The following is a 56,308-nucleotide window of genomic DNA, read 5'->3' on the forward strand; positions in this document are numbered from 1 at the left end:
CCCGAATGTGCCCTGCGCCTGCATGGCTGGGAAGAGGAGCTGGCGAACGCCTACCTGGTGGACGATGCACCGACGCAGTCCGCGACGAGGGACGAGCCCACCGAGGCCGGGTTTGATGCCATGCTGGCGGACATACTGGAGCAGCCGGTGGCGACGGTGGCCGATCTCGCCCGGACAGCGCCCCCTCCGCCCGTCTTGCAGGTAGGGGGTCACTCATACCGCCTGCCCCGGGTGCTGGCCCGCCATCATGCCCCCAAATGGCGCCATATTGGCGCCATCCGCCAGCACAGCCTGCCGCTGGACGAGATGGGCGCTCGCGCCAGCCTGCTCCACATCGAGGCCGGTGGTCGCATCCCAGAGCACACTCACCAGGGCTATGAGCTGACCCTGCTGCTGGCGGGCAACATGCAAGATGGTGACACCTGCTATCAGGCGGGGGACTTCATCTGGCGCGATGCCCGTCACGCCCACAGCCCGCATACGCCAGACGGCTGCCTCTGCTACACGGTGCAGGATGCCCCGGTGCAGTTCACCAAGGGGCTGTCACGGCTGCTCAACGGCATCAGCCAGCACCTCTACTGAGCCGTGCCAGGCGACAGAAAAGTCGGGCAACAAAAAGGGACCATAAAGGTCCCTTTTTTCATGAGGCGATCCCTCGGGATCAGGCCACGAACACCAGGTAGACGGCGAAGGCCACCACGAAGCGGTAGATGGCGAACGGGATGAAGTCGAGGCGACGGATCAGGGCCAGGAAGGTCTTGATGGCGACCATGGCGACCACGAAGGCGGTGACGAAGCCCACCGCAAACATGGGGAAGTCGGCCATGGAGAGGAAGTCGCGGCTCTTGTAGAGGTCGAGGCCGCTCGCCGCCATCATCATGGGCACCGCCATGATGAAGGAGAACTCGGCCGCAGCGTGGCGGCTGATGCCCATCAGCATGCCGCCGCTGATGGTGGCGCCGGAGCGGGAGAAGCCGGGCCAGAGGGCCAGACACTGGAACAGGCCTATGCCGAACGCCTGCTTGTAGCTGATATCGTCCAGGGTTTCGGAACGTACCGCCGGGCGGAACTTTTCGGCGATGATCAGCAGTATGCCGCCGGCCACCAGGGCGTACATCACAGTCTCTGGGCCAAACAGATGGGCCTTGATCCAGCTGTGGATGGCCAGCCCGACGACCACGGCGGGCAGCATGCCGAGCATGACATGAATCAGTGTCAGGGTGGCTTGGCCCTGGGTTGGTTTCTGGCCGAAGTGGATGCCGATGAGGCCGAACAGGCGGCGCCAGAACATGACCACCACCGCCAGAATGGAACCCAGCTGGATCACCACCTCGAAGGTGGCGGCCTTGGGCCCTTCGAAGCCCAGCAGATGGCCGACGATGATCATGTGGCCGGTGGAGGAAACGGGCAGGAATTCGGTCAGGCCTTCCACTATGCCCAGCACGAAGGCGACAAACAGGGCGTAGGATTCGGTCATGGTACAGATCTCTTGATTGATGGGAGCCGGATAAAATCAGCCCCGAGCAGGATCGGGGCGGCCAATGATGGCGGAAAATCCCGCGGGCAACCAGTGAATATTGGGGATTTCAGCGCCCTGTCCGGGCCGGGACAGGGCGTTGGCGGGCCATGCAGGGCGCGGCTGGCAGCATGTTGTCCGCAGCCATGACGGCCCCGTCACCTTCTGACATGGCCGCCAAGCCCGGGCCGCCCGTCACGCCAGCAGCGCCAGGATCTGCTGTTGCAGCGCCTCGTCCAGCGGCGGCTGCCTCAGGGCGTCGACGGCGCTCACTATCTGTCGGGGATGGCTGGCGCCGATCAGGGCACAGCTCACCACGGGATCGCGCAGTACCCACTGCAGTGCCAGCTGTGACAGGGATTGGCCCCGTTGTTGCGCCAACACGTGCAGGACGCGGACAGTGACGAGCCTCTCTTCGGTGATCTGATCGGGCTTGAGGAAGGGGCTGGCACTGGCGGCGCGCGAATCCGCCGGGATCCCCGCCAGGTAGCGATCGCTCAGCAGGCCTCCCGCCAGGGGCGAGAAGGCGACCACCCCCATCCCCTGTTCGCGGCAGACCGGCAGCGTCTGCGCCTCGATGTCGCGCTGGAACAGGGAATATTTGAGCTGGTTGACCAGGCAGGGGGTGCCGAGCTCGGCCAGCCGGGCGGCAGCCTTGGCCGCGAGCGGGGCCGGGTAGTTGGAGAGGCCGACATAGAGCGTCTTGCCCTGGCGCACCATGAGCGCCAGCGCCTGGCAGGTCTCCTCCAGCGGGGTACGGGGATCCGGCCTGTGGTGGTAGAAGATGTCCAGGTAGTCGAGGCCGAGGCGGCGCAGGCTCTGGTGCAGGCTTGCGAAGAGGTACTTGGCGCTGCCGCCGTCGCCGTAGGGGCCGTCCCACATCACATAACCCGCCTTGCTGGCGATGATGAGCTCGTCTCTGTAGGGGGCCAGGCTGCCCTTGAGCAGCTTGCCGAAGGTCAGCTCGGCGGTGCCCGGCGGCGGCCCGTAGTTGTTGGCGAGATCGAAGTGGGTGATCCCGAGATCGAAGGCCTGATGCACCATGGCTTTCGCCGTGGCGGGATCGCTCCCGGCGCCGAAGTTGTGCCACAGACCCAGACCGATGGCGGGCAGGCACAGGCCGTGGCGACCCGCGGGGCGATAGGCCTGGCGCTGGTACCGATCCGGCGCGGCGAGGTAGCTATCATCCATAACGACTCCTGCTTGAAGAGGGGCACTCTGCCCTGTGGCGGCGAAGGGTGGCCTAGTCGGCGGCGATAAAGCGATAACGGGTCTGGTGGCGGTAGGTCTGCCCAGGCAGCAGCCAGGGGTCGCCGAGCTCGGGCCGGTTCGGGCTGTCCGGCAGCTGCTGCGCCTCCAGGCAGAAGCCGTCGAGGTCCCGATGCAGCCGACCGCTCCGGTTCGGGGTGTTGGCCAGCCAGTTGCCGCTGTAGAACTGCAACGAGGGCTGGTTGGTGTAGACCTCCATCGCCAGCCGCTTGTCCCCCGAGACCACCCGGGCCGCCCACGCCTGTTCTGGGCCGTTCAGCACGAAGGCGTGATCATACCCGCCGGCCTGTTGCTGCTGGTGATGGCTCAGCCACTCCTGGCCCATGAGGCGCTCGCGACGCAGGTCGAAGGGGCCCTCCACCGGCGCCATGGTCAGCGGCAATCCGCTCTGGTCGGTGGGCAGGAAACGGTCGGCATTGAGGCGGATGGCATGATGGCGAATATCGGATCGCACATGGTCGTCATCGGCATGTCCATCCAGGTTGAAGTAGGCGTGGCTGGTGAGGCTGACCGGGGTCGGCGCGTCCGTGCTGGCCCTGAATTCCACCACCAGATCCCGCTGCTCCAGCCGGTACTCCAGGGTCACCCGCACGTTGCCGGGAAAGCCCTGATCCCCCGCCCGGGAGAGGAGCGCCAGCCTGACCCTGTCCGCCTCCTGCTCCCTGATCTGCCAGGTGCGGCGATGGAATCCGTCGCTCCCGCCATGCAGGCAGTGGGGGGCCTGATTGGCGTCGAGAGACCAGCGTTCGTCCCCTCGCACCAGCTCGGCGCCGCCGATGCGGTTGGCAAAGCGCCCCGCCACCGCCCCCAGCCACACCTGCTGGCTGGCATAGGCCTCATCGGCGCAGCCCAGCAGCACCTCCCGTTGCTCCCCCGCCACCGGCAGGGTGAGGGAGGTGAGGGTGGCGCCAAATTCGATGCCGCGCAGGCGCAGCCCCTCTTCGTTTTCCAGCGTGAATGCGTTCATGGGGCTGCTCATCGTCTGCCTGCCCCGGCACTGGCGGAGCAGACGTAGCAATCCGCCTCCAGCCCCGAGATAGCCGGGTATTGTGCAGCCACGGCGGCGATGACCGCAGGCACCCGCTCCGGGCGCAGCAGGGCCACCACGCAGCCGCCGAAGCCGCCGCCGGTCATGCGCACGCCCCCTTCGCGGCCGATCTCGGCCTTGATGATCTGCACCAGGTCGTCGATGGCGGGCACCGTTATCTCGAAGTCATCGCGCATGGCGGCGTGGGACTGACCTATCAGTTCGCCGAGGCGGGCCAGATCCCCCGAGGCGAGCGCCTCGGCGGCGGCCAGGGTGCGGGCGTTCTCCCCCACTATGTGGCAGGCGCGGCGGTAACAGGCATCGTCCAGCCCGGCCTTGTCCGCCTCCAGGCGGCTGGCGTCGAGGTCGCGCAGCGCCTTGACCCCGTAGTGGCGGGCGGCGGCTTCGCACTGCTGGCGACGCAGGTTGTACTCGCTGTCCACCAGGCCGCGGCGCACGTTGGAGTTGACGATGAGCACGGCGAGATCCATCGGCATGGGGATGAGACGGGTCTCCAGGGAGCGGCAATCGAGCAGCAGGGCATGGTCCGCCTCGCCGCAGGCGGAGATCATCTGATCCATGATGCCGCAGTTGCAGCCGACGAACTGGTTCTCCGCCTGCTGGCCGTTTTGGGCAAGCTCGGCCTGGCTGATGGGCAGCCCCAGGGCCTCCTTGAAGGCCTGGCCTATGGCCACCTCCAGGGAGGCGGACGAGGAGAGACCGGCCCCCTGGGGCACGTTGCCCGAGACCACCAGATCCAGGCCGCGCAGGGATTGGCCGCGCGCCTGCAGATGCTTGACCACGCCGCGGATGTAGTCGCTCCAGCGCTGGTGGGGGTGATGGGTTATCGGCTCATCCAGGGCGAACTCATCCCGCTCGCACTCGTAGTCGGCGGCGATCACCCGTACCAGGTTGTCGCTGCGCAGACCGATGGCGACGCAGGTCTCGTAGTCGATGGCGCAGGGCAGCACGAAACCGTCGTTGTAGTCGGTGTGCTCGCCGATGAGGTTGACCCGGCCCGGTGCCCGGACGGTGAGATCCTGGGGGCGGCCGTGGTGATGGATGAAAACCTCGGTCACGCGTTCAAACGGGGTCATGGTCATGCTTGGGCGCTCTTGTAGTGAAGGGGGCTCAGGGCGCGCAGCCGCTCGGCTGCCTGCTCAGGGGTGAGGTCACGCTGGGTCTCTGCCAGCATCTCGAAGCCGACCATGAACTTGCGCACGGTGGCACTGCGCAGCAGGGGCGGGTAGAAGTGGGCGTGCAGCTGCCAGGCCTCGGGGCAATCGGAGCGGGGCGGGGCGAAATGCCAGCCCATGGAGTAGGGGAAGCTGCACTGGAACAGGTTGTCGTAGCGGCTGGTGAGCTCCTTGAGAACCACCGCCAGATCCTGTTGCTGCTCGCAGGTCAGGCTCAGCAGGGAGGGCACATGGGCCTTGGGCAGCAGCAGGGTCTCGAACGGCCAGGCGGCCCAGAAGGGCACCACCGCCAGCCAGTGGGTCGTCTCCACCACGATGCGGGTTCGGTCCGCCAGCTCCCGCGCCACATAGTCCAGCAGCAGGGGGCGGCCGTGTTCGGCCAGCCAGGCCTGCTGGCGCTCCTGCTCCCTGGCTATCTCGTTGGGCAGAAAATCGCTGCCCCAGATCTGGCCATGGGGGTGAGGGTTGGAGCAGCCCATGACGGCCCCTTTGTTTTCAAACACCTGGACCCATTCCCACTGGGCAGAGAGCTCGGCCACCTGGCTCATCCAGCTGGTGATCACCCCCTCGATGGCGGGCAGGGGCAGCTCGGGCAGCGTCTTGCCGTGGTCCGGCGAGAAGCAGATGACCCGGCTGGTGCCACGGGCCGCCTCCAGTTGCAGCAGGGGATCCGGCGCCGCGTCGGTGGCCGGGGTGTCCTGCATCAGGGCGGCGAAGTCGTTGGTGAAGACGAAGGTGCCCTGGTAGTCAGGGTTGATGTCCCCGCTGACCCGGGTGTTGCCGGCACAGAGGAAACAGTCGGGATCGTGGGATTGGGTGGGCGCCTCGCCTATCTTCTCCACCTGTCCCTGCCAGGGGCGCTTGGCCCTGTGGGGGGAGACCAGCACGTACTGGCCGGTGAGCGGGTTGAAGCGGCGGTGGGGGTGATCAACCGGATTGAACATCATCACTCCTCATTCGCTGATGATATAGATGGGGTTGTCGGGAAGAGGGCGCGCTCGTGGGCGGCGCCCCTCATCTTCCGGCAGTGCGAGGTGGGTGATGACCCGGGCTGCCGCGGTCGTCCGTGGTCGGCGTCTTCATCCCTGCCCTGTGCTTGACGGGTGTGAGCAGGAGTCTAGCCGAGCCGTCGATGGGCAAACTGTGAGCTGGTCGGCAAATATGTGTAAACGATTACACTTAATTGCAACAAGCTGCCGCGACAATCTGTGGTGCCGCCCCTGTCATCAAAGGGATTGCTGGTTATAATGGCCAGCCTGCGGACAGTGAAAAGAGTGAAAACAGCATGAGCACCATCAAGGATGTCGCCCGTCTTGCCAAGGTGTCGGTGGCAACGGTTTCACGGGTGATGAACGACTCCCCCAAGGCCAGCGCCGCCTCGCGCAAAGTGGTACTGCAGGCCATGGCCGAGCTTGGCTATACCCCCAATGCCAACGCGCGGGCCCTGGTCAATCGCACCTGCGACACCATGGGGGTGGTGGTCAACGACGTGGCGGATCCCTTCTTCGGCGCCCTGGTCAAGGGGGTCTGTACCGTGGCGGTGGAGCAGGGTCTGCACCTGCTGGTGGGTAATGGTTTTCACAACGCCGAGCAGGAGCGGGGCGCCATCGAGCTGCTGATCGGCAAACGCTGCGAGGCGCTGGTGGTGCACAGCAAGGCGCTCTCGGACGAGGAGCTGATCGATTACGCCCTGCGGGTGCCTGGCATGGTGTTGATCAATCGCGATATTCCCGCGCTGAAGGGGCGCTGCATCTCCCTCGACAACCGGCTGGGGGCCGCCACCGCCACCCGCCATCTGCTGGGACTGGGCCATCGCCACATCGCCTTCATCGGTTCGGATCACGCCATTGAGGATGCCAGCTCCCGCTTGCAGGGGTATCGGGATGCCCTGGCCGAGGCCGGGGCGGCGGCGGATGCGGAACGGGTGGAGTGCGGCACCCCCAACGAGGAGGGGGGAGAGCATGCCATGCTCAACCTGCTCGCCAAGGGGCTGCCCATCACGGCCGTGGTGGCCTACAACGACGCCATGGCGGCAGGGGCCATCTCGGTACTGGCGGACAACGGCCTCAAGGTGCCGGAGGAGGTCTCAGTGGTGGGGTTCGATGACATCATCTATGCCAGATACCTGAGACCCAAGCTCTCCACCATCCGCTATCCCATCGAGCTGATGGCGTCCCAGGCGGCCAAGTTGGCGCTGCAACTGGCGGCCGGCGAGACACAGACGTTGCAGAGTCGCATCTATGCGCCGACCCTGATCAACCGTCACTCGGCCGCCCCCGCCCGAGACTGACGGGTCCTCGATCCTGGCCCTGTGCTGGCCGGGATCGGGATCAGTGCCACTAGCTCTGCCGCCTCCGGCGGGGCAGGCGGCGTCCCTGGCCTGGCTGCGTTTCACCCCTGTCGTGGCACTGTCCCGCGCCTGCCTGAGGGGGGCGGCGGAGCGCCTTCTCCCTGCTCCTGGTTTCACCCATGACGGCGCCGTCGCCGTCCCCCGGCGCTCGCACGGCCCCTGTCACTCCCCCTGAAACTAAATGTAATCGTTTACATCTTTGTGAGAAAGATCCCCCTTTCCCTCGGACAACTCCACTACACTGCGGCTGTTTTACGAACGATCCAGGGAGAGAGGAAGAATGCTCAGGGAGATATTGGCGCGCCGGGACTGGCAGCATCAGGGGATCACATCGGTCAACCGACTGGCGGCCCATACCCCCCTCGCCAGCTGGCGTGACGAGGCGGCGGCGCGGGCCGATCTGCCCTCCTGCTCCCGCTTGTCCCTCGATGGCGACTGGCGCTTCTCCTGGTTCGAGGCCCCGGAGCGGGTGCCCGAGCAGTGGCTTCACCAGGACCTGGCCGATGCCTGCCTGATCCGGGTGCCGGGCAATTGGCAGCTGGATGCCGCCTATCCGGGGGCGCGGCCCCTGACGGACGGTCCCATCTACACCAACATCAAGTATCCCTTCCCCTGCGATCCGCCCCGGGTACCGGCACAGAATCCCACCGGCTGTTACTCCCGCGAGTTCAGTCTGCCTGTCGACTGGCTGGCCAGCGGCCAGATCCGGATCACCCTGGACGGCGTGAGCAGTGCCTGCCATCTGTTTTGCAACGGCCACTGGGTCGGCTACTCCCAGGACAGCCGCTTGCCCGCCGAGTTCGATCTGACCCCCTGCCTGCACAGCGGCCGCAACCGGCTGGCGGTGCTGGTACTTCGCTGGTCCGACGGCTCCTATCTGGAGGATCAGGACATGTGGTGGCTGTCGGGGATCTTCCGCTCCGTCAGCCTGCTGCATAAACCGGCCCGTCATCTGATGGATGTCCGGGTCACTCCTGTGCTGGATGCCTGCTATCGGGACGCTCGCCTCAAGATTGAACTGCAGGGGGCCGATGTGGCCGGCCTGTCGGTGGCGGCGCATCTCTATGACGGCGATGAGCGGGTGGCGACCCTGTGCCAGCGGATCGGCACCGGGGCCATCGATGAGAAAGGGGCTTACGACGATCGTGCCGAGCTCTGGCTCGAGGTGGCGGCGCCGCGCAAATGGAGCGCCGAGACACCCCACCTCTATCGCCTGACCCTGACCCTGCAAAATGAACGAGGGGAGCCCATCGAGAGCGAGGCCTGCGACGTGGGCTTTCGGGCGGTGGAGATAGAGGGGGGGCTGCTGCGTCTCAACGGCCAGCCCCTGCTCATTCGTGGCGCCAATCGCCACGAACATCACCCCGCCACCGGGCATGCGGTGACCCCGGCCGATATGGAGCAGGATCTGATCCTGATGAAGCGACACAACTTCAACGCGGTGCGCTGCGCTCACTATCCGAATCACCCCGCATTCTACCAGCTCTGCGACCGGCTCGGCCTCTATGTGGTGGACGAGGCGAACCTGGAGACCCATGGCATGAGCCCCATGGGGCGGCTGGCGCGAGATCCAGCCTGGAGTGGCGCCTTCCTCGAGCGGGTCACCCGCCTGGTGGCTCGGGATTTCAACCACCCCAGCGTCATCATCTGGTCCCTCGGCAACGAATCCGGCTACGGCCCGGCCCACGATGCCATGTATGCCTGGGTCAAGTGCACGGATCCGAGCCGCCCGGTGCAGTACGAAGGGGGCGGCGCCGACACTCCGGCCACCGACATCATCTGCCCCATGTATGCCCGCACCCATCAGGATCAACCCTTCCCGGCCGTGCCCAAGTGGGCGCTGGCCAAATGGATCGGCCTGCCCGGCGAGCAGCGCCCGCTGATCCTGTGCGAATACGCCCATGCCATGGGCAACAGCCTGGGGGGCTTTGCCGAGTATTGGCAGGCGTTTCGCGATCACCCCAGGCTGCAAGGGGGGTTCGTCTGGGATTGGGTGGATCAGGGATTGGACAAGTTGACCGAGGATGGTCGCCACTTCTGGGCCTATGGCGGCGACTTTGGCGATCGGCAAAACGATCGTCAGTTCTGCATCAATGGCCTGCTCTTCCCGGACCGCAGCCCCCATCCCGCCCTGTTCGAGGCCAAGCGGGCCCAGCAGCCGTTCGTGCTGACCCTGCAAGGCTGCCAGCCGCTGACGGTGGCGATCCGCAGCGAATACCTGTTTCGCGAGACGGACAACGAAGTGCTGCGCTGGCAGCTGCTGGAGGACGGCGTGGTGCTGAGCCAGGGGGAGTGCCAGCTCGCCCTGGGGCCCAGAGGCTGCGTGACGCTCACCCTGCTGGATCGATTGCCCGACTTTGCGCCGGGGGCGCTCGCCTGGCTGGATCTGGCCATAGTGCAGAGCACTGCCACTCCCTGGTCCGAGGCGGGGCACGAGGTGGCGCGCCAGCAATGTATGTTGCGGACGCCCCTGGCACTGCCCGCCACCCAGACACCCGCCCCATTGAGGGAGCAGCCTGACCACTGGTTGGTCCAGACCGCCGGCAGCACCTGGCGGCTGGACAAGGCCAGTGGTCGCATCTGCAGCTGGCAGAAAGCGGGCCATGAACGCCTGCGGGGGGCCATGGCGGATCACTTCTATCGGGCGCCGCTCGACAACGACATAGGCACCAGCGAGGCGGATCATCAGGATCCCCACTCCTGGATTGCCCGCTGGCAGGAGGCGGGGCTCAATGATCTGCAACACCGCTGCCTCGGCATTGTGCGGGAGGGGGAGGCCGGTCTGCGGGTGGAGCATGGCTACTTCGTCGGTGAGCGGCTGCTCATCTTGAGCCGCTGGCATCACAGCTTCAGCCAGGATGGCGCCATGGCGATCGCCATCGAGGTCCAGGTGAGCGAGGCGATCCCCTCCCTGCCCCGTATCGGCGCCCAGCTCTGGCTGGTCGATGGGGTCGACCGGGTCGACTGGCTCGGGCGCGGCCCCCATGAAAATTACCCGGATCGTTGCCTCGGCGCCGATATCGGCCGCTGGCAGCTGCCCCTGGCCGAGCTGCACACCCCCTACATCTTCCCCACGGACAACGGTCTGCGCTGCCAGGTGCGTGAGCTGCAACTGGGGGATATCGGGGTGGAGGGGGAGTTCCACTTCAGCCTCAGTCCCTATCGCCAGGCCCAGTTGGCCGAGGCGCGCCATCAGAGCGATCTGGTGGCGGAGGGTGGGCTTCATCTGTGCCTTGATGGCTTCCACATGGGGGTGGGGGGCGATGACTCCTGGAGCCAGAGCGTACGCCCGGAATATTGGCTGACGCCAGGGAGATACCATTGGAACTGTGTACTAGTATGAATCCTGTTCTCCTGGTCAAACCCGGCCCACGACAGCGGGGCTGGTGAGGCGAATTTAATATAACCATTTGTTTTATATCAAATAATGCCTTGTGTAACAGAGTGTAAACGTTTTCATTTTGTCGTCAGGATCACAGAAAGGATCACAACAACCTGATTACATTAACGTCACACCGGTTCAGTGGGTGTACCGCTTTCCTACAAAACAGATAGACACATCGGAGCATAACAATGAGAAAAATCACGACAGTCGCCGCCCTGCTGATGGGACTGACCGCAGGGACCAGCGCCCAGGCCGACACTCGTCTGGGCGTTACCGTCTACAAGTACGACGACAACTTCATGGCGGTCGTTCGCAAGGCCATCGAGAAGGAGGCGGCAGCCAACCCCGGCGTGGAGCTGCTGATGAATGACTCCCAGAACGACCAGTCCAAGCAGAACGACCAGATCGACGTGCTGCTGGCCAAGGGCGTGAAGGCCCTGGCCATCAACCTGGTCGACCCGGCGGCGGCCCCTGTCGTGATCGAGAAGGCCCGTGCCGACGAGATCCCCGTGGTGTTCTACAACAAGGAGCCGAGCGCAGCCGATCTGGCCAGCTATGACAAGGCCTACTACGTGGGTACCGACTCCAAGGAGTCAGGCATCATCCAGGGTCAGCTGATCGCCAAGCACTGGGCTGCCCATCCCGAGTGGGATCTGAACAAGGACGGCGTCATCCAGTTCGTGCTGCTCAAGGGCGAGCCGGGCCACCCGGATGCGGAAGCCCGTACCACCTACGTCGTCAAGACCCTGAATGACGGCGGCGTCAAGACAGAGCAGCTGCACATGGATACCGGTATGTGGGATACCGCCATGGCGAAAGACAAGATGGACGCCTGGATCTCCGGCCCCAACGCCAACAAGATCGAAGTGGTCATCGCCAACAACGACGGCATGGCAATGGGCGCTGTTGAATCCCTGAAAGCCCAGGGCAAGACCGCCATCCCCGTGTTCGGCGTCGATGCCCTGCCGGAAGCCCTGGCCATGGTCAAGAGCGGTGCCATGGCGGGTACAGTGCTGAACGATGCGGCCAACCAGGCCAAGGCCACCTTCGATCTGACCAGGAATCTGGGTGAAGGCAAGCCAGCCGGCGAAGGCACCAACTGGAACATAGTCGACAAGGTCGTGCGCGTAGCCTACGTGGGTGTGGATAAAGACAACCTGTCTCAATTCGAGTAATCCCCTCCTCCAGGGCAAGGGTGACCCCCTTGCCCTCTCTTCAACCAGATGTGATGGCTGATATGACAACACAGCAACAATCAGAATGGCTGTTGGAGATGATTGACGTCAGTAAGAGCTTTCCCGGCGTCAAGGCACTCGATAATGTCAATTTACGGGTCCGTCCTCATTCTGTGCATGCGTTGATGGGCGAGAATGGCGCAGGGAAGTCCACGCTGCTCAAGTGCCTGTTCGGCATCTATGAGAAGGATCAGGGCAAGATCTTCTTCAAGGGGCAGGAGATCAACTTCACCTCGTCCAAAGAGGCGCTGGAAAACGGCGTTTCCATGGTGCACCAGGAGCTGAACCTGGTGTTGCAGCGCACCGTGATGGACAACATGTGGCTCGGCCGCTACCCCACCAAGGGCTGGTTTGTCGACCACCACAAGATGTATGACGACACCAGACGCATCTTCGACGAGCTGGACATCGACATAGATCCGCGGGTCAAGGTGGGCACCCTGTCGGTGTCCCAGATGCAGATGATCGAGATCGCCAAGGCATTCTCCTATGATGCCAAGATCGTCATCATGGACGAACCCACCTCCTCCCTGACCGAGAAGGAGGTCAACCACCTCTTCAAGATCATCAACAAGTTGAAGGACAAGGGGTGCGGCATCGTCTACATCTCTCACAAGATGGAGGAGATCTTCCAGCTCTGTGACGAGATCACCATATTGCGGGATGGCCAGTGGGTGGCGACCCAGCCCCTCGAGGGCATGACCATGGATCAGATCATCGGCATGATGGTCGGTCGCGAGCTGACCCAGCGCTTCCCGGAAAAAACCAACCAGCCCAAAGAGGTGATCCTCGAAGTCGAGCACCTGACGGCCAAGAACCAGCCCTCCATCCAGGACGTGAGCTTCAACCTGCATAAGGGGGAGATCCTCGGCATCGCCGGTCTGGTGGGGGCAAAACGCACCGACATCGTCGAGACCCTGTTCGGCATTCGCGACCACAGCGCGGGGATCATCAGGATCCATGGCAAGGTGGTGGCGAACCATACGGCCCACGAGGCCATCCTGAACGGCTTCGCCCTGGTGACAGAGGAGCGCCGTTCCACCGGCATCTATTCCCGTCTCGACATCGCCTTCAACTCCCTGATCGCCAATATGGACAACTACAAGGGTTCCATGGGGCTGCTCAGCAACAACAAGATGAAGAGCGACACCCAGTGGGTCATCGACGCCATGCGGGTCAAGACCCCGACCCAGCAGACCCAGATTGGCTCCCTCTCCGGCGGCAACCAGCAGAAGGTGATCATAGGCCGCTGGCTGCTGACCCAGCCGGAGATCCTGATGCTGGACGAGCCGACGCGCGGCATCGACGTGGGGGCCAAGTTCGAGATCTACCAGCTCATCCTGGAGCTGGCGAAGAAGGATAAGGGCATCATCATCATCTCGTCCGAGATGCCAGAGCTGCTCGGGATCACCGACCGCATCCTGGTGATGAGCAACGGTCGGGTCGCCGGGATCGTCAATACCAAAGAAACTGACCAGAGCGAGATACTGCGCCTGGCATCTCTGTACCTCTAGAGACAGGAAGACATTTATGGAGTCGGCTAAAAATTTCAATCTGATGCAGGCGCTCAAGGAAAACGCCATCTATTTGGTGTTGCTGGTGCTGCTCATGGTCATCGTGATCCAGGAACCCTCCTTCCTCAGCCTCACCAACCTCAGCAACATACTGACCCAGTCCTCGGTGCGGGTCATCATCGCCCTCGGGGTGGCGGGCATCATCATCACCCAGGGGACGGATCTCTCGGCCGGCCGCCAGGTCGGTCTGGCGGCACTCATCGCCGCCACCATGCTGCAGGCCCTGACCAACGTCAACAAGGTGTTCCCCAGCCTGGGGGAGGTGCCCATCCCGGCGGTGATCCTGCTGGTGTGTGCCGTGGGTGCCCTGATCGGTCTGGTCAACGGCCTGATCGTCGCCTACCTGAACGTGACGCCCTTCATCACCACTCTGGGCACCATGATCATCGTCTACGGCATCAACTCCCTCTACTTTGACTCAGTAGGGGCGTCGCCGGTGGCCGGTTTCGACCCCCGCTTCTCCAGCTTTGCCCAGGGCTTCATCCGGATAGGTGGCTTCAAGCTGTCGTACCTGACCTTCTATGCGGCCATCGCCAGCGTCTTCGTCTGGGTGTTGTGGAACAAGACCCGCTTTGGCAAAAACATCTTCGCCATCGGCGGCAACCCTGAGGCGGCCAAGGTCTCCGGGGTCAACGTGGCGGTGAACCTGGTGATCATCTATGCCCTGGCCGGGGTCTTCTATGCCTTCGGCGGCATGCTGGAGGCGGGCCGGGTCGGCAGTGCCACCAACAACCTCGGCTTCATGTACGAGCTGGACGCCATCGCGGCCTGCGTGGTGGGCGGCGTGTCGTTTGCCGGTGGTGTGGGAACGGTCGCGGGTGTGATCACCGGCGTGCTCATCTTCACCCTGATCAACTACGGTTTGACCTATATCGGGGTCAGCCCTTACTGGCAGTTCATCATCAAGGGCGGCATCATCATATTGGCGGTGGCGTTGGACTCGATGAAGTACGCCAAGAAGAAGTAAACAGGGGATAAGTTGAAGACGCAGGCTGAGCCTGCGTTTTCTGTTGGAGGTTCCATGGCGTTCAAGATCAAGATATATGCACTCCTGTTGCTGGCCATTCTGGTCACCATCGCCACCGCCTGGCTCAGTGTGAACCACTTCATCAGTGGTTACATCCGCACCCAGTCCACCCAGAACATCAATGAACAGATAGCCCTGGTCAAGGAGAAGCTGGCGGGGGACATCAACCAGAAAATCCTGCTGGCGGCCAACCTCAACTTCGGGGTGACCAACGTCAAGAAGACCCTGGAAGAGACCGGCTTTCACAACATCGTCAAGGTGATCGGCGACATGGCCTTCGACGTGAACGGTGTCATCAACGACAAGGCCAGGGTCGATGCCCTGCGCAAGCTGATCCCCGAGGCCAACAACCGGATCACCGTCAGCCCGCTGGAGCAGCTGGATGGCAAGCCGGTCATCACCATACTGGTGCCCCGAGGTGCCGACTCCGCCTACCTTTACTACCTCGACATGAGCGAATTCCAGCGCCTGCTGGCAGAGATGAGCGGGGAGGGGCGCTCCTTCGCGCTGGCCGACAGCCAGGGCCAGCTGCTCTACAGCAGCAAGCCCGAGGGAGAGAGCGAGTCTCGTCCCAACCAGCTGGACATTCGTGGCAGCCAGTGGACCCTGACCGGCTATGTGGATCTCGGCTATATCCGCGCCATGACCCAGGCCATCAATGGCAAGATCACCCTGGCCCTGCTCGCCGTCGCCCTGGTGGTGATGGCGCTGGCCATGGTGGCGCTCAACCTCGCCTACCGACCCATCCTCTCCCTCAAGGGGCTGGTGCTGGCCCTCGGTGAGGGAAATGGTGATCTGACTCGCCGTCTGGCGGTGACCAGCAAGGATGATCTCGGCCAGATCTCCGCTGGCATCAACCGCTTCATCGCCCAGTTGCAGGAGAGGATGCAGGAGGTGAGCCAGGCCAGCGGCCAGCTCCATGACGACATAGGTGGCCTGACCGGCCAGACCCGAACCGCCCAGCAGCTGCTCATGACCCATGTCAACGAGACGGAGCAGGTGGTGACCGCGGTCAACGAGATGAGCGCCACCGCTGCCTCCGTCTCCCGCAGCGCCGCCGACACGGCGCACCTGACCATGCAGAGCGAGCAGCTGGCGAACGCGACGCGGGAAGTGGTGGATGGCGCCATGAACAGCGTGATGGCGCTGGTTGCGGAGGTGGAGGCGACGGCGGGATCGGTCCAGGCCATGCAGCAGGAGGTACAGCAGATAGGTTCGGTGCTGGGGGTCATCGGCAGCATCGCAGAGCAGACCAACCTGCTGGCGCTGAACGCCGCCATCGAGGCGGCCCGGGCCGGTGAACAGGGCCGTGGGTTCGCCGTGGTGGCCGACGAGGTACGCTCCCTCGCTGGGCGTACCCAGCAGAGCACGGCGGAGATCCAGACCATGCTGACCAGGTTGCAGCGGGGCAGTGCGAGCCTGGTCGACGCCATGTCGCTGACGCGTCAGCGTTGTCAGAGTGCGGCCGAGAACACCACCCGGGTCAATGACTCGCTCGATGTGATGATGGGGGAGGTGGTAGCGATCAATGGCCTCACCACCCAGATTGCCACCGCCGCCGAACAGCAGAGCGCGGTGGCCGAGGAGATCAATCGCAACATGACGGCCATCGCCGAGGTGATCCGCCAGCTCAAGGGCAATGGCGAGGACACGGTGGCGAGCGCGGGGGCGATGCGGCAGACCTATGACCGACTGGGCCGGATAGTGGCGCATTTTCGGCTGGCGTGAAGCAGCCGTCCCCATGGGGCGGAAATCGACAACAGGAGACGAGAGGGCGGCCCAGGCTGCCCTTTTCATTGGCGCCGTGGCAGGCGCTGACAAGGGGATAAACAGGTGCAGGCGGCTCGCTGCATCGGCGTCGCAGGAAAAGGGGCGGGAAAAAGCCAATGGGATGCCGGCGGCTTGTGGCATCGGTGTCGCGGCAGGGGGGCGGGGAAAAGCCAATGGGATGCCGGCGGTTTGCGGCATCGGTGTCGCGGCAGGGGATGGGCGAAAAAAAGGCAAAAAGATGGGGGCGACTTGCGTCGCCCCCGATAGTCTTATCGTTCATATCCGTGAACGAAGTTGCTCCCTGCAATCCCTGACTATACCTCTTCCTTTAGGTTTCCCCTTCCCAATCCTTTGGGGTGTCCTTTAGCCATCATGGCCTGACGAGTCATCCATTCCCGTCGCACTTTCTCCGTCCTGGGAGGTGTCCTTTACCACATCCTGTGGTGAGTCCATTTGCCTAACCCTGGCAGCCAATCTTCCTGATTGACTTCGACTGCGTCCGTGCAGGAGTAACTATAAGGATTTTCGACCCGCCCACAACGCCATACTGAAAAACGTTTTGATGGATTCGTTCTCATTGGCCGATGGAACGCGCTTTATATCAACAAGATCATGTGGTTAATGATTGTTGCTGGCGCATTTAACACGCATCAATCCGATTATGACAGCCTGGCGGCAGGGCGATCTCTCTCGCCATGAATGGCGAATGTCTCACGCGCCCCTCGCGCTCGCCCAAGCCGGGTCAGATCGCCTGGACTCACCCTTGACTTAAGATGGCGGGAGAGAGGCCGGGGAAGGTGCATGGCAGTGATCGGAACAGAGGGAAGATCTGGGGTATCCGTGGCAAGGGGCCGCGACAGAGCGGCTATATGGTCCGGGTCTGGCGTCGCAACGGCGAAGCGGAAAAGGGGAAGAAGGAAAGAAAGGCTGGGGACAAGAGAGGAGGCGAACCTCCCCTTGTCTTGCTTAGTAGTGCTGGCGCCCGCCGTGCCAGATGCAGACATACTCGGGCACCAGCATCTGTGGCTTATTGTCCACATGGCAGACCACCAGCGGCATGGCCTGGGCGCCGTCGGCCCGAGCCAGGGTGGGGGTCATGGGCAGAACCAGGGCGACGAGCAGAAGCAGGGGTTTGATGTTCATGGAGCTCTCCTTGATGACATTGATGACGGAAGCGTTAACGTCATATGGATACCGTTGTGATCCGTATCACTTTTTTAGTTAAGTTGAGCCGGACCTCACCGCAAGGATTTGGCATAAATTCAACTAATGAAAAAAGTTTCAAAATAGTTGAGAGGGGGGTCGCGAAGCGTCGTGCCGACAAGATGCGATTTTATTGCATAGCCAGCCGCGAACCCCCCTGGGGACTGGGGCGGACATGCCTCTCCCCGTTGGTCTGATCCCTTTGCCTTGATCCAGGACAAGAAAATATCTATGCACCAAACCCCACAGGGATGACTTTTTATCCCGACATCTTCCCCGTGATTCCGAGTGAAAAATGCAAAGGCTTGCATATAAAGCTGCGCACCTCGCCAATTCATATCTAATTCATTGTATTTAAACGGTAATGCTATCATTTGTTGCTTGTTTGATACTGGTTTACTGGAGGGGGGCGGCTGCGAAGAAAAGAATAAAATGATGAATAAATGAATATGAATGCGGAGGCTGAGCTGGATGAATTGACAGTTATGTCGGTGGCTTCAAACAAACACACTGCATTTTATTCAACCTGGACTGAATGTGACCCATCTCTAAGTTTTGGTGTTTTTGCAGGCCTAACCTCTATCTCGAAAGGCATAGGCAGGATAGAGCACAAGCCAAGTACCCTATATAAAGAATATCCCGCCTGAGCCATGAGAAAGAATAGAAGGAGTCTATTCAATCACTCGCATGGACCCCAAGAGACGGAATATAACCATGAGCAAATTTTATGTAGGTTCTGAAGTTGGCCAGTTGCGCCGCGTCATGCTGCACCGCCCCAACCTCAGTCTGAAGCGTCTGACCCCTTCCAACTGCCAGGATCTGCTGTTCGACGATGTCCTCTCCGTTGAACGGGCCGGTGAAGAGCATGACAAGTTCGCCCAGGTGCTGCGGGATCAGAATGTCGAGGTGTTCCTGCTGACCAAGTTGCTGGCCGAGACCCTGGATGTGCCGGAAGCCAAAGCCTGGCTGTTGCAACATCAGATCTCCGATTATCGTCTCGGACCTTCCCTTGCCAATGACGTGCGCTGCTTCCTGGCGGACATGCCCCATCGTGAACTGGCCCGCATCCTCTCCGGCGGCCTGACCTACGGCGAGATGCCGTTCAGCGGCGTCAACATGGTGGTGGGCATGCACGCTCCGAGCGATTTCATCATAGAGCCACTGCCCAACCATCTGTTCACCCGTGACACCTCCTGCTGGGTCTATGGCGGCGTCTCCATCAACCCCATGGCCAAGGCCGCCCGCCGCCGCGAGACCAACCATGTGAAGGCCATCTACCGCTGGCATCCCCAGTTCGCCGGTCAGGACTTCATCAAATACTTCGGTGATGAGGATCGCGACTATGACAATGCCACCATCGAAGGGGGCGACGTCCTGGTCATAGGCCGCGGCGCCGTGCTGATCGGCATGTCCGAGCGCACCACGCCGCAAGGGGTGGAACACCTGGCCCGCAGCCTGTTCAAGCATGGCCAGGCCAAGCAGGTCATCGCCATGGAACTGCCGAAACACCGCAGCTGCATGCACCTGGATACCGTCATGACCCACATGGACATAGACACCTTCTCCGTCTATCCGGAAGTGATCCGCAAGGATGTGAACTGCTGGAGCCTGACCCCGGATGGCGCCACCGGCATGAAGATCAAGGAAGAGGGTTACTTCGTCACCGCCATCGAGCAGGCGCTGGGGGTGGATCAGCTCAAGCTCATCACCACAGGCGGTGACAGCTTCGAGGCCGAGCGCGAGCAGTGGAACGACGCCAACAACGTGCTGACCGTGCGCCCCGGCGTGGTGGTGGGCTACGAGGGCAACACCTACACCAACGAGAAATACGACAAGGCCGGCATCACAGTGCTCTCCATTCCGGGTAACGAGCTGGGCCGTGGCCGCGGCGGTGCCCGCTGCATGAGCTGCCCGATGGAACGTGACGGCATCTGACAACAAGGTGTGGCGCCGGCAGAGGCGGGCGCCACTTCTCCAGCGAAACGAGAACCAGACCATGAAAAAACCAACTGTCGTCGTCGCCCTGGGTGGCAATGCCCTGCTCCGCCGTGGCGAGCCCCTCGAGGCCGACATCCAGCGCAAGAACATCGCCACCGCCGCCAAGACCATCGCCCGGATTGCCGAGGAGTACAACGTGGTGCTGGTGCACGGCAACGGCCCGCAAGTGGGTCTGCTGGCCCTGCAGAACAGTGCCTACACCAAGGTCTCCCCCTATCCCCTGGATGTACTGGGTGCCGAGTCCCAGGGCATGATCGGCTACATGCTGATCCAGGAATTGAAGAACCTGATGCCGAGCCGCAACGTCACCGCCCTGCTGACCCAGGTGCAGGTCGACCCCAAGGATCCGGCGTTTGCCAATCCGACCAAGTTCATCGGCCCCGTCTATGAAGAGGCTGAAGCCCGCGCCCTGGCGGCCGAGAAGCACTGGGTGGTCAAGGCAGACGGCAACTTCTTTCGCCGCGTGGTGCCGTCCCCGCTGCCCCGGCGCATCGTCGAAGGCGATGCCATCGAAACCCTGATCGCCCAGGGCCACCTCATCATCTGTACCGGTGGTGGTGGCATCCCGGTGACCTGGGATGGCCAGAGCCTGACCGGTATCGAAGCCGTCATCGACAAGGACATGTCTGCCGCCTACCTGGCCAAGCAGATCAAGGCCGACGCCCTGCTGATCCTGACCGACGCCGATGCGGTCTATCTGGACTGGGGCAAGCCGACCCAGCACCCGCTGCGAGTCACCAGCCCGGACGAGCTGGCCGGGGTCAAGTTCGACGCAGGCTCCATGGGGCCCAAGGTCGAGGCCTCCTGTGAATTCGTCAAGGCAACCGGCGGCATGGTCGGCATAGGTTCCCTGGAAGATGGCCTCGCCATCCTTAAAGGGGAAGCCGGCACCAATATCGTCGCCACCCATACCGTGAATGCTTGAGTCGTTGAATCACTGCGTAGTTAGCAACACTGCCCGAATTGGTCTGAACAAATAGAGAGAGAACTCATCATGGCTTTTAATCTGCGTAACCGTAACTTCCTGAAACTGCTGGACTTCACCCCGCGCGAAATCCAATACATGATCGATCTGGCCATCGACCTCAAAAAAGCCAAATACGGTGGCTATGAGCGCAAGCACCTCACCGGCAAGAATATTGCCCTCATCTTCGAGAAGACCTCCACCCGTACCCGCTGCGCCTTTGAAGTGGCGGCCTTCGACCAGGGCGCCCAGGTCTCCTACCTCGGCCCGAGCGGTTCCCAAATTGGCCACAAGGAGTCCATGAAGGATACCGCCCGTGTGCTGGGGCGCATGTATGACGGCATCGAATACCGTGGCTACGGCCAGGAGATAGTCGAAGAGCTGGGTGCCCACGCCGGTGTGCCGGTCTGGAACGGTCTGACCAACGAATTCCACCCGACCCAGATCCTGGCCGACTTCATGACCATGCTGGAGCACGGCAAGGGCAAGCGCCTGGATCAGATCAAGTTCGCCTACCTGGGGGATGCCCGCAACAACATGGGCAACTCCCTGATGGTCGGCGCCGCCAAGATGGGCATGGACATCCGCCTGGTCGCGCCCAAAGCCTTCTGGCCGGAAGAGGAGCTGGTTGCCACCTGCCGTCAAATCGCCGAAGAGACAGGTGCGCGCATTCACCTTACCGAAGACGTGAAAGAGGGCGTGCTGGGTGCCGACTTCCTCTACACCGACGTCTGGGTCTCCATGGGTGAAGCGAAGGAAGCCTGGGATCAACGGGTCAAGCTGATGACCCCCTATCAGGTCAACATGGAGGTCATCAACGCCACCAAGAACCCGGATGTGAAGTTCATGCACTGCCTGCCGGCGTTCCACAACGACGAGACCACCATGGGCAAGGAAGTGGCCGACAAATATGGCATGAAGGGTCTGGAAGTGGCCGAGGACGTGTTCGAATCCGAGCACAGCATCGTCTTCGACGAGGCGGAAAACCGGATGCACACCATCAAGGCAGTGATGGTGGCTACGCTGGGCGACTGAGGTCGCAGTAGTGGTGCCGGGGGGCGACCCCCGGTTTTTCGACCATGTGACAGCGGCATAATACCTCTAACCCTACCCGCAGCCTGCATGGATACCACCCCACAGAAGGATGTTGGACCATGACAAAATTCAAGTTCCCGTCAGCCTACACCATATTGTTTGTGCTGATCGCGTTCGTCGCCGCCCTGAGCTGGATAGTGCCGGCCGGCAAATATGAAATGGCCATGAACGAAGCCCTCGGCAAGGAGGTGCCGGTGGCCGGTACCTACCAGCTGGTGGATGCCAATCCCCAGGGGATCGTCGACGTGCTGCTGGCACCCATCGATGGTCTCTACAACCACGACACCTATGAGGCAGGCGCCATCGACGTCTCCCTCTTCATCCTGATCATCGGCGGCTTCCTTGGCATAGTGACCAAGACCGGCGCCATCGATGCCGGTATCGAGCGCGTCACCGACCGTCTGCGTGGCCGCGAGGAGTGGATGATCCCGATCCTGATGGCGCTGTTCGCCGCAGGGGGCACCATCTACGGCATGGCCGAAGAGTCGCTGCCCTTCTACACCCTGCTGGTGCCGGTGATGATGGCCGCCCGCTTCGACCCGGTCGTGGCGGCGGCAACCGTGCTGCTCGGCGCCGGTATAGGGACGCTCGGCTCCACCATCAACCCGTTCGCCACCGTGATCGCCGCCAACGCCGCCGGCATCTCCTTCACCGACGGCATCTGGCTGCGGATCGCCATGCTGGTCGCCGGCTGGCTGCTGTGCGTCGCCTACGTGATGCGTTACGCCAAGATGGTGAGAAACGACCCGAGCAAGTCCCTGGTGGCCGACAAGTGGGAGGAGAACCGGGCCCACTTCCTCGGCAACCGGAGCGATGAGATGCTGGAGTTCACTCTGACTCGCAAGATAGTGCTGGGCATCTTCGTCGCCGCCTTCGCCGTGATGATCTACGGGGTGGCCGTGCTGGGCTGGTGGATGGCCGAGATCTCCGGCGTCTTCCTGGCGTCCGCCATCATAGTGGGCCTCATCGCCCGCATGAGCGAAGAGGAGCTGACCAGCAACTTCATCGACGGTGCCCGTGACCTGCTCGGCGTGGCCCTCATCATAGGTATCGCCCGCGGTATCGTGGTGGTGATGGACAACGGCATGATCACCCACACCATATTGCACAGCGCAGAGGGGTTGGTGACCGGTCTCTCCACAGTGGTGTTCATCAACGTGATGTTCGCGCTGGAGGTGGTGCTCTCCTTCCTGGTGCCCTCCTCCTCCGGTCTGGCGGTGCTGACCATGCCGATCATGGCACCCCTTGCCGACTTCGCCAACGTGGGTCGCGAGCTGGTGGTGACCGCTTACCAATCCGCCTCCGGCCTGGTGAACCTGGTGACCCCGACCTCCGCCGTGGTCATGGGGGGCCTGGCCATCGCCAAGGTACCCTATGTGCGCTGGCTCAAATGGGTGGCGCCGCTGCTCGGCATTCTGACTCTGCTGATCGTGGTCTGCCTGAGCCTGGGGGCCAGCCTCTGACGAGAGTGGCCGCCGGTCATGGAAAACAGGGAGCCCTCTGGCTCCCTTCTTCGTTGCGCGCTCTGCGCCCTGGGATGCCGGACAACACAGAGGCGACCCAAGGTCGCCTCTGTGTTGTCGCCATAGTGCTGTCTGGCTAGCGGGCCTGGGCCAGGGTGCGCAGCACGGCCTCGTGCGCCTGACGGGTACGGCTGACGTGGCGCGGGGCGACCAGCACCACATCGTTGCCGGCCACGGCCCCCAGGATCTCGGGGTTGGCGTGGCGATCCAGCAGGCGCGCCACCACGGTGGCGGCCCCCGGGGTGGTGTGGATCAGCACCAGCTGGCGGTTGTGATCCACGGAGCGCACCATGTCGTGCACCGAGCGGCGACAGCCTGCGGGCTCCAGCTGATCCTCCACTAGCGTGTAGACCTTCTTGCCGCTGGCGTTCTGGGCCTTGGCGACGCCGAGGCGGCGCAACAGGCGGGAAATGGTGGATTGGCTGATGTCGGCGAAACCCTGCTGAGCCAACTCGGTGCGGATCTCTTCCTGGGTGCTGAAGCAGTGCTGGCCGACGATGCGACGACAGGCATCGAGCTGCGCCGTGTCGGTCTCCTGCTCCGCCGGATGGGGATGGGTCTTGACCAAGGTGGGTATCCTTTGGCTTTATCATCAGCGAGATCTGCGAACGGGTACGGTGACACTGGCGGGATCGACTGACGAGAGCGTATCGGGTAGTGGATCCATGGTGTTAACCATGGCAGAGGTGGCAAATTATAACCAATGGGCCAGCACAGGCTGTGACCCGCATCAAAAATGGGCCCCTCGGGGCCCAATATCAGATCCGTTCGTGCCAGCCTCGCCAGGAGGCGGTGGCATCAGTAACGCTCGCTGACGATGTCCTGGGTGAAGGACTTCTCGCAGTATTTGCACTTCATCCGTACCGCGCCCTTCACTTCGCGCACCCGGAAGTAGCTCTCCACCGGTTCGTTGTGGGAGATGCAGTTGGAGTTGGGGCAGTGGAAGACCCCTTCGATGAACTCCGGCAGCGCCAGCTGGTGCTTCTTCACCACCACGAAGTCTTCGATGATGTTGACGGTCGCCTTGGGGGCGAACAGGGCGAGCTGGTTCGCCTGCTGTTCGGTCAGCCGGGTGTTCTCTATCTTGATGAGATCCTTCTTGCCCAGGGCGCCGGATTTGAGGTTGAAGCCGACGGTGATCCGCTCCTGGGTCTCGATCAGCTGGAACAGCTTGAGGATCTTGATGCCCTGGCCGGCGGGGACGTGGTCGATGACGGAGCCGTGACGGATGGCTTCGACTTGCAGTTGGTTCTTGTCAGACATGATGTTCCCCTTTCCCTTAGACGGTTTCGTTCAGTACCAGTGCCAGCAGTGCCTGGCGGGCATAGACCCCGTTCTCCGCCTGCTGGAAGTAGTAGGCGTGGGGGGTCTTGTCGACGGCGACCTCGATCTCGTCGACCCGGGGCAGGGGATGGAGGATCTTCATGGTGGGCTTGGCCCCTTCCAGGGTCGCCAGCTCCAGCACGAACTTGGCGGCCATGTGCTTGTACTCGGTCTCGTCGAAGCGCTCCTTCTGGACCCGGGTCATGTAGAGGATGTCGAGCTCCGGCATCACCTCTTCCATGGTCTCGTGCACGCTGAAGCGGATACCCTTCTCTTCCAGCTCCTCGCAGAGGTAGTCCGGCATGGCCAGCGCTTCCGGGGAGATGAAGAAGAAGCGGCAGTTGAACAGGCTCAGGGCCTGGGCCAGGGAGTGGACGGTACGGCCGTACTTGAGGTCGCCGACGAAGGCGACGTTGAGGCCATCCAGCTTGCCTTGGGTCTCGTGGATGGAGAAGAGGTCGAGCAGGGTCTGGGTCGGATGCTGGTTGGAGCCGTCACCGCCGTTGATGACCGGCACCCGGGAGAACTCGGACGCCAGACGGGCAGCCCCTTCCTTCGGGTGGCGCATCACCACCGCATCCGTGTAGGAGCTGATGATCTTGATGGAGTCGGCCAGGGTCTCGCCCTTCTTGGCGCTGGTGTTGCCGCCGTCGGCGAAGCCGATGATGTTGCCGCCCAGGCGCTGTACCGCGGTCTCGAACGAGAGGCGGGTGCGGGTGGAGGCTTCGAAGAAGCAGCTGGCGACCAGCTTGTCTTTCAGCAGGCGGCTGTCGGGTTCGGCCTTCAACCGCTGTGCGGTGGCGACCACCAGTTCCATGTCGGACCGGGTCAGATCCGAGATGGAGATGACGTGTTTGTTATAGAGTGGATTGGTCATCGTCTGCATTCCCTTTGGCATCAATGAAGGTTTTTCCGGCACAAAAAAAAGCCCCTGAAACAGGGGCTCTTTTCAAAAAAAACGGGGGATCTGAGGGACGGGAACCGGAAACAACGGGGCCGCTCTGGTGCGCTCCACCCGTCTGCAAGGCTGCTTTTCTCATCAAAAACGGCATTGTTCTGTCCCGACCTTTTTCAAAACCGCACCGATTATAGGGCTGGTTTTTGAATTGTCAAAAATTTATTTTCAAGGCATTTTATCGGCAAAAAAACGTTTAACTGCCGTGAACGGGTCGACAAATCCAAATCTGGTGGCAGGGCTGCAGCGGCACCCCTTCGGCGACCATGGCGCGCAGATAGGCCAGTCTGTGGTGTCCCTCCAGAAGACAATAAGGTTGCGGCAGCAGCGGGTCATCCGAATAACGGCTGTCGACCCCGGAGGCGAGCACTATGATGGGCTCGGGCCAGCTGCCCCGGCTCAGCATGTCGGCGCCCAGCCAGGAGCGACGCACATAGCGGTTGTGGCAAAAGAGCTCCTGCCAGCGTGCTATCACCTCCATATGGCGGGAGTCTATCTGCTCTATGATACGGTCGGTGGGCCAGTGCTCGCACTCGAACCGGTGGCTGGCGAGATCGAGAAAACTCCAGTTGGACTCAAAGCCGCGCCAATGGCGGTAAATCCATTGAGCCAGCACATTCTCGGGAATGGCGGGGACCAGGGGGACGACCCGGGCCAGATAGTCGGGCAGGGGCTCAGTCCTGCGCTCATCCCTGAAGTTGAGCGGGGCCAGCAGCTGCAATAGTCGATAGTTGAGCATATGCGCACCTCCCTGCTCACCCTCTACCCTAATCCCTATTCTGTGACTTTCCTAGTTGGCTCCCGCTGCAAATACAGCCAGTTATCCTTCATGGGGTAGCAAAATCGACCTCGTTGTACAGCAATCGTGCAATCGCGTCACAATCCTAAAAAAAGCCTTTACCTTTGATCCCGGCTTTGTATAATTCGCCTCGTTTGTTGCAGGGGCGTAGTTCCAATTGGTAGAACAGCGGTCTCCAAAACCGATGGTTGGGGGTTCGAATCCCTCCGCCCCTGCCAAATTTCCAAAAAAGCCGACTATTTAGTCGGTTTTTTTGTGCCCGCCATTCAGCCTTCGCTCTCTCTCCTCTGATTTTCATCGCCTGCTTGCCCGCGGGCATCGCCGTTCCAGCGTCATCATGGGTGCTGATGGTCCCCAGAGGCGAACCGGGGCTATTGACTGTTATTTGTGTCAATAGCATCACCCGGTTGGCCATGGTAAATCTCCCCTACCTCATTAGGTGGTCGCAATGGTTGTGTATGGGGGAGAAACCAGTGTGAGCCGTCCCTGCGGGCGGCTCTGCCAAGGAGAGCAGACCATGAACAATGCAGTTGCTACCCAGTTGACCCAGTCCCATCCCGGAGGCTGGATGCCGATGGACCAGGCCCATGTCGCCCGCTGGCTCCAGCGGCTCAGGGCCCATGTCGCCGCCACCCCCAGGGCGCTTGTCCCGCCCATTGCCGAGCTGAAGAACCTGGTTGCCAGCACGCCTCTGCTGCAGGCCCAGGCTCAGGCCATGTTCGAGGAGGCGTGGCAACGGGAACGCGAGACTCCTATGGGTCAGTCCCAGGTACGCACCTTCGAGGAATTCCTCATCCTGCTCAATGGCATCATGACCACGGCGCCGGAGGCGTATCAGGATGTGCAGAGCCAGTCTCCCGCCGGCCTCATCGGCTTTCCCGTCAACGCCTTGCTCAACTGGCCCCTGGCGACGGGATCCGGCTACCTGTTCTTCTCCAATGCCCTGATCAATCAGCAGTTCAAGAAAATCCTCTGCTACTGGTCTCTGTTCCTGCAGAGCCCGGCATCCCGCTATGTGCTGACAGAGCGGGCCAGCCTGCTGGATCCCGACACCCTGGTGGTGCCCTGGCTTGGTGAGCTGGCCAAGCGGGAGATGGTGCAGGTGGCAGGCGGTGCCCTGGGTGAGGGGGTCAACCCGACCCCGGATAGCTTCGAGCAGATCTTCGAATGTGATCCGGCGGCCGACTACGAGGGCTTCGCCAGCTGGGATGATTTTTTCACCCGCACCTTCCGCCCCGGCGTGCGCCCCGTGTCGTCCCCGACGGACGAGGACGTCATCGTCAATGCCTGCGAATCGGCCCCTCTGCAGGTGCAGACCGGGGTCAGCCTCGGCCAGCCCTTCTGGCTCAAGGGGCAGGCCTACTCGCTGGAAAACATGCTGGATTTTGATGAGACTGCGCCCAGTTTTGAAGGGGGCACCGTCTATCAGGCCTTCCTCAGCGCCCTGAGCTATCACCGCTGGCACAGCCCGGTGAGCGGCACCATCCGCAAGGTGCGGGTCGTCAACGGCAGTTACTATCTGGGCAACCAGTATCAGGGATTCCAGGATCCCGACGGCGCCGACCCCAGTGCCCCCAACAACTCCCAGCCCTTCCTCACCTCGGTGGCGACCCGGGCGCTCATCTTCATCGAGGCCGACAACCCCAAGATAGGCTTGATGTGCGTGGTGCCGGTGGGCATGGCCGAGGTGTCGAGCTGCGAGATCACGGTGCAGGAGGGGGACAGAGTGAAGAAGGGAGATCAGCTCGGCATGTTCCACTTCGGCGGCTCCACCCACTGCCTGGTGTTCCGTCCCGGGGTCGAGCTGGCGTTCGACTTCTACGGTCAGACCCCCGGGCTGGAGGCGACCAACCTGAGGGTGAATACGGCCCTGGCCCGGGTCAGGTAAGCCCTTGCCGGGCTGATGTCAGAGGCCGCCTGCGGGCGGCCTCTTTTGGTTGGCTTCGTATGGCTTCATGCTCGTCCTTGTTGATAAAGATGAAAATACCAGGATCCACTAAAGTCCCACCTCGTTCGCGCCGATATCCTCTGACAAGATGGGGGTATTTCTCGCCTCCCGTCACCACAAGGATCCGTAGTCATGACTCTCTCTTTGCGCGGCAAGCTGCTGGCGACCAGCCTGGGGGTAGTGCTGCTGATGGCGGCCCTGCTCGGCATCGTTGCCTTCCACACCCTCAAATCCCGCACCATGAGTGCCATCCAGAGCGAGGCGGTCAACTATGGCCATGCCCACTCGGTGGCCATAGGCAACTGGATGGCGGATCGCAAGCACGCGGTCGAGGCCCTGACCGCCGTCATCGCCGACAATCCCCAGGCGACCCTGGTGCCCCACCTGAAGCAGGCCTACACCTCGGGCGGCTTTGGCCTCACCTACTTCGGTTCCACCCAGGGGGTGATGACGCGGCAGGATCCTTCCCTCAACACAGGCAACTATGACCCCCGTGAGCGCCCCTGGTATCAGGATGCAGTCAAGGCGGGCAGGCTGATCGTCACCGCCCCCTACGTCAGCGTGACCATGCAGAAACTGGTGGTGACCCTGGCCGAGCCGGTGCGGCATCAGGGGGAGCTGGTGGGGGCCGTGGGGGCCAACCTGGCCCTCGATACGTTGATCGACGAGGTGCTGGCCATGAAGGTGCAGGGGGAGGGGTACGCCATGCTGCTCGACAGCAGCGGCCTCATCGTCGGTCACCCGAACAAGGATCTGGCCCTCAAGCCGGTGGCAGAGCTGGCCCCCGGCCTCTCTGCCGCCACCTTCCGCCAGTGGGGCGAGAGCAGCAGTCAGCTGCATGGCGCCACCCTGGACGGACGTGAGGTACTGCTCTCGGTGCAAGCTGTGCCCGGCACCGACTGGTTGCTGGCCATGGTGATGTACAAGGAGGTGCTGGAGGCGCCGTTTGCCACCCTGTTGTGGCAGCTGGTGGGGCTGACCCTGGTGCTCTTGCTGGTGTTCAGCGCCCTGCTCATCGCCATGTTCAACTACCTGTTCGCCGATCTCGGCCGGGTGTCGAAGGCGCTGGCCGCCATCGCCCATGGCGAGGGGGATCTCACGGTACAGATAACGGCCAACAGCAAGGACGAGGTGGGGCTGCTGGCCCAGAACTTCAACCTGTTCGTGGCCCGGTTGCACGGCATCGTCAGCCGGTTGCGGGACGTCACCGTCGAACTGGCGGCCCAGTCGCGGACCCAGGCGGCGGGGGCCGAGGCTCGCAGCCTGCGGGTGCGCGAGCAGCAGGACGAGATCGTCATGGTGGCGACCGCGGTGACCGAGATGGCCTCCGCCACCCAGGAGATAGCCGGCAACGCCGAGTTTGCCGCCACCACCGCAGGGGATGCGGTCAAACTGGCGGTGGCCGGTCAGTCCCAGGTCGGCCAGAGCCAGCGCAGCATCACGGGGCTGGCGGACGAGGTAGCCGATGCCAGCCAGACCATCCATGAGCTCGATGGCCATGCCCAGAAGATCAGCGGCATCCTGGCCACCATCAGCGGCATCGCCGAGCAGACCAACCTGCTGGCATTGAACGCCGCCATCGAGGCGGCCCGGGCCGGGGAGCAGGGTCGCGGCTTCGCGGTAGTGGCGGACGAGGTGAGGGTGCTGTCGCGCCGCACCCACGACTCCACCGCCGAGATCCAGCAGATGATCGAGGCCTTGCAACAGACCACCCGCCGTGCCGTCGGCGGCATGGAGACCAGTCGTCAGCTGGCGGGCACCAGCGTGGAGGACGCCGAATCCGCCAACCAGAGCCTGGCGCGGATCAACGAGGCCATCGGCGCCATCAGCGACATGGCGACCCAGATAGCGGCGGCCGCCGAGGAGCAGACCTCGGTCACCGGCGAGATCAGCCGCAACACAGAGAACATCCGTCATGTCTCCCAGGATCTGGCGGCGCAGGCGAGGGAGGAGGCCGCCCAGGCCGCCGAGCTCAAGTCCCTGACCGAGCGCCTGGAGCAGGAGGTGGGCCGCTTCCGGCTCTGAGCCACGGCTCGGTTTTCCATGAACAAGGGCAGCCCATGGGCTGCCCTTGTTCATGCTCGCGGGTTCAGGGTGTCTGGCTGACCCAGATCAGCTGGTCGGTGGCAAAGCCGAGCCCCCTGGCCCGCTCGACCAGGGCCTCTACCTTCTCTTTGGGGGGATGGGGCGTGCGGGAGAGGATCCAGAGGTACTGGAGGTTGTAGCTGCTCACCAGGGAGAGGTCATAGTCCGTCGCCAGCACGTTGTAGCTGCCGTAGAAGGGGCCGAAGAAGCTCACCTTGAGGCGCCCCTCATCGCGCTCGCCCACGAAGTAGGCGCGCCCCTCGGCCTCGCGCCACTCCCCCTGTTCGTCCTGTCCCCGGTTGAGCACCCTGACGCCGCCGTCATCCCGCAGGCTGTAGTTGGCGGTGACCCGGCTCAGGCCGCGCTCGAAACCGTGATCGAGACGGGCCACCTCGTACCAGGTACCCAGGTAGCGGTCGAGCTGGAAGGGCTTGACCACCTGGTGCCCCGGTGGAATGCCGGTGCAGGCGGTGGCCAGCAGGGCCAGAGCGAGCAGGATCAGTGTGCGCATGTCATCCCTCCACGATACGCAGTTGTCCCGAGCGAAAGCGCGCCGCGTGTTCGCTCGGGGTGTTGCCAAAGAAGCGTTTGTATTCGCGGCTGAACTGGGAGCCGCTCTCGTAGCCTACCTTGTCCGCCGCCACCCCGGCCTTGAGGCCGTCGTGCAGCATCATCAGCCGAGCCCGGTGCAGGCGCAGGGTCTTGATGTACTGCAGGGGCGAGGTGGCGGTGGCCGCCTTGAAGTGGTGGTGGAAGGCCGAGACGCTCATGTTCGCCTCCCGGGCCAGCTCCTCCACCGTCAGGTTCTCGGTAAAGCGCTGCTCCATGATACGCAGCACCCGGGCGATCTGGCTCACCTGGCTGTGACGGCTGGCCATGGCCAGCAGGGCCGCGGCTCCCCCCTCGTGCAGGGCGTGGAACAGGATCTCGCGCACTATCTGGGGCCCCAGCACCCGGGCGTGCAGCGGTTTGTCCATCACATCGATGAGGCGCTCCACCGCGCAGAGCATGGTCTCGGAGAGGGGCACGGAGACCACGCCGCGACCCGGCTCCGCCGGGGCGGGGGCGGCGTCCCCCATCTCCAGCAGCAGGGCCTGCAGCGCCGCCACGTCGATCTCCACCGAGAGCCCCACCAGGGGGGATTCGGGGGAGGCGAAGCACTCGCACTCGCAGGGCAGCGGCAGGGTCATCATCAGGTAGTGCTCGGGGTCGTAGCGGAAGGTGAAGTCCGAGAGATAGCCCACCTTGTGCCCCTGCAGGATGATGATCATGCGCGGCCGGTAGAGCACAGGGATGCGGTCGTGGTGCTCCGTGGTGTAGATGAGGTGCACGCCGGGCACGGGGGCGGCGGTGATCCCCGGGTGTGGCGCCAGGGCGGCGAGGCGGCTGGCGAGGGCGGACTGGTGGGTCGCCACGACGGGCTGATTTGTACTCATTTATCCAGGCTCAGTAGAAATAGGCAAGAAATCGGCAGAAAGCTCCCTTGATGGTAGGTAGCTATAAGAGAAAAATGCAACCCATACCTTACCGATTACGATCACCCCGGGAGATCCCATGAACAACTTCATCCTGCACACCCCCACCAAGGTGCTGTTCGGCAAGGGCCAGGTGGCCCAGCTGCGCGGCCAGATCCCGGCCGACGCCCGCATCCTGGTCACCTACGGCGGCGGCAGCGTGGTGCGCAGCGGCCTGCTGGAGCAGATCCGCAGCGAGCTGGCCGGCCTGACCCTGTTTGAATTTGGCGGCATCGAGCCCAACCCCACCTACGAGACCCTGATGGGCGCCGTCGAACTGGCTCGCGCCGAGCGGATCGACTTCCTGCTCGCGGTGGGCGGTGGCTCCGTGCTGGACGGCACCAAGTTCATCGCCGCGGCCGCCCACTATGATCCGGCCAAAGACCCCTGGCACATCCTCGAGACCGTCGGGGGCGAAGTGGCCTCCGCCATTCCCCTGGGCAGCGTGCTGACCCTGCCGGCCACCGGCTCCGAGATGAACATGGGGGCCGTCATCACCCGCAAGAGCACAGGGGACAAGCAGCACTTCTTCTCCCCCTTGGTGATGCCGCGCTTCGCCGTGCTCGACCCCGTGCTCACCTACACACTGCCGGCCCGCCAGGTGGCCAACGGCGTGGTGGATGCCTTCATCCACACCCTGGAGCAGTACCTCACCTACCCGGTGAACGCCAAGGTGCAGGATCGCTTCGCCGAAGGGCTGCTGCTGACCCTGGCTGAAGAGGGCCCCAAGGCACTGGTGGAGCCGGAAAACTACGACGTGCGCGCCAACATCATGTGGAGCGCCACCTTGGCGCTCAACGGCCTGATCGGGGCCGGCGTGCCCCAGGACTGGGCCACCCACATGCTGGGTCACGAGATCACCGCCCTGCACGGCCTTGACCACGCCCAGACCCTGGCGGTGGTGCTGCCCGCCCTGCTCGATGCCAAACGTGAGCAGAAGCGCGCCAAGCTGCTGCAATACGCCGAGCGGGTCTGGGATCTGCGCAGCGGCAGCGAAGCGGAGCGCATCGACGGCGCGATCAAAGCCACCCGCGACTTCTTCGAGCGGATGGGGATCAAGACCCGGCTGCGGGATTACGTGGCCGACGCCAACATCGACACCCTGCTGGCCAAGCTCGAAGAGCACGGCATGACCGCCCTCGGCGAGCACGGCGACATCGACCTGGTACAGAGTCGGCATATTTATGAAGCCGCCTGGTAACAGGCGAGCGCGGATCCCCGGCGCTGCCGGGGGCTGAATCAGGGGACCCGAACCCGCCCGATGGCGGGGGCTGGGTCCCTCTGTCGTTACAAAAAGGTTACTTTTTCCCCTTTCGCCTCATCCGGTGAGCCAACGGCGGATTTCATAAGAACAAAAAACGCTAAGATAGAGGGCCGGCAAAACATTTTTTTTGACTGGTTGGATCACTTTTTTCAGCGCATTTTGCTGGTATTAAGCCTCTAATTTGGTTTGTTTTTTTTAATCAGGGTTCACGATGGACCGAATTCTTTACCCGCCCGCCCGGGACCGTGGTTGTAATAAAACTCCAAAATTTGATACTAATCACCTTCGCACCTGAAAAGCGGGGGCCTGACCATGACAGGAGGTTGCGGGAGAGCCTGCTGATTTTCATAACAAAGAGTCCTTGGCCTGCAATTTGGCCGCGCCTTGTTTCGCCAGAAATGAGACACTAGGTCGCGATTAATTATTAACCATCAGGGAATAGTCATGCAGATTGGAATACCGAGAGAGAGTCTCGCCGGTGAGACCCGGGTCGCAGCGACCCCGGCCACCGTCGAGCAGCTGAAAAAGCTCGGCTTCGAGGTGGCTGTCGAGGCCGGCGCCGGCCAGCTGGCCAACTTCGATGATGCCGCCTTCGAGGCGGCCGGTGCCAGCGTGGTGCCGAGCGTCTGGCAAGCCGACCTTGTCTTCAAGGTCAACGCGCCGACCGATGCCGAGATCGCCGAAATTAAGGATGGTGCCACCCTGGTGAGCTTCATCTGGCCTGCCCAGAACCCCGAGCTGGTCAAGAAGCTGTCCGCGCGCAACATCAATGTGATGGCGATGGACATGGTGCCGCGGATCTCCCGTGCCCAGTCCCTCGACGCCCTCTCCTCCATGGCCAACATCGGCGGTTATCGCGCCGTGGTCGAGGCCGCCCACCAGTTTGGTCGCTTCTTCACCGGCCAGATCACCGCTGCCGGTAAAGTACCGCCTGCCAAGGTCTTGGTGATCGGTGCCGGCGTCGCCGGTCTGGCCGCCATCGGGACCGCCGGTTCCCTCGGCGCCATCGTGCGTGCCTTCGACACCCGTCTGGAAGTGGCCGAGCAGATCGAGTCCATGGGTGGCGAATTCCTCAAGCTGGACTTCGGCGGCGAGGATGGTTCCTCCTCCGACGGTTACGCCAAGGTGATGAGCGAAGAGTTCATCAAGGCCGAGATGGCGCTGTTCGCCCAGCAGGCCAAGGAAGTGGACATCATCATCACCACCGCCCTGATCCCGGGCAAGCCGGCACCCAAGCTGATCACCAAAGAGATGGTGGACAGCATGAAGCCGGGTTCCGTCATCGTGGACATGGCGGCCCAGGCCGGCGGCAACTGCGAATACACTGTCTCGGGTGAACTGCATGTCACCGACAACGGCGTCAAGGTGATCGGTTACACCGATCTGCCGGGTCGTCTGCCTGCCCAATCCTCCCAGCTCTACGGCACCAACCTGGTGAACCTGATGAAGCTGATGTGCAAGGAGAAGGACGGCAACGTCGCCATCGACTTCGAAGACGTGGTGCAGCGCAACATGACGGTGATCCAGGCCGGTGACGTGACCTTCCCGCCCCCCGCCATCGCCGTCTCCGCCGCGCCGCAGAAGCCTGCCGCCAAGGTCGAGGCCAAGAAGGCCGAAGAGAAGAAGCCCTCCAACAAGAAGTTCGTGTTCGGTGCCCTCGGCATCGCCGCTTTCGGTTGGGTGGCCGCGGTGGCGCCTGCCGCCTTCCTCTCCCACTTCACCGTCTTCATCCTGGCCTGCGTGGTCGGTTACTACGTGGTGTGGAACGTCTCTCATGCCCTGCACACGCCGCTGATGTCGGTCACCAATGCCATCTCCGGCATTATCGTGGTCGGCGCTCTGCTGCAGATTGGTCAGGGTTCAACGCTCGTCACCGCGCTCTCGTTTGTCGCCGTGCTGATTGCCAGTATCAACATCTTCGGTGGCTTCACCGTCACTCAGCGCATGCTGAAGATGTTCCGTAAGGATTAAGGGGGTTTAACGTGTCTCAAGGACTGGTAACAGCATCCTATATCGTTGCCGCCGTGCTCTTCATCCTCAGTCTCGCGGGACTGTCGAAGCAAGAAACGGCCAAGCATGGCAACCTGTTCGGTATCGCGGGGATGGCCATCGCCCTCATCGCCACCGTACTCAACCCGGAAACCAGTGGCGTGCACTGGATAGTGCTGGCCATGGTGATCGGCGGCGCCATCGGCGTGCGTCTGGCCCTCAAGGTCGAAATGACAGAGATGCCCGAGCTGGTGGCCGTGCTGCACAGCTTCGTGGGCATGGCGGCGGTGCTGGTGGGCTTCAACAGCTTCATCGACTTGCACCCCTCCGCGCCCGCTGAAGTGGTCGTCTCCGTCGGCTCCAACCTGGATGCGACCCTGGCCGCGGCCCGGGCGGCATTCGAGCAGGCGGCCCAGGCCGTACAGGCCGAGCACCTCTCCGGCGCCATGCTGAACATCCACCTGGTGGAAGTGTTCCTGGGCGTCTTCATCGGTGCCGTGACCTTCACCGGTTCCGTGGTGGCGTTCGGCAAGCTGCGCGGTCTCATCTCTTCCAAGCCGCTGATGCTGCCCCATCGCCACAAGCTGAACCTGCTGGCGGTGCTGGTCTCCCTGGCGCTGCTGGTCTACTTCGTCAACGTCGGTGGCTCCACCATGGCGCTGATCCTGATGACCCTGATCGCCTTCGCGTTCGGCTGGCATCTGGTCGCCTCCATCGGCGGCGCCGACATGCCGGTAGTGGTCTCCATGCTCAACTCCTACTCCGGTTGGGCGGCGGCGGCGGCGGGCTTCATGCTCTCCAACGACCTGCTGATCGTGGTGGGTGCCCTGGTGGGTTCCTCCGGTGCCATCCTCTCCTACATCATGTGCAAGGCGATGAACCGCTCCTTCATCTCGGTCATTGCCGGTGGCTTCGGCTCCGATGGTGTCGCCTCCACGGCGGATCAGGAGATGGGTGAATACCGCGAGACCAATGCCGAAGACGTGGCGGACATGCTCAAGAATGCCCACTCCGTCATCATCACCCCGGGCTACGGCATGGCGGTGGCGCAGGCCCAGTACCCGGTGGCCGAGATCACCCACAAGCTGCGCGAGCGCGGTGTCAAGGTGCGCTTCGGTATCCACCCGGTGGCCGGTCGTCTGCCTGGCCACATGAACGTGCTGCTGGCGGAAGCCAAGGTGCCGTACGATATCGTGCTGGAAATGGACGAGATCAACGAAGACTTCGGCGACACCGACGTGGTGCTGGTGATCGGTGCGAACGACACCGTCAACCCGGCTGCGATGGAAGATCCGGGCAGCCCCATCGCCGGCATGCCGGTGCTGGAAGTGTGGAAGGCGCAGAACGTCATCGGCTTCAAGCGCTCCATGAACACAGGCTACGCCGGTGTGCAGAACCCGCTGTTCTTCAAGGACAACACCCAGATGCTGTTTGGCGATGCCAAGGCCAGCGTCGAGGCGATCCTCAAGGCGCTCTGATCGCCTGTTTCGCAACGCATATCCAGGGGGGCTCAGGCCCCCCTTTTTCATGTCCGCACGTCCCCGGCTGCCCCTGGTATCGCTCAGCCTGCCGCCTCGGGCATCACCCGATAGCCAGGTGACGCCAGCGTCACCACCCGACCGTGGCAATCGCTCAAAAGTCGGGCATAATGCCTGCCATCCGTGCGGGGCGACTCAACTAAATTTGAGATTTTCCGCAATAATACATATTTGATGAGATGAAAGAGGGGCAGCGCCCGACCATGGAGCACACGCAGATGAAGTCACAATGGATCGAATTTATTGCCCTGCTCAAGCGCGAAGTGGTACCTGCCCTGGGCTGTACCGAGCCCATGTCGGTGGCCCTGGCCGCCGCCAACTGCCGCAAGCTGCTGGGACAGGATCCGACCCGCGTCAGCGTCTGGGTCAGCGGCAACCTGTTCAAGAACGGCATGGGGGTCGGCGTGCCCGGCACCGGCATGATAGGCCTGCCGGTGGCTGCCGCGGTCGGCATCACGGGGGGTAACCCGGATGCGGGTCTGGAGGTGCTCAAGGGCCTCACCCCGGCGCAGGTGGACGCCGCCAAGGCGCTGCTGCCCCTCATCAAGGTGGACGTGAAGGATGTGCCCGACGTGCTCTACGCCGAGGTGCTGGCCGAAGCCGATGGTCACAGCGCCCGGGTGGTGATCTGCACGGATCACACCCGCATCGTGCTGATGGAGCAGGATGGCGAGGTGCTGATGACCCAGGCCAGCGCCCCCGGGGTGCAGATCCAGCCAGCCAGGTCGGCCAGTCCCGCCCTGACCCTGAAGGAGATAGTCGAGTTTGCCCTCGAGGTGCCGCTCGCCGAGATCGCCTTCATCGGTGAGGCCGCCACCATGAACCAGGCCCTGGCGGACGAAGGCTTGCAGGGCTATGGCCTGAGTATCGGCAAGATGCTGACCGATCAGGTGGAACGCAAGCTGCTCTCCGACGATCTGATGACGCTCGCCATGCGCCTCTCCTCCGCCGCGTCGGACGCGCGCATGGATGGCGCCATGCTGCCCGCCATGTCCAACTCGGGCTCGGGCAACCAGGGGATCGCCGCCACCATGCCGGTGGTCGCCGCCGCCCGTTTCCTCGGCTCCAGCGAGGAGCAGCTGACCCGGGCGCTGGTGATGAGCCATCTGGTGGCCATCTATATCAAGATGTATCAGAACAAGCTCTCCGCCCTGTGCGCCGCCAGCACGGCCGCCATGGGAGCCGGCGCCGCCATCACCTGGCTGCTGGGGGGCAGGTTCGAGCAGATCAGCCACTGCATCAACAACATGATTGGGGATGTGTCCGGCATCATCTGCGACGGCGCCGGCAGCGCCTGCTCCATGAAGGTATCCACCTCCACCTCGGCGGCGGTGAAGTCGTCCCTGATGGCGGTCAACAACCTGAGGGTGCCCCAGAGCGAGGGCATCGTCTCCGACGACGTGGATCAGACCATTGCCAATCTGGGGCAGCTCTCCAGGCAGGGCATGCTGGATACCGACATCGAGATCATCAACATCATGCGGGCCAAGCAGCGCAACTGAGCCAGCGGCGGGAGCAGAGGGCGGCAGAGCGGCCCGCCGCCCCAACGTCAGACAAAAAAAACCGATGGCCATGGCCATCGGTTTTTCGTGGGGAGTTGCAGCGCCATCAACCCTTGGCGTGGCGGTTCTCCGGGTAGTTCTTGGCCAGCACCTCTCGGGCATGCTGGGCCAGGGTCGGCATCTTGAGGGTCTCGTAAGATTCGACCATGATGACGAGCGCCTCTTCGGTCTGGGGCGTGTCCGGATAGGTCTCGACCACCTGCTTGGCCCGGTTGGCGGCGGCGATCAGGGCATCACGCTTCACATAATACTGGGCGACGCTGAGATCGTAGCGGGCGAGGCGGTTTTTCAGGCCTATCATGCGGGCACGGGCATCGGCCGCATAGCTGCTGTTGGGGTAGTTCTGCAGCAGGGTCTTGAAATCCTGGAACGCCTGGCGGGCGTAGGAGGGATCCTTGTCATCCCGATCGATGCCGAACAGATCCTGGAAGAAGTTGTAATCTGCCGCCATGTTGGTCAGGCCGCGCATATAGAAGACGTAATCGATGTTCTTGTGCGCCGGATTGAGACGGATGAAACGGTCGATGTTGGCGGTCGCTTGGGCGGTGTCATCCTGTTTGTAGTAGGCATAGATGAGGTCGAGCTGCACCTGATTGGAGTAAGCTCCGAACGGGTAGCGGGAGTCCAATGCTTCCAATAACTCGATGGCATTCACATAGTTGCCGGCATCCAGCTTGAGGCGTGCTTTCTGGTACAGGGTTTCCGGCGGTTCGTCGGGAACCTTGGGTTTGGTGCTGGAACAGCCAGTGATCAGGGTAGCGACCAAGGCGAGCGACATCAGCAGGTGAGACTTCTTTCCCATCAACAACATCCGGTCCATTTCCACGAAATTGGCAAAGTATCCGTTATGCTTGGCTAAAAGAAAAGCTAGAATACCCGGATTATTTCGAATTGAAACCCCCGCTCAAGAGACCATACATGAGCCAGCATATTGAATTAACAGGCGAATTCCAGGATCACCAATTCGGGCAGCGACTCGATCAGGCTCTGGCAGAAATATTTCCCGACTACTCCCGCACCCGGATCAAGGAGTGGATCCTGCAAGACAGAGTGACCCTGGATGGTCAGGTTGCCAACACACCAAGGGAGAAAGTCATCTCCGGGCAGCAGGTCCATGTGACGGTCGAGCTGGAAGATGACACCCGCTGGGATGCCCAGAACATAGCCCTCAACATCGTCTTCGAAGACGAACACATCCTGGTGATCGACAAGCCGGCCGGTCTGGTGGTGCACCCGGGGGCAGGCACGCCGGACGGTACCGTGCTCAACGCCTTGCTGCACCGCTACCCCGACATCGCCGAGGTGCCCCGCGCCGGTATAGTGCACCGTCTGGACAAGGACACCACGGGTCTCATGGTGATCGCCAAGACGATCCCCGCCCAGACCCATCTGGTGGAGGCGCTGCAGGCGCGCCAGATCACCCGTGAGTACGAGGCGGTCGCCATCGGCCACATGACCGCAGGGGGCACGGTCGACGCTCCCATCGGCCGTCACCCGACCCAGCGTACCCACATGGCCGTCATTCCCAACGGTCGTGATTCCGTGACCCACTATCGGGTGCACGAGAAGTTCCGCGGCCATACCCGGCTGCGACTGCGGCTGGAAACCGGTCGTACTCACCAGATCCGGGTTCACATGGCGCACATCAAGCACCCGCTGGTGGGCGACCCCGTCTATGGTGGTCGCATGCGTCTGCTGCGCAATGCCACCCCTGAGCTGACCGCCGCGCTGCGGGGCTTCCATCGCCAGGCCCTGCACGCCACCATGCTGCAACTGGCACACCCCATCACGGGTGAGGTGATGCAGTGGCACTCGCCCACCCCTCAGGACATGGTGGACTTGATGGCGGCGATGCGCGCCGATACCCTGGCCAACCCGGATGACCTGATCTGGGGTTGAGGGTCAGGGTCGCACAGACCCCGTGAGCATGGCGGCGGGGCACCCAGTGGGTGCCCCGCTTTTTATGGCAACAGGCAGAGGCCGCATAAAGGAGTGACAGATGAAGACCATTCAACCGGACTGGCCCGCCCCGGCGCGGGTGCGGGCCCTCTCCACCACCCGGGACGGTGGCGTGAGCCAGGGGGTCTTCGACGGCCTCAATCTGGGGGCCCATGTGGGCGACGAGCCCGCCAGAGTAGAGGACAACCGGGCCAGATTGCAGCTGGCGGCGGGGATCCCCGAGCCCCTCAACTGGCTCAATCAGGTGCATGGCATCGCCGTGCATCGGGTCAGCAAGCGGTATGAGAGTGCACCGGATGCCGATGCCGCCTGCGCCCACGAGGCCGGACTGGCCTGCATAGTGATGACCGCCGACTGTCTGCCAGTGCTGTTCTGTGATCGGGCCGGTACCGTGGTGGCCGCTGCTCATGCCGGCTGGCGCGGCTTGCTGGGCCATGAAGAGGGTGGCGTGCTGGAGGCGAGCATCCGGGCCATGGGCTGCGAGCCTGGGGAGATCCTGGCCTGGCTCGGCCCCGCCATCGGCCCTGCGGCCTTTGAAGTGGGGAGCGAGGTGCGCGATGCCTTTATGGCGGTGCAGGGCGAGGCGGCTGCCGCCTTCGTGCCTTCCAGCAATGAGGGCAAGTGGCTGGCGGATATCTACCAGCTGGCCCGGCTGCGTCTGGCCCGCGCCGGTGTCACCGCCATTTATGGCGGCGAGCACTGCACCTTCAGCGATGCCGAACGCTTCTACTCTTATCGTCGTGACGGTCAGACCGGCCGCATGGCCTCCATCATCTGGCTGGCCGAGTGAACACTCACCGGCCCCTTGCCTGCCAAGGGGCCGCGATCCTTCCGTTCCTGTGCCTTGCAGAAAAAATAACCAGCCCTGCCCCTTGAAATAGCCCGCACGGGCCTCATCTTCCTAATCAGAAAGTTCTGTTGTTTGCCGCGCAAGCGGTGTCCGTTTTCAAGGGGGGAGTGCAATGCGCCTCGATCGCCTGACCAGCAAATTCCAAGTTGCTATTTCCGATGCCCAGTCTCTCGCACTGGGTCGTGACCACCAATTCATCGAACCCGTCCACCTGATGGCCGCCCTGCTCAATCAGGACGGCGGATCCATTCGCCCGTTGCTGACCCTGACCGGGCTCGACATCAATGCCCTGCGCTCGCGTCTGGGCGAGGAGCTGGACCGCCTGCCCAAGGTGAGCGGCGTCGAAGGGGACGTCCAGCTCTCCAACGGCCTTGGCCGCCTGCTCAACGTCTGCGACAAGCTGGCCCAGCAGCGCAAGGATCAGTTCATCTCGTCCGAGCTGTTCGTGCTGGCGGCCCTGGACGAGAAGGGCAACCTGGGAGAGTTGCTGCGTGCCCAGGGACTGACCAAGGAAAAACTCGAAGCGGCCATCGACAAGGTGCGTGGCGGCAAGAAGGTGGATGATGCCAACGCCGAGGAGAATCGCCAGGCGCTGGAGAAGTACACCATAGACCTCACCGAGCGGGCCGAACTCGGCAAGCTCGACCCCGTGATCGGGCGGGATGAAGAGATCCGCCGCACCATCCAGGTGCTGCAGCGTCGTACCAAGAACAACCCCGTGCTGATCGGCGCCCCCGGCGTCGGCAAGACCGCCATCGTCGAGGGGCTGGCCCAGCGCATCATCAACGGCGAGGTGCCGGAGGGGCTCAAGAACAAGCGGGTGCTCTCCTTGGACATGGGGGCCCTGGTGGCCGGTGCCAAGTATCGCGGCGAGTTCGAGGAGCGGCTCAAGGCGGTGCTGAATGATCTGGCCAAGGAGGAGGGGAGCGTCATCCTCTTCGTGGACGAGCTGCACACCATGGTCGGCGCCGGCAAGGGCGAGGGGGCCATGGACGCGGGCAACATGCTCAAACCGGCCCTGGCCCGTGGCGAGCTGCACTGCGTCGGTGCCACCACCCTCGATGAATATCGCCAGTACGTGGAAAAAGATGCCGCTCTGGAGCGCCGCTTCCAGAAGGTGCTGGTGGAGGAGCCCTCGGTGGAGGACACCATCGCCATACTGCGTGGCCTGAAGGAGCGCTATGAGCTGCACCACCATGTGCAGATCACAGACCCGGCGATTGTGGCGGCGGCCCAGCTGTCCCACCGCTACATCGCGGATCGCCAGCTGCCTGACAAGGCCATCGACCTCATCGACGAGGCGGCGGCCAGCATACGGCTGCAGATCGACTCCAAGCCGGAATCCCTCGATCGGCTCGAGCGGCGCATCATCCAGCTCAAGCTGGAGCAGCAGGCGCTGATGAAGGAGGACGACGACGCCAGCCGCAAGCGGCTCGATCTGCTCAATCAGGAGCTGACGGAAAAAGAGCGGGAATACAACGAGCTGGAAGAGGTGTGGAAAGCCGAGAAGGCCGCCCTCGCCGGTACCCAGCACATCAAGGCGGCGCTGGAGCAGGCCCGTCAGGATCTCGAGGTGGCGCGCCGGGCCGGGGACTTGGGCCGCATGTCCGAGCTGCAATATGGCCGCATCCCGGAGCTTGAGAAACAGCTGGATCTCGCCACCCAGGCGGAGATGCAGGAGACCAGCCTGCTGCGCAATCGGGTCACCGACGTGGAGATCGCAGACGTCTTGGCGCGCTGGACCGGCATTCCGGTGGCGCGGATGCTGGAAGGGGAGCGTGACAAGCTGCTGCGGATGGAAGATCAGCTGCACAGCCGGGTGATCGGCCAGGAAGAGGCGGTGGACGCCGTCTCCAACGCCATCCGCCGCTCCCGGGCCGGGCTGTCCGATCCGAACCGCCCCATCGGCTCCTTCCTGTTCCTCGGGCCCACCGGGGTGGGCAAGACAGAGCTGTGCAAGGCGCTGGCGGAGTTCCTGTTCGATACCCAGGACGCCATGGTGCGCATCGACATGTCCGAGTTCATGGAGAAGCACAGCGTGGCCCGTCTGGTGGGGGCGCCTCCGGGATACGTGGGCTACGAGGAGGGGGGTTATCTCACCGAGGCGGTACGCCGTCGCCCCTACTCGGTGATCCTGCTGGACGAGGTGGAGAAGGCGCACCCGGACGTGTTCAACATACTGCTGCAGGTGCTGGACGATGGCCGCCTGACCGATGGTCAGGGCCGCACCGTCGATTTTCGCAATACCGTGGTGATCATGACCTCCAACCTCGGCTCGGATCTCATCCAGGAGCACTACGCCGAGAAGGACTACGAGGAGATGAAGGCTCTGCTGATGGAGCTGCTGACCCGCAGCTTCCGTCCGGAGTTCATCAACCGGATCGACGAGACTGTGGTGTTCCATCCGCTCGGCGAGGATCACATCAAGTCCATCGCCCGCATCCAGCTGGGGAGCCTGATGGGTCGTCTGGAATCCCAGGGCTTCGAGGTGGAGGTGAGCGAGGAGCTGCTGACCAAGCTGGTCCACGCGGGCTTCGACCCCGTCTACGGGGCGCGTCCCCTCAAGCGGGCCATTCAGCAGAAGGTGGAAAACCCGCTGGCCCAGGCCCTGCTCAGCGGTCGGGTCATCCCCGGCAAGCGGCTGCTGCTGGGTGCCGACAGCAACGGGCTCACCATGACCCAGTGATGGCTCTCACCCTCGTTCACAACGCCAGCCCTCGGGCTGGCGTTTTTTTTGGCGCAGCATGCGGGCGCCAACATGGCGATAACTATGGGTCATCGCATTGTGGTGATACGCGTCATACCATTAATGATTTCATTGTTATTACCAGGAGAGGGAGCCTTTGCCGATGAGAACACGATTTTCGTTCCTGCTGCTGTGCAGCAGCCTGGTGCCCCTGGCGGTACAGGGGGCGCAAGCAAGCCAGGATGTGCCCCAGATCTGCGCCACCTGTCACGGGATGAACGGCGTGCCCAAGGAGTCGAATATCCCCAATCTCTGGGGACAGTCCGAAACCTACCTGAGCGAGCAACTGCGCGCCTTTCGCAGCGGCAAACGGGTCAGCGACTTCATGAATCCCATCATCTACCAGTTGCGCGACGAGCAGATAAAGCGTGCCGCCAACCACTTCGCCAGCCAGGCCGCCGCCAAGGAGGTGAGCTTGCACTGGAGCGGCGACAAGTGGCCCGGGGACATGGAGACGGGGGAGCGGCTGGCCCTGGCCGGCAAACCCGAGCGCAATCTGCCAGCCTGCGTGGCTTGCCACGGCCCGAGTGGCGTCGGCGTCATGCCACTGTTTCCCCGTCTCGCCGGTCAGGATCCCGCCTATCTCAAGCGCCAGTTGATCTACTGGAAGGCCGACAAACGCCCGCTTGGCGCCATGGGCTCCATGCCTGCCATCGCCAAGTCCCTCAGCGAGGCGGAAATGGACGCCGTGGCCAACTACTTCGCGGCGCAGGGGGTGGCGAAATGAAGCATGCATATCTGATGGCCTGCCTGCTGGCCGGTCTGGCTCATGCCGAATCGTTCGAGGATCAGTTCAGCGTCCCGCTCGGGGAGAAGGCGCCCGATGGCAACTACCACAAGGTGCCCGACTGGTCTGCCGTGCCGGAAGGGGAGATGGGAGCGGCCATCAAGCGTGGCTACAGCCTGTTCGTCAACACCCAGCAGCTCAAGGGGCAGGGCCAGCCGGGGAACGGCTTGCAGTGCAGCAACTGTCACCTGGGCGCCGGCATCATTGCCGGTGCCAGCCCCATGTGGGGGGCTTATCCGGCCTATCCCGCCTATCGCAAGAAGAACAACAAGGTGAACACCTATGAGGATCGGCTGCAAGGCTGCTTCCTCTATTCGATGAATGCCAGAGAGGGCCGGCCCCCCGCCTATGACAGCCAGGCTATCCGGGATCTGGTGGCCTACTCCTACTGGCTGGCGAGCGGCGCCCCCATCAGTGACAAACTGCCAGGGCGCAACTTCTTCGCCATCGCCACCCCTCCTCAGGCCCCCGACTTCAAGCGGGGCCAGAGCGTCTATGCCGAGCGGTGTGCCGATTGCCACGGCATCGACAAGGCGGCGGCCTTCATCAAGAGCAACATGCCGCTCTCCCAGGGAGGGAGCCTGAGCGATCAGCAGGCCTGGGATGTCTCCCTTTACATCAACAGCCACGAGCGCCCTCAGGACCCCAGGTTCAAGGGGGACCTCGGCCAGACCACCAAGGCGTTCCATGGCACCTACTCCCAGTACGGCTTGCCTTCCCCGGTGGATGGCCACCTGCTGGGCAGCAAGGCGTATTGAGGGCAGAGGCAGGGCTACAGAGGGGCTCAGGCCCCTTTTTTCATGGGGCGCCCGGGTGCAGGCAAAAAAAAACGGCAATCCGAGGATTGCCGGGAGGAATGTATTCGATGCGACCTTGCGTGGGTTGAGCGGGTCGCAGGGGCAAGCCCCGGTTTCGCAGAGGGGCATCCAGGATGAACGCCCTGCTTACAGCCTGTCCGGACTGCGCTCTTTCAGTCCGCACCGCCACACACCTTCAGCATCCGGCATGGGTTGCCGGATACCATCAATCTGCTTACAGCATGCCCGGGACGGCAGCTTTCATCTCGGATGGTCAGACGCCGACCTGTATCTGCTGGTCTATGTGCTCCTCTGTGCCGACCCGGGATGACCCTATGCCCATGACCTGCTTACAGCATGCCCGGGATGGCGGCCTTCATCTCGGATGGCCAGACACCTACCTGCACCTGACCTATGTGCTCTTTTTGCAGCAGCAGCATGGCCAGACGGGATTGGCCTATGCCGCCGCCTATGGTCTGCGGCATCCGTGCGGCCAGCAGGTCCTGGTGCCAGTCGTACTGCAGGCGATCCTCGTCGCCGGTGATGGCGAGCTGGCGGCGCAGGGCCTCGGCGTCCACCCGGATCCCCATGGAGGAGATCTCGAAGCTGTCTTCCAGCACAGGGTTCCACACCAGGATGTCGCCGTTCAGACCCGCCAGACCCAGTTCGCTCTCGCTGCTCCAGTCGTCATAGTCCGGGGCGCGCACGTCGTGGCGCTCGCCGTGGGAGAGGGCGCCGCCGATACCGATCAGGAACACGGCCCCCAGCTCCTTGGCGATGGCGCGCTCGCGCCCCTTGGCGTCGAGATCCGGGTAACGGGTCAGCAGCTCTTCGCTGTGCAGGAACTGGATCTCCGCCGGCAGGAAGGGGGTCAGCGCGTGCTCGGCGCAGACCGCGCGCTCTGTGGCCTTGATGGCGGCCCAGATGCCGCGCACCGTCTCCTGCAGGTAGGCCAGATCCCGGCGCTCGCCCGGCATCACCTTCTCCCAGTCCCACTGGTCGACGTAGACGGAGTGGATGGGGGTCAGCCTGTCCTCGTCCGGACGCAGGGCCTTCATGTGGGTGTAGATGCCCTCACCCGGGCCGAAACCGAAGCGGCCCAGGGTCTGGCGCTTCCACTTGGCGAGCGAATGCACCACTTCGTAGCTGTGCTGCGGCAGGGTCTTCACCTTCACTTGCACCGCATTCTCGTGGCCGGAGAGGTTGTCCTGGGTACCATCGCCGACCCGGCTCAGGATGGGGGCTTGCACCTCCATCAGACCCAGTTGCTGGACGAGTTGGCGGGAGAACATCTCTTTGACGAAGCTGATCTGCTGCTGGCTGCGAATGTAGTGCTGTTTCATGAGGAAATACCTGTCTCAAAGCCGTTGGATGTGGCGATTCTTCAACAGATTGCGCACCAAATTCAATATTCGATAATAGAAATAGGCTTTGGCTATTTTTTTCTTCAAAATAACCCGGTCATTAATGAGATATCGTTAACGGGAGTGCAAAAAAGTGCCAGAAAATTATCGGATCGATAATCTCGATCAGGCCATCCTCACCGCCCTGATGGAGAATGCGCGCATCCCTTACGCCGAGCTTGCAAAACAACTGCTGGTCAGCCCGGGTACCATCCATGTGCGGGTGGAGAAGATGAAGCAGGCGGGGATCATAGAGGGGACCAGGGTGCAGGTGAATGCCAAGCGGCTGGGCTACGACGTCTGCTGCTTTATCGGCATCAACCTCAAGAGCGCCAAGGATTACCCCTCGGCCCTGGCCAGGCTGCAGGCGCTGGACGAGGTGGTGGAGGCCTACTACACCACGGGCAATTACAGCATCTTCATCAAGGTGATGACCCGTTCCATCGACGAGTTGCAGACCGTGCTGATCCACAAGATCCAGACCATAGACGAGATCCAGTCCACCGAAACCCTGATCTCGCTGCAAAACCCCATACTGCGGGACGTGAAGCCCTGAGGGGGCAGGGAATGGAGGGGGCGAGATGGAAACGCCGACCTCGCGGCAATACCCGATATTGGGAGACGCAGACCCTGACGGGAACCATCAGGGTTCGATATAGGGGATGCCGTATTTGTCGTAGATGGCCTTGAGGCGACCATTGCGCTTCATCTGCAGCAGCTCGGCATCGTAGGCCGCCATCAGGGCCGGGGTGTCGGCATCGGCCCTGGCCTTGCACCAGACATGGTAGTAGGGGCTGCTCTTGAGGGGTTTGGGCAGGTAATCAACCTGGTCGGTCAGCCCCTCTTCGCGGATCTGGCCGAAGGCAGTGACCAGGGACATGGGCACCAGGTCGATACGCCCGGCCACCAGTTTGCGCAGTTGCAGCTGGTTGAGGGGGATCTCCTGAAACTGGTAACCGGGGGCATCCAGTACGGCGCTGAGTTCGGGGGTGTAGGCGTAATCCCGGGTGAGACCGATACGCCAGGGTTTGAGATCCGCGATCGATTGATACTGGATGCGCGCCTTGTCGGCCTTGCGCACGAAGAAGTGCCAGCTGTGGCGGATGTGGGACTGCTTCGGATAGAGGAGGTAGGCTTCCCGTTCGGGCTGGAAGGAGTGGCTCATCAGCAGATCGTAGCGCCCCGTCCTGGCATTTCGGGTGAGGCGAGCACTCGAATCGGTCAGGGTGATCTCGATGGGCACCCCCATGGCGGTGAAGATCTCGGTGAGCAGCTCGACGTCCATGCCGGTCGGGCGTTGCTGGGCGTCGAGGTACTTGAGCGGTGGCTCCAGCATGCCGCCAATCACCAGCGTCTTGGCGGTGAGGGCGCAGGGCAGCAGCAGCCATAACAGGAACAAGATCCGCAATCAGCTTCTCCAAAAGCCATGGGGGCGGCGCCTTGGCCGCGGTTGTCGAGATCATATCGACCATCCCTGGTCGATGCTTGAGTCCCGCACTCAGGTCTGCTGGCAACCCTTGAGCTGTTGATTGAGCACCTGCATCACCTGGCGGCGGCTGATGATGCCTATCACCTTGCCCTGCTCGACCACGGGGTAGATGCGAGGCTTGGCCCCCGTCATCTGGCGGGCCAGATCCAGGATGCTCTCGTCGGGGCCGATGGAGAGGGGCGTCTTGCTCATCATGTCCTGCACCTGGGTGCGGGTGTCGCAGTGGTAGCTGCCGGTCAGCAGGCTGGGGATGCAGTCCTGCTCGGAGAGAAACCCCACCAGCTGATGCTGGTCATTGAGCACGGGCAGACCGCTCAGGCCGGAGGCATGCAGGCTGTCGAGGGCGGCGGCCAGTCCCTGTTGGGGAGAGAGGGAGTGGCTCAGGCGGCTCATGTGATCGCGTACTTGTAACATATTGATTGCTCCACGGTTCTGGTTGCCTGCACTATGAGACAGTCGCTCCGTTGGCACCAATGGGTGGTGCCGCAGGGATTGATAGACCATATCATTGGCGATGGGGTGAAGATGCGATCGGCCGGGCAATTTTGTGACAAATGACCCCGCTCGATTCAGGGATGATGAGGAGGGATTATGCGTGCCTTGGTGACGGGAGCGGGTCGACGACTCGGGTTTTATCTGTGCGAGCAACTGGTGGCGGCGGGCTGGCAGGTGACGGGGCAGTATCGCTCCGAGCGTCCCGAGCTGGGGCGGCTGAGGGCGCTCGGGGTCGAGCTCATCCAGGCCGACTTCACCCGGCCCGAAGAGGTGGCCGCCCTGGCCCATGCCACGGCGCGCCATGAGGATCTGGGGCTCATCATCCACAACGCCTCCGCCTTCGAGCCCCTGGCCGAGGATCCCGCCGAGCAATTGGCCCAGTTCGATCGCTTCTACCGGGTGCACATGGCGGCCCCCTTCCAGCTCAACCAGGTGCTGGCCCCCAGGCTGGCGTGCAATGCCAACGCCAGCATCATCCAGATCACCGACATCTACATTCACGGGCCTGCCCCCCGTTTTGCCAACTATGTGGCGACCAAGGCGGGGGCTCACTCCCTGGCCATGAGTCTGGCGCGCCAGCTGGCCCCGGCGGTGCGGGTCAATACCATAGAGCCAGGTCCCATCCTGTTTCTCGATGAGCATGATGAGGCCTGGCGCCAGCAGGTGCTGGCCAGGACGCCGCTGGCGCGGGAGGGGGGGCTTGAGCCTATCTGGCAGGCGGTGCAGTTACTGCTGGGCAATCACTACATGACGGGGGCGAGCATCAAGGTGGACGGTGGCCGCTCCCTGGCCATCATCTGACCCCTGACTGAGGTAGACCGGGGCCTGGCCTATGGCCACCCCGCAGGGGGTCAGCACCACTTTCTGGACGTTGGCGGGCTGTTCGCCATAGAGCTCGGCCAGCAGCTCCTGAAGGTAGGCATCGACCTCGGCGGCGTGAAAATCATCGTCGTCGCGGATGGCCAGGATGTCGATGTCGAGGGGTCTGTCGTGCACCTTGCACAGGGGGTCGCTGCGATTGCGGCCATGGGCTTGCTCCATGGCGATGAACTCCGCCTTGAGGCTCTGGGGGCTGTGCTCGCTCTCGATCACGAACAGGCAGTTGAGGAAATCGTGGCGCGAGTGCATGCCGACCGGCTTGGTCTTGATCACCGAACTCAGCTGCAGGCGCTGAAAACGCGTCAGCAGTTCGCCGAGGGCACGATCGACATGCTGTTCGGGTTCGAGGTTGGATCCTATGCTACACAGATAGAACATGGCGCTTTCCCTTGCGTTGAGGCTCATCTGAAAATGGTTATCTGGCTCACGTTAATTACCTTAACTATGCATTAACATCAATCCGGTATGTTGTGATCGGGCTCTGATTGAGCAACTAAGGAGGAGTTATGAGTGCAGAAATGAAGTGGGCTATGGCGGCGGCGACAGGGGCCCTTGCCCTGGTGCTCATCATCAGCACCGTCTCCGTCCTGTTTGCCTAGCCCGGCAGATGTGATTCAACCGGCCCCTGGGCCGGTTTTGTTTTTTGGGCGACTGCGGATATGCTTGCCACCCCAATGATGAGCTGAGAGTGCAAGATGACACGGGTAAGACCGCGCTCACTGTTACAAGTGGTCCTGATGGGCTTCGCGCTGGTGCTGATGCCCCTCGGCGGCATGATCTGGCACGACAGCCGCGCCCTCGAACACCTGAGTCAGCTCACCAGTGACGAGATGGAGCGGGCGGTGCGCGACACGCGCCGGGCGACCCTGCTCACCAATCTGGCGGTGGATCTGGAACGCACCCTGCGCCGCTACGCCGTGCTCGGGGACAGTCGCATCCTCGCCAGCTACCAGCAGCAGCTCGGCCACTATCGGGGCCTGCTCAAGGAGCACCAGGCCTCCATTCCCGATGCCCCTGTCTATGGCCAGCTGGACGAACTGATCGGCTGGCTCGATGGCCTGCAGGATCTGACCCGGGCCAAGGCCGAATCGACCAGCCTGCGTTTCGAGGATCTCAGCCAGGCCAACATGCAGCTGGAGGTGGCGACCCGCAGCCAGGTGGATGAGCATGTGCTCAGGGTGCGGCTCGCCATCGATGCGCTCATGAAGGAGATCTGGTGGGTCAGCGGCCTGGTCGCCGTGCTCAGCCTGCTGTTGATCCTGCTGTTTACTTACCTGATCATCCACCCGGTGCGCCAGATTGAGTCGCGTATCCTCAGCCTGGGCGCCGGGATAGAGCCGGACAAGAAACCGGTCGATGGCCCGGCCGAGCTGGTGGTACTGGGGGAGCGGATCGGCTGGCTGCACGACAAGCTCAAGGAGCTGGAACAGCAGAAGTATCAGTTCCTGCGCCATGTCTCCCATGAGCTGAAGACGCCGCTGGCGGTGCTGCGAGAGGGGGCGGATCTGCTCAGTGAGCAGCTGGTGGGGCCCCTCACCCCGGACCAGCAGGAGATCTGCCAGATGCTGGAGCAGAACAGTCGTCGCCTGCAGACCCTGATCGAGCGCCTGCTCGACTTCAACCGCCTGAGCCAGCAGGAGGAGTTCGAGCGGGTGCCGGTGGCGCTGACGCCGCTGCTCGAGTCCCTGTGCGCCGAATACCGGCTGACGCTCGAATCCAAGGGAAACAGGGTGCATCTGCCGGAGCGGGAGCTGACCCTGCAGGCCGACCCTTACCGGCTGCGGCTCATCATCGACAATCTCTTCTCCAATGCGGTCAGCTATGGGGCACGGGGCGGCCAGATCTGGATCCGCTGGGGCCAGGATGAACAGCAAAGCTGGCTGGAAGTGGCCAATGAGGGCCCCGCCATCCCCCAGGATGAGCGCGAACGTATCTTCGAACCCTTCGAGCAGGGCAGTATCGCTCGTGAGGGAGTATTGAAAGGGTCTGGCATGGGGCTCTCCATTGCCCGTGAGTCGGCCATCAGCCTCGGCGGCGAGCTGGGTCTGGTGGACGATGGTCAGGCCTCCGTCTGTTTCAGGTTGACGCTGAAGTGATACCTATGATCAAACGACTGATGTTTCCCGTCCTGCTGGCGGGCATGTTGACGGGGTGCGGCCTGCTGCCGCGCCAGGAACCCGCCTCGGTCACGGATGCCGAGTTGACCCAGCGCATGGAGTTTGCCAACAAGGAGATGCAGGTGCGCCTGCAATATTCCGACTGGTTGCTGGCGAGCCAGCCGCAACAGCGGGAGCAGGAGCGTGAGCGGCTGCACAATCAACCGGATCTGGAGAGCCGGGTCAGCCTGGCCATGGTCAACAGCCATCCTGACGAGCCGGTGGCGAGCCGCCGCGCCGGACTCGATGCCCTCAAGGGGCTGCAGCCCGAACTCGGACTGGACGCCCAGGCCTTCCTGCGCAGCTGGATTGCCCTGGGCGAGCAGCTGCTGGCCCGCGACAGCCGTCGCGACGATCAGAGCAAGGAAGTGCAGCGGCTCAAGCGGCAGATAGAGCAGCTCTCCGCCATCGATGAGCAGCTCAACCGACGCAAATATCAGGAGACGGGGAGCGCCTTGCCATGAGCCGTATCTTGCTGGTGGATGATGATGCCAGCCTGCTCAAGCTGATGAGCATGCGGCTGCGCAGCCAGGGTTATGAGGTGGACACCGCCGACAGTGCCGAGGCGGCCCTCGATCGACTGCGCCAGCGGCGGGCCGATCTGGTGCTGAGCGATCTGCGGATGGGGGGCATGGACGGACTGGCGTTGTTCGAGAAGATCCAGGCCCAGTGGCTGGGGATGCCCGTCATCATCATGACGGCCCACGGCACCATTCCCGATGCGATTCAGGCGACCCGCTCCGGGGTGTTCAGCTTCCTGACCAAGCCCGTCGACAAGGACGAGCTGCTGAGCACCATAGAGCATGCCCTCAGCCTGACCCGTCCCAAGCAGACGCGGGAGTGGCAATCCCAGATCCTGACCCGCAACCCCCAGATGGAGCAGATCCTGATCCAGGCCAGCACCATTGCCGGCATGGAGGTACCCGTGCTGATCCTGGGGCCGTCCGGTGCCGGCAAGGGGCTGATGGCCCAGACCTTGTACCAGGCCAGCAGCCGGCGGGATCGGCCGTTCCATGTCATCAACTGTGCGGCCCTCTCCTGGGAGGCACTGGACAGGGAGCTGTTCGGTGAGGATGGCCGCTCGGGCCTGTTCGCCCAGGCCAGGGGCGCGACCCTGTTTCTCGACGAGATAGGCAACCTCTCGGCCTCGCTGCAGGCCAAGCTGTTGCAAGTGCTGCAGGAGTACGGCCAGGGCTCGCCCGAGGTAAGGGTGATCAGCGCCAGCCATCAGGATCTGGTGGCGGCCATGGACGAGGGGCGGTTTCGCGAGGATCTCTTCTATCGGCTCAACGTCGCCAACATTACCCTGCCGCCCCTGTGCAACCGCAGCGAGGACATCCCCCTGCTGGCCAGACAGGCGCTCGATGGTTACCGGGCGCGCCACCCCGACTGTCTGGCGATGGGCTTCTCCCCCGAGGCGCTGGCCATGCTGGCCAGTGCCGCCTGGCCGGGCAATGTGCGCCAGCTATCCAGCCTGGTGGAGCAGTTGGCGAGCCTGTGCAGCAGCCCGGTGATCGGGGCCGTCATGGTGGAGTCCGCCCTGAGCGGTCACAGCGGCGGCATCCCCTCCTTCAACGAGGCCAGGGCCGAGTTCGAGAAGGAGTATCTGATCCGCCTGCTGCGCACCACAGAGGGCAATGTCACCCTGGCCGCCAACATGGCGGGACGCAATCGCACCGACTTCTACAAGCTGCTCAACCGCCACAACATAGAGGCCGCCAACTTCAAGCCCAAGGGGTGAAGGGTCAGGCCGAAGGGCTGGTCTGCCGGGCGGACGGGGCCGACCGCTGGCTGCGGCGCGACAGCCAGAGGCCGCTCGCCTTCATCAGGTAGCCAAACAGGGCGCCCAGCACCAGGGAGGGCAGGACCAGGCGCCACTCCCCCGCCGCGCCGAAGGTGGCGCAGCAACCGGCGAAGGTGCCGGGAATATAGGCCAGCCACTGTTGCCTGGCCTGCATGCACATCAGGGTCGCCACCACCCCGGTCATCAGATAGCCCGCCACGCCGGCACCCCACCAGGACTCCCCATGAATGAGCAGCAGGGCCCAGAGCATGCCGCTGGCATTGCACAGCAGGGTCTGACCCAGGGCGCGTACGCCGCCCTGGGAGGCGAAATAGCTGGTGCAGCCGAGGAAACCGACCCAGGAGAGGAGGCCCAGGGCCACGGCCAGCCAGCCCCAGAGGGCGGAGAGCAGGCCCGTGGTGAGGGCGATGGCGAGCAGCGGAGACATGGCGATATATCCCTGGTGATGTGGAAAGGGCGGGAGAATACCCCTGTGCAAAGAAGCGGCAAGGCGGGGGGGCGCGCACCGTGATCCTGATCACGCTTTTGCCGACAGGAATACGCTTGCGCTCGCGAAAAAGATTCACTGGCCGACCCCTCCTGGCTGCACCATAGTGAAGGGCCCAGTCGTCTCGAAGGAGTGAGTCTCATGTCGTCCAACGTCCTGGTGCCCCTGCTGGTCTTCGTCATCCTGTTTCTGGTCGGCACCCTGTGCAAGGCACTCCCTTACATCCCATGACCCGCCCGGTTGCTTTTTTGTCAGGGGATGAAATGGATCGGGTAGTGAGGCGGTCTCATCATTAACACCTCATCCCGGCGGGAGTCCTGCATGCTGATCAAATCTTCTTCTTCCCCTCATCCGACCGAGGCCGATGTCACCCCGGAGCAGGTCTACCGGGACCGGCGCCTGGTGCTCAAGGGCCTGGGGCTCGGGGCCGCCAGCCTGGCCCTGCCCGCCCAGGCCAGCCTGCTCGATCTGTTCAAGGATGACGCCGCGCCGGCTCCGGCGGGCAAGCCCCTCAAGGTTAACCCGGCGCCGCGCCCCGAAGGCCTGGTACTGACTCCCTATGACAAGGCAACCAGCCACAACAACTTCTATGAGCTGGGTACCGGCAAGGGGGATCCGGCTCGCAACGCGCACTACCTCAAGACCGAACCCTGGACCCTGAAGGTGGGTGGCGAGGTCGAGCGCCCCTTCACCCTGGACGTGAAGGATCTGGTGGACAAGGGGCCCCTGGAGGAGCGCATCTACCGGCTGCGCTGCGTCGAGGCCTGGTCCATGGTGCTGCCCTGGAGTGGCATCTCCCTGGCCGACATCATCAAGCGGGCCGCCCCCACCAGTCGTGCCAAGTTCGTGGCGTTCGAGACCCTGTATGACCCTGAGCAGTTGCCGGGACAGGCTTCCCGCTCCCTTGGCGGCGGTATCGATTACCCCTATGTGGAGGGGCTGCGCATCGACGAGGCCATGCACCCGCTCGCTTTCCTCGCGGTCGGTCTCTATGGCAAGACGCTGCCCGGGCAAAATGGCGCCCCCATCCGGTTGGTGGTGCCCTGGAAGTACGGCTTCAAGAGCATCAAGAGCATCGTCTCCATCCGGCTGGTGGAAGAGATGCCGCCCACCACCTGGAACCTGCTGGCGCCGAACGAATATGGCTTCTACGCCAACGTCAACCCGCAGGTGGATCACCCGCGCTGGAGCCAGGCCAGCGAGCGTTTCATCGGCGAGGGGGGGATCTTTGGCGCCAAGCGCCAGCCCACCCTGATGTTCAACGGCTACGGGGAGGAGGTTGCCTCCCTCTATCAGGGAATGGATCTGCGTAAATGGTATTGAGCACCCGTGCACGCTCTTGCTGCGAGGTCGTGATCAAGGCTCATGTGCTGCTCGCTTGTTTGTCATCAAGAAGCTCACGTATATCGATACGCTCCGGTGCTTGCGTTGCTCGTTACCTTGCTGACGACCTCTCGCGACAGATCGTGAACAGGTTCTGAGAACAGACACAGAAGGAGATTGAATTCATGGCTCTGAGACTGACCACGCGCCATATCACCCTGTTGCGGGCCCTGGTGCATCTGGGGGCGCTGGGGTGCCTGCTCTGGCTGGGCTATGCCGTGCCGGCCGGCTTGCTGGGGGGAGATCCGGTGCAGGGGCTGACCCACTATCTCGGCAAGGGGGCCCTGCATCTGCTGCTGCTCACCCTGCTGGTGTCACCCCTGGCCAGACGCTGGCGCCAGGGCCAGCTCGTCAAGCTGCGCCGCCCTCTCGGGCTCTGGTGTGCGGCCTGGGCCGGCCTGCATTTCATGGTGTGGCTGGGGCTGGATCTGCAGTTCGACTGGGGACTCATCGGTGGCGAGCTGGTGAAGCGCAGCTACATAGTGGTGGGCATGGTGGCGCTGTTGCTGCTGCTGGTGCTCGGCATCACCTCGATCCCGGCCCTGCTGCGGGCCATGGGGCCGAGTTGGCAGCGGCTGCACAACTGGATCTATGCCGTGGCCCTGCTGGTGCCTGTGCACTACTGGTGGTCGGTCAAGAGCGGCTGGCAGGAGCCGCTCATCTATCTGCTGCTGGCCCTGGCGTTGCTCTGGCCGCGGCGGGACAAGCTGCTCAAGCCCTGGCGCGGTCGCCCCAAGGCGCAGCGTCGCGACAAGCTCAATGCAAGAGAGGCCTGATGGCCTCTTTTGCATTGGAAACGGAAGGGGTGGCTCTTACTGCCGCTCCTGGCTCAGCAGCTCGCCGCTGCGGGCATCCACCACCAGGCGCACTCGTCGGGAGGTGTCGTCCAGGGCATCGACCTCGAACCGATCTTCGGTCAGGGTGACTTCCCGGATATCGTGATACCCTTTCGCCACCAGCAGTT

49 protein-coding genes and 1 tRNA gene (2 of these 50 running past the window's edge) are annotated in these 56,308 nt (G+C 62.9%); 31 read left to right on the forward strand and 19 right to left on the reverse strand.

What is annotated here, in order from left to right:
- On the forward strand, positions 1-582 hold the 3' portion of the coding sequence (locus tag ACEUCR_RS17825) for a ChrR family anti-sigma-E factor (RefSeq protein ID WP_041997972.1). Its footprint begins 102 nt before the window's first position; only the last 582 of its 684 coding nucleotides appear in the window; its start codon lies beyond the left edge, outside the window; the stop codon is at positions 580-582.
- Between the two features lie 79 nt (positions 583-661).
- Here ACEUCR_RS17825 and bacA read toward each other — a convergent pair whose 3' ends face one another.
- From bacA to ACEUCR_RS17850, 5 genes are all read right to left on the reverse strand, one after another.
- Entirely contained in the window at positions 662-1,477 is an 816-nt protein-coding gene (bacA, locus tag ACEUCR_RS17830) for an undecaprenyl-diphosphate phosphatase (RefSeq protein ID WP_041997970.1), read from the reverse strand.
- Between the two features lie 234 nt (positions 1,478-1,711).
- Positions 1,712-2,707, reverse strand: coding sequence for an aldo/keto reductase (locus ACEUCR_RS17835; RefSeq protein ID WP_408791686.1), 996 nt, complete (start codon positions 2,705-2,707; stop codon positions 1,712-1,714).
- A 52-nt stretch (positions 2,708-2,759) separates the two neighbouring features.
- On the reverse strand, positions 2,760-3,764 hold the full coding sequence (galM, locus tag ACEUCR_RS17840; protein WP_408791688.1) for a galactose-1-epimerase: 1,005 nt from the start codon (positions 3,762-3,764) through the stop codon (positions 2,760-2,762).
- Entirely contained in the window at positions 3,761-4,909 is a 1,149-nt protein-coding gene (gene galK, locus ACEUCR_RS17845) for a galactokinase (protein ID WP_408791735.1), read from the reverse strand. Before galK ends, galM begins: the two co-directional genes overlap by 4 nt.
- A gap of 2 nt (positions 4,910-4,911) precedes the next feature.
- Positions 4,912-5,952 carry a UDP-glucose--hexose-1-phosphate uridylyltransferase gene (locus tag ACEUCR_RS17850; protein ID WP_408791737.1) on the reverse strand — a complete coding sequence of 347 codons (1,041 nt, stop codon included), beginning with the start codon at positions 5,950-5,952 and terminating at the stop codon, positions 4,912-4,914.
- Between the two features lie 341 nt (positions 5,953-6,293).
- Between ACEUCR_RS17850 and ACEUCR_RS17855 the strand changes: the two genes are divergently transcribed.
- The 6 genes from ACEUCR_RS17855 (at position 6,294) to ACEUCR_RS17880 (ending at position 16,307) form a co-directional block, all read left to right on the forward strand.
- Positions 6,294-7,298 (forward strand): substrate-binding domain-containing protein, encoded by a 1,005-nt coding sequence (locus ACEUCR_RS17855; protein ID WP_111874239.1) that lies wholly within the window; start codon positions 6,294-6,296, stop codon positions 7,296-7,298.
- A gap of 340 nt (positions 7,299-7,638) precedes the next feature.
- Positions 7,639-10,701 carry a beta-galactosidase gene (locus tag ACEUCR_RS17860; protein ID WP_408791690.1) on the forward strand — a complete coding sequence of 1,021 codons (3,063 nt, stop codon included), beginning with the start codon at positions 7,639-7,641 and terminating at the stop codon, positions 10,699-10,701.
- Between the two features lie 230 nt (positions 10,702-10,931).
- Entirely contained in the window at positions 10,932-11,918 is a 987-nt protein-coding gene (mglB, locus tag ACEUCR_RS17865; protein WP_041997961.1) for a galactose/glucose ABC transporter substrate-binding protein MglB, read from the forward strand.
- A 53-nt stretch (positions 11,919-11,971) separates the two neighbouring features.
- Positions 11,972-13,492: a galactose/methyl galactoside ABC transporter ATP-binding protein MglA gene (gene mglA, locus ACEUCR_RS17870; RefSeq protein ID WP_041997958.1), complete on the forward strand. Its 1,521-nt coding sequence runs from the start codon at positions 11,972-11,974 to the stop codon at positions 13,490-13,492.
- A 16-nt stretch (positions 13,493-13,508) separates the two neighbouring features.
- Positions 13,509-14,519 (forward strand): galactose/methyl galactoside ABC transporter permease MglC, encoded by a 1,011-nt coding sequence (gene mglC / locus ACEUCR_RS17875; protein WP_041997956.1) that lies wholly within the window; start codon positions 13,509-13,511, stop codon positions 14,517-14,519.
- Between the two features lie 54 nt (positions 14,520-14,573).
- A complete protein-coding gene (locus tag ACEUCR_RS17880; protein WP_408791692.1) occupies positions 14,574-16,307 on the forward strand; it encodes a methyl-accepting chemotaxis protein in 1,734 nt (577 codons plus the stop codon).
- A gap of 1,008 nt (positions 16,308-17,315) precedes the next feature.
- Here the strand turns inward: ACEUCR_RS17880 and ACEUCR_RS17885 are convergent.
- Positions 17,316-17,492, reverse strand: a complete 177-nt coding sequence (locus ACEUCR_RS17885; protein WP_167335472.1) for a hypothetical protein — start codon at positions 17,490-17,492, stop codon at positions 17,316-17,318.
- 774 nt (positions 17,493-18,266) lie between these two features.
- Between ACEUCR_RS17885 and arcA the strand changes: the two genes are divergently transcribed.
- From arcA to ACEUCR_RS17905, 4 genes are all read left to right on the forward strand, one after another.
- Positions 18,267-19,487, forward strand: a complete 1,221-nt coding sequence (gene arcA / locus ACEUCR_RS17890; RefSeq protein WP_408760894.1) for an arginine deiminase — start codon at positions 18,267-18,269, stop codon at positions 19,485-19,487.
- A 61-nt stretch (positions 19,488-19,548) separates the two neighbouring features.
- Positions 19,549-20,475 carry a carbamate kinase gene (arcC, locus tag ACEUCR_RS17895; RefSeq protein ID WP_041997950.1) on the forward strand — a complete coding sequence of 309 codons (927 nt, stop codon included), beginning with the start codon at positions 19,549-19,551 and terminating at the stop codon, positions 20,473-20,475.
- Positions 20,476-20,544: 69 nt separating this feature from the next.
- Complete coding sequence (gene argF / locus ACEUCR_RS17900; protein WP_408791694.1) at positions 20,545-21,549, forward strand: ornithine carbamoyltransferase; 1,005 nt, start codon at positions 20,545-20,547, stop codon at positions 21,547-21,549.
- 119 nt (positions 21,550-21,668) lie between these two features.
- On the forward strand, positions 21,669-23,072 hold the full coding sequence (locus tag ACEUCR_RS17905; RefSeq protein WP_041997946.1) for a YfcC family protein: 1,404 nt from the start codon (positions 21,669-21,671) through the stop codon (positions 23,070-23,072).
- 136 nt (positions 23,073-23,208) lie between these two features.
- Here the strand turns inward: ACEUCR_RS17905 and ACEUCR_RS17910 are convergent, their stop codons facing one another.
- From ACEUCR_RS17910 to ACEUCR_RS17925, 4 genes are all read right to left on the reverse strand, one after another.
- The gene (locus tag ACEUCR_RS17910; protein WP_041997944.1) at positions 23,209-23,700 is read right to left on the reverse strand and encodes an arginine repressor; all 492 of its coding nucleotides are present in this window, start codon (positions 23,698-23,700) and stop codon (positions 23,209-23,211) included.
- A 230-nt stretch (positions 23,701-23,930) separates the two neighbouring features.
- A complete protein-coding gene (gene pyrI / locus ACEUCR_RS17915) occupies positions 23,931-24,395 on the reverse strand; it encodes an aspartate carbamoyltransferase regulatory subunit (protein WP_041997942.1) in 465 nt (154 codons plus the stop codon).
- Between the two features lie 16 nt (positions 24,396-24,411).
- Positions 24,412-25,332, reverse strand: coding sequence for an aspartate carbamoyltransferase (pyrB, locus tag ACEUCR_RS17920; RefSeq protein ID WP_010676005.1), 921 nt, complete (start codon positions 25,330-25,332; stop codon positions 24,412-24,414).
- A 274-nt stretch (positions 25,333-25,606) separates the two neighbouring features.
- Complete coding sequence (locus tag ACEUCR_RS17925; RefSeq protein ID WP_408775603.1) at positions 25,607-26,149, reverse strand: hypothetical protein; 543 nt, start codon at positions 26,147-26,149, stop codon at positions 25,607-25,609.
- A gap of 201 nt (positions 26,150-26,350) precedes the next feature.
- Between ACEUCR_RS17925 and ACEUCR_RS17930 the strand changes: the two genes are divergently transcribed.
- From ACEUCR_RS17930 to ACEUCR_RS17940, 3 genes are all read left to right on the forward strand, one after another.
- Positions 26,351-26,427 (forward strand) — tRNA-Trp (locus ACEUCR_RS17930).
- Positions 26,428-26,726: 299 nt separating this feature from the next.
- Complete coding sequence (locus tag ACEUCR_RS17935) at positions 26,727-28,097, forward strand: phosphatidylserine decarboxylase family protein (protein WP_408791697.1); 1,371 nt, start codon at positions 26,727-26,729, stop codon at positions 28,095-28,097.
- Between the two features lie 192 nt (positions 28,098-28,289).
- The gene (locus ACEUCR_RS17940) at positions 28,290-30,182 is read left to right on the forward strand and encodes a methyl-accepting chemotaxis protein (RefSeq protein WP_408791699.1); all 1,893 of its coding nucleotides are present in this window, start codon (positions 28,290-28,292) and stop codon (positions 30,180-30,182) included.
- 64 nt (positions 30,183-30,246) lie between these two features.
- Here the strand turns inward: ACEUCR_RS17940 and ACEUCR_RS17945 are convergent, their stop codons facing one another.
- Positions 30,247-30,753, reverse strand: coding sequence for a lipocalin family protein (locus tag ACEUCR_RS17945; RefSeq protein ID WP_111874231.1), 507 nt, complete (start codon positions 30,751-30,753; stop codon positions 30,247-30,249).
- A gap of 1 nt (position 30,754) precedes the next feature.
- Positions 30,755-31,678, reverse strand: coding sequence for an AraC family transcriptional regulator (locus ACEUCR_RS17950; RefSeq protein WP_392445518.1), 924 nt, complete (start codon positions 31,676-31,678; stop codon positions 30,755-30,757).
- Positions 31,679-31,796: 118 nt separating this feature from the next.
- Between ACEUCR_RS17950 and yqhD the strand changes: the two genes are divergently transcribed.
- The 4 genes from yqhD (at position 31,797) to ACEUCR_RS17970 (ending at position 38,049) form a co-directional block, all read left to right on the forward strand.
- Positions 31,797-32,957: an alcohol dehydrogenase gene (yqhD, locus tag ACEUCR_RS17955; protein ID WP_111874229.1), complete on the forward strand. Its 1,161-nt coding sequence runs from the start codon at positions 31,797-31,799 to the stop codon at positions 32,955-32,957.
- 507 nt (positions 32,958-33,464) lie between these two features.
- Positions 33,465-34,991, forward strand: coding sequence for a Re/Si-specific NAD(P)(+) transhydrogenase subunit alpha (locus ACEUCR_RS17960; protein ID WP_408791701.1), 1,527 nt, complete (start codon positions 33,465-33,467; stop codon positions 34,989-34,991).
- An 11-nt stretch (positions 34,992-35,002) separates the two neighbouring features.
- A complete protein-coding gene (pntB, locus tag ACEUCR_RS17965; protein ID WP_041997926.1) occupies positions 35,003-36,487 on the forward strand; it encodes a Re/Si-specific NAD(P)(+) transhydrogenase subunit beta in 1,485 nt (494 codons plus the stop codon).
- Positions 36,488-36,750: 263 nt separating this feature from the next.
- Positions 36,751-38,049: an L-cysteine desulfidase family protein gene (locus ACEUCR_RS17970; protein WP_111874281.1), complete on the forward strand. Its 1,299-nt coding sequence runs from the start codon at positions 36,751-36,753 to the stop codon at positions 38,047-38,049.
- A gap of 106 nt (positions 38,050-38,155) precedes the next feature.
- On the opposite strand, the gene ACEUCR_RS17975 is transcribed toward ACEUCR_RS17970, so the two are convergent.
- Positions 38,156-38,911, reverse strand: a complete 756-nt coding sequence (locus tag ACEUCR_RS17975; protein WP_111874227.1) for an outer membrane protein assembly factor BamD — start codon at positions 38,909-38,911, stop codon at positions 38,156-38,158.
- Positions 38,912-39,027: 116 nt separating this feature from the next.
- Here ACEUCR_RS17975 and rluD point away from each other — a divergent pair, with 116 nt between their 5' ends.
- The 5 genes from rluD (at position 39,028) to ACEUCR_RS18000 (ending at position 45,209) form a co-directional block, all read left to right on the forward strand.
- Positions 39,028-40,008 (forward strand): 23S rRNA pseudouridine(1911/1915/1917) synthase RluD, encoded by a 981-nt coding sequence (gene rluD, locus ACEUCR_RS17980; RefSeq protein WP_041997921.1) that lies wholly within the window; start codon positions 39,028-39,030, stop codon positions 40,006-40,008.
- A 100-nt stretch (positions 40,009-40,108) separates the two neighbouring features.
- The gene (gene pgeF, locus ACEUCR_RS17985) at positions 40,109-40,858 is read left to right on the forward strand and encodes a peptidoglycan editing factor PgeF (protein WP_408791703.1); all 750 of its coding nucleotides are present in this window, start codon (positions 40,109-40,111) and stop codon (positions 40,856-40,858) included.
- A 172-nt stretch (positions 40,859-41,030) separates the two neighbouring features.
- On the forward strand, positions 41,031-43,604 hold the full coding sequence (clpB, locus tag ACEUCR_RS17990) for an ATP-dependent chaperone ClpB (protein ID WP_408791705.1): 2,574 nt from the start codon (positions 41,031-41,033) through the stop codon (positions 43,602-43,604).
- Between the two features lie 163 nt (positions 43,605-43,767).
- Positions 43,768-44,391: a c-type cytochrome gene (locus ACEUCR_RS17995; RefSeq protein ID WP_408791707.1), complete on the forward strand. Its 624-nt coding sequence runs from the start codon at positions 43,768-43,770 to the stop codon at positions 44,389-44,391.
- Positions 44,388-45,209, forward strand: coding sequence for a c-type cytochrome (locus tag ACEUCR_RS18000; protein WP_408791709.1), 822 nt, complete (start codon positions 44,388-44,390; stop codon positions 45,207-45,209). Before ACEUCR_RS17995 ends, ACEUCR_RS18000 begins: the two co-directional genes overlap by 4 nt.
- 389 nt (positions 45,210-45,598) lie before the next feature.
- On the opposite strand, the gene asnA is transcribed toward ACEUCR_RS18000, so the two are convergent.
- Positions 45,599-46,591 (reverse strand): aspartate--ammonia ligase, encoded by a 993-nt coding sequence (gene asnA / locus ACEUCR_RS18005; protein ID WP_408791710.1) that lies wholly within the window; start codon positions 46,589-46,591, stop codon positions 45,599-45,601.
- Positions 46,592-46,745: 154 nt separating this feature from the next.
- On the opposite strand from asnA, the gene asnC reads away from it, so the two are divergent.
- Positions 46,746-47,207 carry a transcriptional regulator AsnC gene (gene asnC / locus ACEUCR_RS18010; RefSeq protein WP_111874222.1) on the forward strand — a complete coding sequence of 154 codons (462 nt, stop codon included), beginning with the start codon at positions 46,746-46,748 and terminating at the stop codon, positions 47,205-47,207.
- 87 nt (positions 47,208-47,294) lie between these two features.
- On the opposite strand, the gene ACEUCR_RS18015 is transcribed toward asnC, so the two are convergent.
- Both ACEUCR_RS18015 and ACEUCR_RS18020 read right to left on the reverse strand, forming a co-directional pair.
- The gene (locus ACEUCR_RS18015; protein ID WP_408791712.1) at positions 47,295-48,059 is read right to left on the reverse strand and encodes a substrate-binding periplasmic protein; all 765 of its coding nucleotides are present in this window, start codon (positions 48,057-48,059) and stop codon (positions 47,295-47,297) included.
- A gap of 90 nt (positions 48,060-48,149) precedes the next feature.
- On the reverse strand, positions 48,150-48,554 hold the full coding sequence (locus tag ACEUCR_RS18020; protein ID WP_111874221.1) for a CBS domain-containing protein: 405 nt from the start codon (positions 48,552-48,554) through the stop codon (positions 48,150-48,152).
- A gap of 177 nt (positions 48,555-48,731) precedes the next feature.
- Between ACEUCR_RS18020 and ACEUCR_RS18025 the strand changes: the two genes are divergently transcribed.
- On the forward strand, positions 48,732-49,436 hold the full coding sequence (locus tag ACEUCR_RS18025; RefSeq protein ID WP_408791713.1) for an SDR family oxidoreductase: 705 nt from the start codon (positions 48,732-48,734) through the stop codon (positions 49,434-49,436).
- Here the strand turns inward: ACEUCR_RS18025 and ACEUCR_RS18030 are convergent.
- Positions 49,362-49,892, reverse strand: a complete 531-nt coding sequence (locus ACEUCR_RS18030) for a 2-amino-4-hydroxy-6-hydroxymethyldihydropteridine diphosphokinase (protein WP_408791715.1) — start codon at positions 49,890-49,892, stop codon at positions 49,362-49,364. The two genes, ACEUCR_RS18025 and ACEUCR_RS18030, sit on opposite strands and share 75 nt — an antisense overlap.
- A gap of 128 nt (positions 49,893-50,020) precedes the next feature.
- On the opposite strand from ACEUCR_RS18030, the gene ACEUCR_RS18035 reads away from it, so the two are divergent.
- From ACEUCR_RS18035 to ACEUCR_RS18050, 4 genes are all read left to right on the forward strand, one after another.
- Complete coding sequence (locus ACEUCR_RS18035; RefSeq protein WP_111874219.1) at positions 50,021-50,113, forward strand: YnhF family membrane protein; 93 nt, start codon at positions 50,021-50,023, stop codon at positions 50,111-50,113.
- Between the two features lie 96 nt (positions 50,114-50,209).
- A complete protein-coding gene (locus ACEUCR_RS18040) occupies positions 50,210-51,610 on the forward strand; it encodes a sensor histidine kinase (protein WP_408791717.1) in 1,401 nt (466 codons plus the stop codon).
- 5 nt (positions 51,611-51,615) lie between these two features.
- Positions 51,616-52,134 (forward strand): hypothetical protein, encoded by a 519-nt coding sequence (locus tag ACEUCR_RS18045; protein WP_174217924.1) that lies wholly within the window; start codon positions 51,616-51,618, stop codon positions 52,132-52,134.
- Positions 52,131-53,411, forward strand: coding sequence for a sigma 54-interacting transcriptional regulator (locus ACEUCR_RS18050; RefSeq protein ID WP_111874217.1), 1,281 nt, complete (start codon positions 52,131-52,133; stop codon positions 53,409-53,411). The genes ACEUCR_RS18045 and ACEUCR_RS18050 overlap by 4 nt, the downstream gene beginning before the upstream one ends.
- A gap of 4 nt (positions 53,412-53,415) precedes the next feature.
- On the opposite strand, the gene ACEUCR_RS18055 is transcribed toward ACEUCR_RS18050, so the two are convergent.
- Complete coding sequence (locus ACEUCR_RS18055) at positions 53,416-53,901, reverse strand: DUF1097 domain-containing protein (RefSeq protein WP_041997898.1); 486 nt, start codon at positions 53,899-53,901, stop codon at positions 53,416-53,418.
- A 381-nt stretch (positions 53,902-54,282) separates the two neighbouring features.
- Here ACEUCR_RS18055 and msrP point away from each other — a divergent pair, with 381 nt between their 5' ends.
- Positions 54,283-55,284, forward strand: a complete 1,002-nt coding sequence (gene msrP / locus ACEUCR_RS18060; protein ID WP_111874214.1) for a protein-methionine-sulfoxide reductase catalytic subunit MsrP — start codon at positions 54,283-54,285, stop codon at positions 55,282-55,284.
- 185 nt (positions 55,285-55,469) lie between these two features.
- On the forward strand, positions 55,470-56,120 hold the full coding sequence (locus ACEUCR_RS18065) for a protein-methionine-sulfoxide reductase heme-binding subunit MsrQ (RefSeq protein WP_408791720.1): 651 nt from the start codon (positions 55,470-55,472) through the stop codon (positions 56,118-56,120).
- A gap of 36 nt (positions 56,121-56,156) precedes the next feature.
- On the opposite strand, the gene ACEUCR_RS18070 is transcribed toward ACEUCR_RS18065, so the two are convergent.
- Positions 56,157-56,308: the 3' portion of a PepSY domain-containing protein gene (locus tag ACEUCR_RS18070; RefSeq protein ID WP_392445539.1), read on the reverse strand. 103 nt of this gene lie beyond the right edge of the window; the window shows 152 of its 255 coding nt (coding positions 104-255); its start codon lies beyond the right edge, outside the window; the stop codon is at positions 56,157-56,159.

Origin of the sequence: Aeromonas bivalvium (assembly GCF_046078285.1) — a bacterium.
Lineage (GTDB): Bacteria > Pseudomonadota > Gammaproteobacteria > Enterobacterales > Aeromonadaceae > Aeromonas > Aeromonas bivalvium.

What these genes read in the sequence shown, in the direction of transcription:
- ACEUCR_RS17905 (WP_041997946.1), top strand. Translation starts at nt 21,669, where the DNA reads ATGACAAAATTCAAGTTCCCGTCAGCCTACACCATATTGTTTGTGCTG.
- arcC (WP_041997950.1), top strand. Translation starts at nt 19,549, where the DNA reads ATGAAAAAACCAACTGTCGTCGTCGCCCTGGGTGGCAATGCCCTGCTC.
- ACEUCR_RS17995 (WP_408791707.1), top strand. Translation starts at nt 43,768, where the DNA reads ATGAGAACACGATTTTCGTTCCTGCTGCTGTGCAGCAGCCTGGTGCCC.
- ACEUCR_RS17960 (WP_408791701.1), top strand. Translation starts at nt 33,465, where the DNA reads ATGCAGATTGGAATACCGAGAGAGAGTCTCGCCGGTGAGACCCGGGTC.
- asnA (WP_408791710.1), bottom strand. Translation starts at nt 46,591, where the DNA reads ATGAAACAGCACTACATTCGCAGCCAGCAGCAGATCAGCTTCGTCAAA.
- ACEUCR_RS17945 (WP_111874231.1), bottom strand. Translation starts at nt 30,753, where the DNA reads ATGCGCACACTGATCCTGCTCGCTCTGGCCCTGCTGGCCACCGCCTGC.
- ACEUCR_RS18035 (WP_111874219.1), top strand. Translation starts at nt 50,021, where the DNA reads ATGAGTGCAGAAATGAAGTGGGCTATGGCGGCGGCGACAGGGGCCCTT.
- pgeF (WP_408791703.1), top strand. Translation starts at nt 40,109, where the DNA reads ATGAAGACCATTCAACCGGACTGGCCCGCCCCGGCGCGGGTGCGGGCC.
- ACEUCR_RS17835 (WP_408791686.1), bottom strand. Translation starts at nt 2,707, where the DNA reads ATGGATGATAGCTACCTCGCCGCGCCGGATCGGTACCAGCGCCAGGCC.
- mglA (WP_041997958.1), top strand. Translation starts at nt 11,972, where the DNA reads ATGGCTGATATGACAACACAGCAACAATCAGAATGGCTGTTGGAGATG.
- pyrB (WP_010676005.1), bottom strand. Translation starts at nt 25,332, where the DNA reads ATGACCAATCCACTCTATAACAAACACGTCATCTCCATCTCGGATCTG.
- ACEUCR_RS18050 (WP_111874217.1), top strand. Translation starts at nt 52,131, where the DNA reads ATGAGCCGTATCTTGCTGGTGGATGATGATGCCAGCCTGCTCAAGCTG.
- bacA (WP_041997970.1), bottom strand. Translation starts at nt 1,477, where the DNA reads ATGACCGAATCCTACGCCCTGTTTGTCGCCTTCGTGCTGGGCATAGTG.
- ACEUCR_RS17880 (WP_408791692.1), top strand. Translation starts at nt 14,574, where the DNA reads ATGGCGTTCAAGATCAAGATATATGCACTCCTGTTGCTGGCCATTCTG.
- ACEUCR_RS17860 (WP_408791690.1), top strand. Translation starts at nt 7,639, where the DNA reads ATGCTCAGGGAGATATTGGCGCGCCGGGACTGGCAGCATCAGGGGATC.
- ACEUCR_RS17850 (WP_408791737.1), bottom strand. Translation starts at nt 5,952, where the DNA reads ATGTTCAATCCGGTTGATCACCCCCACCGCCGCTTCAACCCGCTCACC.
- ACEUCR_RS18055 (WP_041997898.1), bottom strand. Translation starts at nt 53,901, where the DNA reads ATGTCTCCGCTGCTCGCCATCGCCCTCACCACGGGCCTGCTCTCCGCC.
- ACEUCR_RS17970 (WP_111874281.1), top strand. Translation starts at nt 36,751, where the DNA reads ATGGAGCACACGCAGATGAAGTCACAATGGATCGAATTTATTGCCCTG.
- yqhD (WP_111874229.1), top strand. Translation starts at nt 31,797, where the DNA reads ATGAACAACTTCATCCTGCACACCCCCACCAAGGTGCTGTTCGGCAAG.
- ACEUCR_RS18025 (WP_408791713.1), top strand. Translation starts at nt 48,732, where the DNA reads ATGCGTGCCTTGGTGACGGGAGCGGGTCGACGACTCGGGTTTTATCTG.
- ACEUCR_RS18030 (WP_408791715.1), bottom strand. Translation starts at nt 49,892, where the DNA reads ATGTTCTATCTGTGTAGCATAGGATCCAACCTCGAACCCGAACAGCAT.
- ACEUCR_RS18020 (WP_111874221.1), bottom strand. Translation starts at nt 48,554, where the DNA reads ATGTTACAAGTACGCGATCACATGAGCCGCCTGAGCCACTCCCTCTCT.
- ACEUCR_RS17940 (WP_408791699.1), top strand. Translation starts at nt 28,290, where the DNA reads ATGACTCTCTCTTTGCGCGGCAAGCTGCTGGCGACCAGCCTGGGGGTA.
- ACEUCR_RS18040 (WP_408791717.1), top strand. Translation starts at nt 50,210, where the DNA reads ATGACACGGGTAAGACCGCGCTCACTGTTACAAGTGGTCCTGATGGGC.
- mglC (WP_041997956.1), top strand. Translation starts at nt 13,509, where the DNA reads ATGGAGTCGGCTAAAAATTTCAATCTGATGCAGGCGCTCAAGGAAAAC.
- arcA (WP_408760894.1), top strand. Translation starts at nt 18,267, where the DNA reads ATGAGCAAATTTTATGTAGGTTCTGAAGTTGGCCAGTTGCGCCGCGTC.
- ACEUCR_RS18065 (WP_408791720.1), top strand. Translation starts at nt 55,470, where the DNA reads ATGGCTCTGAGACTGACCACGCGCCATATCACCCTGTTGCGGGCCCTG.
- pyrI (WP_041997942.1), bottom strand. Translation starts at nt 24,395, where the DNA reads ATGTCTGACAAGAACCAACTGCAAGTCGAAGCCATCCGTCACGGCTCC.
- mglB (WP_041997961.1), top strand. Translation starts at nt 10,932, where the DNA reads ATGAGAAAAATCACGACAGTCGCCGCCCTGCTGATGGGACTGACCGCA.
- argF (WP_408791694.1), top strand. Translation starts at nt 20,545, where the DNA reads ATGGCTTTTAATCTGCGTAACCGTAACTTCCTGAAACTGCTGGACTTC.
- galK (WP_408791735.1), bottom strand. Translation starts at nt 4,909, where the DNA reads ATGACCCCGTTTGAACGCGTGACCGAGGTTTTCATCCATCACCACGGC.
- ACEUCR_RS17925 (WP_408775603.1), bottom strand. Translation starts at nt 26,149, where the DNA reads ATGCTCAACTATCGACTATTGCAGCTGCTGGCCCCGCTCAACTTCAGG.
- ACEUCR_RS17935 (WP_408791697.1), top strand. Translation starts at nt 26,727, where the DNA reads ATGAACAATGCAGTTGCTACCCAGTTGACCCAGTCCCATCCCGGAGGC.
- msrP (WP_111874214.1), top strand. Translation starts at nt 54,283, where the DNA reads ATGCTGATCAAATCTTCTTCTTCCCCTCATCCGACCGAGGCCGATGTC.
- ACEUCR_RS18045 (WP_174217924.1), top strand. Translation starts at nt 51,616, where the DNA reads ATGATCAAACGACTGATGTTTCCCGTCCTGCTGGCGGGCATGTTGACG.
- ACEUCR_RS17950 (WP_392445518.1), bottom strand. Translation starts at nt 31,678, where the DNA reads ATGAGTACAAATCAGCCCGTCGTGGCGACCCACCAGTCCGCCCTCGCC.
- galM (WP_408791688.1), bottom strand. Translation starts at nt 3,764, where the DNA reads ATGAGCAGCCCCATGAACGCATTCACGCTGGAAAACGAAGAGGGGCTG.
- ACEUCR_RS17885 (WP_167335472.1), bottom strand. Translation starts at nt 17,492, where the DNA reads ATGAACATCAAACCCCTGCTTCTGCTCGTCGCCCTGGTTCTGCCCATG.
- clpB (WP_408791705.1), top strand. Translation starts at nt 41,031, where the DNA reads ATGCGCCTCGATCGCCTGACCAGCAAATTCCAAGTTGCTATTTCCGAT.
- ACEUCR_RS17975 (WP_111874227.1), bottom strand. Translation starts at nt 38,911, where the DNA reads ATGGGAAAGAAGTCTCACCTGCTGATGTCGCTCGCCTTGGTCGCTACC.
- ACEUCR_RS18000 (WP_408791709.1), top strand. Translation starts at nt 44,388, where the DNA reads ATGAAGCATGCATATCTGATGGCCTGCCTGCTGGCCGGTCTGGCTCAT.
- ACEUCR_RS17855 (WP_111874239.1), top strand. Translation starts at nt 6,294, where the DNA reads ATGAGCACCATCAAGGATGTCGCCCGTCTTGCCAAGGTGTCGGTGGCA.
- rluD (WP_041997921.1), top strand. Translation starts at nt 39,028, where the DNA reads ATGAGCCAGCATATTGAATTAACAGGCGAATTCCAGGATCACCAATTC.